This window comes from Polynucleobacter corsicus (assembly GCF_018688255.1).
Taxonomy (GTDB): domain Bacteria; phylum Pseudomonadota; class Gammaproteobacteria; order Burkholderiales; family Burkholderiaceae; genus Polynucleobacter; species Polynucleobacter corsicus.
Map to the genome: position 1 here is coordinate 1 of NZ_CP061314.1, position 57671 is coordinate 57671.

Sequence of the window (57671 nt, forward strand, 5' to 3'; positions counted from 1 at the left end):
ATGAGCAACCTACAGAATCCTATTACTTTGAACTCACCTAGCCCACTGGGGTTTTGGGACGGCGCACTTGGCGCGCTTGCTCGCGAGCTTTCCCCCCAACAATTTAAAACTTGGATCCAGCCCCTGAGCCTAGTTTCTTTCGATGAAAGTGAGCAATCACTCATTGTAGGAGCGCCGAATAGATTTAAGCTCGACTGGATTAAGAAAACCTTCTCTGACCGCCTTCAAAAGTTGGCAGACCAATATTTTGGTCATCCAATCAACCTCAGTTTTGTACTCAGTGTTGAGGGGGCGAGCGCCCAAGCAGCCCAGCTCAACACAAGTCGGGAGCTGCCCGTGCAGCAAGAGCCCGAGGTGATTGCAGATAACAATTCCACCGAGGAGCAGGCTTTTGAGATTGAAGATCACTCCAAACTGAATCCCAACCTTACTTTTGATACATTTGTTACTGGTAAGGCAAATCAATTGGCTCGGGCTGCGTCGATCCAGGTTGCCCATAACCCAGGAACCTCCTACAACCCCATGTTTTTGTATGGTGGGGTGGGTTTGGGTAAAACCCACCTGATTCATGCAATTGGCAACCACCTTTTAAAAGAAAAGCCTGGCGCCCGGATTCGCTATATTCATGCCGAGCAGTATGTCTCTGACGTAGTTAGAGCTTATCAACAGAAGGCATTTGATCGCTTTAAACGCTACTACCACTCCCTGGACCTACTATTAATTGATGACATTCAATTTTTTAGCGGTAAATCCAGAACTCAAGAGGAGTTTTTTTACGCCTTTGAGGCACTTTTAAGCAATAAAGCCCAAGTCATCATCACAAGTGATACCTACCCAAAAGAGATGGCTGGGATTGATGACCGCCTTATCTCCCGATTTGATTCAGGCTTAACGGTGGCTATTGAGCCGCCAGAGCTAGAAATGCGGGTTGCCATCTTGATGAAAAAGGCTTTGAGTGAGGGCATCCCCATGAGTGAGGATGTGGCCTTCTTTGTTGCTAAACATCTTAGATCTAACGTACGAGAATTGGAGGGCGCGCTAAGGAAGATTTTGGCTTTTGTTCGTTTCCACGGTAAAGAAGTCACAATTGAAGTGGCTCGCGTGGCCTTAAAGGACCTTTTATCAATACAAAATCGGCAAATTTCAGTCGACAATATACAAAAAGCAGTGGCCGACTTTTATAGCATCAAGGTTGCTGACATGTATTCCAAGAAGCGCCCAGCAAACATAGCTCGTCCGAGGCAAATTGCTATGTTTATGGCAAAAGAATTAACCCAAAAAAGCCTCCCAGAAATTGGTGAGTTATTTGGGGGGCGGGATCACACAACCGTTTTACACGCTGTGCGGAAGATTGGCGAAGAGCGCTCTCATGACGGTCAACTTAACCATGAAATCCATGTTATTGAACAAACCCTAAAATCTTAAGTTTTTGCTTGTGGATAAGGTTGTGGATAGCTCAATGAATAAGTTTGTGGATTGTATGTGGATAAATTGTGGAAAGATAGCGCTTCATGCAAAAATAGGGTGTTGATAAAAAGTTATCCAAGATTTATGCACGGCTTATACAGGGGTTTTCCACAGGTTTACTTTGTTTTAATGGATTGTTTTATATAAGGTTTTTGACTTATCCACCGAAATAACAAGCTTTACTACTACTACTAATAAGATATATACAAGGATTTAAAAGCAATGCAACTCGTAAACACTTCAAGGGATAGTTTATTAAAACCACTTCAGGTTGTTAGTGGCATTGTTGAACGTCGACACACTTTACCGATCTTGGCAAATTTGTTGTTTAAGAAACAAGGTGACAAGGTGTCGTTTATCTCGACTGATATAGAAATTCAAATTACAACCAACGCCAATTTTGGTGTTGGTGCAGAGGATGTAACCACAACGGTAGCTGCAAGAAAGTTGCTTGATATTTTGCGAGCGCTTCCAGAGGGGCCCGTAGCCTTAAATCTTAAAGACAACAAAATGGTTGTGCAAAGCGGAAAAAGCCGCTTTTCTTTACAAACACTTTCTGCAGCCGAGTTTCCGGTTATGCAAAGTGTTGGTGAAGTAACGGCGAGCTGGAGAATGACTCAAAAGAGTTTTCGCCAATTGGTTAGTCAAGTTCATTTCGCCATGGCGCAACAGGACATTCGTTATTACCTTAATGGGATGTTGTTGGTTGTTGAGGGTAAACAGGTAATTGCTGTGGCTACTGATGGCCATCGCTTGGCGTATTCTCAAGTTGAGTTGGCCGAAGCCCCGTTAGGCTCTGGGCAGAGACAAGAAATCATTATTCCTCGCAAAACTATTCTTGAGTGTCAACATCTACTTGAAGATTCGGATGAGATATTGGAAATGAGTCTTACATCCAATCAAGTGAAGTTCACCTTCGGCGACATTGAGTTGATTTCAAAACTAGTTGAGGGTAAGTTCCCTGATTTTCAAAGAGTGATCCCTAAGGGTCATAAAAATTCATTAGTCGTAGGACGTGATGTTTTGCAATCCGCACTACAACGCGCTGCAATTTTGACAACCGACAAATTTAAAGGTGTACGTTTTTCTTTGTCACCAAACCGAATCACAGTTCAATCAACCAACGCCGAGCAAGAAGAGGCGCAAGAGGAGATTGAAACTGAATACAGCGGTGATGAGGTTGAAATTGGTTTTAATGTAAGTTATTTATTAGATGTTTTATCAAACCTGAAGAATGAAAAAATTCAAATTAGTTTAGGTGATGCCAACAGTAGTGCGGTTATTACCTTACCCGGTTCTGAAGACTTCAAGTATGTTGTGATGCCAATGCGTATTTAATTTAGAAAAAAATGACTGAAGAAAAAAAAGTTGTAGAGCAGTATGGTGCATCATCAATTCAAATCTTAGAAGGTCTTGAGGCTGTTCGCAAACGCCCAGGAATGTACATTGGAGACACCTCTGATGGCACGGGCTTGCACCACTTAGTTTTTGAGGTTTTAGATAACTCGATTGATGAAGCGCTTGCAGGCTATTGCTCTGAAATTACCGTTGTCATTCAAACTGACAATTCCATTTCTATAGTCGATAACGGCCGTGGTGTTCCAACAGGCATTAAATACGACGACAAGCACAAGCCAAAAAGAAGTGCTGCAGAAATTGTGATGACGGAGTTGCATGCCGGTGGTAAGTTTGATCAAAATAGTTATAAGGTTTCCGGTGGTTTACATGGCGTAGGTGTTAGTTGCGTAAACGCACTCTCTAAATGGCTAAAGCTGACCATTCGTCGCGATGGTAAAGCGCATTACATGGAGTTCGCGCGTGGCGTTATTCAAAATCGCAACATTCAAGAAGAAAATGGGGTTGCTACATCGCCAATCACCGTTATTGGTGACACGACTTTGTCTGGTACAGAGGTTCACTTTTTAGCCGATGAAACCATTTTTGGAAACATCGAGTTTCATTATGAAATACTGGTTAAGCGTATCCGCGAACTTTCGTTTTTAAATAATGGCGTTCACATCAAACTAATTGATCAACGCTCTGGTCAAGAAGAAGATTTTGCGTTTTCTGGTGGTGTAAAGGGCTTTGTTGAATACATCAACCAAACAAAAAACGTTTTGCATCCCAATATTTTTTACGCTGAAGGTATCCGCCCATCAGATTTGGGTGGCAACATCACGGCTGAAGTATCAATGCAATGGAACGATAGTTTTAGTGAGCAAGTTTTGTGTTTTACCAATAACATCCCCCAACGTGACGGTGGTACCCATCTAACAGGATTGCGCGCAGCCATGACACGCGTGATCAACAAATACATTGATGAGCACGAGGTTGCAAAAAAAGCGAAGGTAGAAATTTCTGGCGACGATATGCGCGAAGGCCTTGCTTGCGTATTGTCTGTCAAGGTCCCAGAGCCAAAGTTCTCAAGCCAAACAAAAGACAAGTTAGTGTCTAGTGAGGTTCGTGGCCCAGTAGAGGAGATTGTTGCTGAGGCTCTGAGCGCGTATTTACAAGAGCGCCCAGCTGACGCTAAGATTTTGTGCGGAAAAATTGTAGATGCTGCGCGCGCTCGCGAAGCAGCCCGCAAAGCTCGTGATATGACTCGTCGCAAAGGTGTTTTAGATGGCCTGGGGCTCCCTGGAAAGTTGGCAGATTGCCAAGAAAAGGACCCCACAAAATCGGAGTTGTTTATTGTTGAGGGAGATTCCGCGGGCGGCTCTGCAAAGCAGGGACGAGACCGTCGCTTCCAGGCGATTCTTCCTCTCAAAGGAAAAATCCTGAATGTGGAGAAGGCGCGCTTCGACAAAATGCTGGCAAGCCAAGAGGTGGTTACTTTAATTACTGTGCTTGGGACTGGCATTGGCGCTGAAGAATATAAGGCCGACAAACTCCGTTACCATCGCATTATCATCATGACCGACGCGGACGTAGATGGAAGCCACATACGCACGCTTTTACTCACCTTCTTCTATAGACAGATGCCTGAGTTAATTGAGCGTGGCCACATCTATATTGCTCAACCACCTCTATACAAGGTGAAGTTTGGCAAAAACGAGCAGTACATTAAAGATGACGTCGAACTCAATCAATTACTCTTGAAAATTGCTCTTGAGTCAGCATCACTTCAAACCCCAGCAGGTGAAATCATTGAAGGCGCCGCATTGGACGAGCTGGCCAAACACTATCAAGTGATTCAATCTATTGTTGATCGTCTATCACGAACTATTGATGAAGATGCTTTGCGCGCCATTGCTTCTGGCACCCAGTTGAATTTAGATACAGAAAATTCAGCCCAAGAGTCCGCTGGCCGCTTGCGTATCGCGCTCGCAGAATCTTTAAATCCTCTGGCGCTTCCACCTGAAATTATTGTTCAAAAAGAAGAGCGTACAGATCGCTACAAGCTGCTGTTATCTCGCCGTATTCATGGCAACTTGAAATTGTCAGCCATTAACTCTGATTTTGTTCATGGTGATGACTATCAAAGCCTAGCTAATGCGGCTGCAGTTTTATCTGGCAAGGTCTTGCCTGGCTCGAAGGTGCGCCGCGGAGATCCAGATAAAAACCAAAAGGAACAGGCTATTCAAAACTTTAGGGCTGCTTTTGCGTGGCTACTTTCTGAGGCCGAGCGCGTTCTTAGTCGTCAGCGCTACAAGGGACTTGGTGAGATGAATCCTTCCCAGTTGTGGGAAACCACAATGGATGCTGGATCACGCACCCTGCTCCAAGTCAAAATTGAAGATGCCATTACTGCAGACCAAGTCTTTACTACCCTAATGGGTGATGAGGTTGAGCCGCGCCGCGCCTTTATTGAAAAAAATGCCTTAATTGCGCGTAATTTGGATGTTTGATTTAAATGAGTAAAAAGAAATTAGCCGCTCCTAAAATTGATCGTTCGCGCATTGTTGTCAAGTCTTCACCCATTCATGGAAAAGGTGTTTTTGTTGCTAAGCCAATTAAAAAAGGTGATGCCATCATTGAGTACAAAGGTGAGCGAATTAGTTGGAAGTTGGCAGAAAAGCGCCACCCACATGACCCTAAAGACCCAAACCATACTTTTTACTTTTCACTAGAAGATGGCCGTTGTATTGATGCGAAGTATGGTGGAAACGCTGCTCGCTGGATTAATCATTCTTGCAAGCCGATTTGTGAAACCCAGGAGGACAGCTTCGGTGGCGAGCCTCGTGTATTTATCTATGCCAAAAGAGATCTTAAAGTGGGTGAGGAACTTTTTTACGACTACTCCCTTGGGGTTGATGGTCGCCTTACTAAGCAAATGAAAAAAGATTATGAGTGCCGGTGTGGCGCTAAAAAATGTCGGGGCACCATGCTGTCTCTCGACAAAAAATAAATTCTTATTTCAACATGTTGTTTATTACCATTCAGGATTTAGAGGCCGCCATTAATTATTGGCGCAGCCAATCGCCCGCAATTGGTGAAGAGCTTCACTTGTGTCCAGAGGCCGCCGCTCTTGCAAAGCCGTATGCTCTTATGATTGTTCAGGGCGCCCAAAGAGTTCCTATGGATGTTTTGGATGAGGTAGCAAGATTGGCAACCCAAAAGTTTTTAAACGCTATCCAAACAAGTTAATCAATACACCCTCAACGTTTTTAGGGTTATCGCTATATTAGTCAGCTCCCTCTTAGGGTATTCTCAAACTCTTGCCTATGGATGGGTATAAGGATTTGAGTTTGCAAGAAACAATATTAAAAACAATTGGCCTTGGAAAGACTTTCAAGGGCTTTTCCGCCGTAAGTGATGTCAACCTAGATGTCGCTCGGGGAACTATTCACGCCCTTATTGGGCCCAATGGCGCAGGCAAAACAACCTGTTTTAATCTTCTTACTAAGTTTTTGGAGCCCTCCAGCGGCCAGATTTTATTTAATGGCTTCGACATCACCAAAGAACGACCGGCTCAAATAGCGCGTCGTGGGGTTGTCCGCTCATTCCAAATTTCAGCTGTTTTTCCACACCTTACTGTTTTAGAGAATGTTCGTGTTGCACTGCAGCGAGGATTGGGTACCGAATTTCATTTTTGGAAGTCTGGAAACTCACTAAACGTGCTCAATGAGCGAGCTGAACAACTTTTGTTAGAGGTGGGTTTGGCAGACTTTGCTTATGAAGAAACTCTAAATCTAGCCTATGGTCGCAAAAGAGCTTTAGAAATTGCCACCACCATGGCAATGGAGCCTGAATTAATGTTGTTGGATGAGCCAACGCAGGGTATGGGGCATGAGGATGTGGAGCGCGTTACCGAGTTAATTGATCGGGTTGCTAAAGGTCGAACCATTCTGATGGTTGAGCACAATATGAAGGTGGTTTCTTCCATAGCGGACCGCATCACGGTATTACAGCGAGGCTCAGTGTTGGCCGAGGGCTCCTACCAAGAGGTTTCCAACAACCCCTTGGTGATTGAGGCCTATATGGGCAGCCATGGGAGTGATGACCTATGAGCACGATGGCGCTGGAGGTTAAAAACGTCGAGTCTTGGTATGGCGAGTCCCACATTCTTCATGGTGTAAATTTTGCTGTTCGTGATGGTGAGGTGGTTACTCTTCTGGGTCGCAATGGCGCTGGTCGCAGCACTATTTTAAAAACCATTTTGGGGTTGACTAGTAAAAGAACGGGCTCAGTAGAAATTTATGGCAACCAAACCATCGCAATGCCAACTTACAAAATTGCCCGATTGGGTGCTGGTTATTGCCCCGAAGAGCGCGGCATTTTTGCCAGCTTAAGTGCTGAGGAGAACCTGTTGCTCTTGCCAGAAATTGCTCCTGGTGGCATGGGCTTGGATGAGATCTATGAAATGTTTCCCAATTTGTACGAGCGACGCAATAGCCCCGGTACAAGACTATCGGGCGGTGAGCAGCAAATGCTCGCAATGGCACGCATTCTGAGAACGGGCGCAAAACTACTGTTGTTGGATGAGATTACTGAAGGCTTGGCGCCGGTGATTGTTCAAAAGTTAGGTGAGGTTGTTACCAATCTGCGGAACAAGGGTTTTACGATTGTGTTGGTGGAGCAAAACTTCCGCTTCGCCGCCCCTTTGGCAGATCGGCATTATGTGGTTGAGCATGGCAATGTAGTTGAGGTTGTCAATCAAAGTGAGCTTAAGGAAAAAGCAAGCTTATTAAATGAGTATCTTGGTGTTTAGTGGCTATTTATAGGAGACATAAATGAAGTTAAAGCAAATTACCGCGTGCCTGGTTGCGGCAACCTTTTTTGGTTCAAACCCAGCGTTTTCACAAACCACCAAAGTCAGCGGTGATGTAGTCAAGATTGGTGTTTTGACCGACCTCTCCTCAATCTACTCTGATCTCGCCGGCCCTGGCGCTGTGATTGCGGCAAAAATGGCCATTGCTGATTTTTCAAAAGACGGCACGGTGATTGGTAAAAAAATTGAGTTAGTTAGCGCTGATCATCAAAACAAAGCAGATATTGCTGCAAACAAGGCGCGTGAGTGGTACGATAAAGACGGTGTCGATGCGATTGTTGAACTGGTATCTACCAATGTTGCGCTTGCGGTAATGGAAGTGGCTGAGCAAAAAAATAAAATTACTTTAGTTTCTGGTGCTGGTTCGGTCACTATTACAAATGAAAAATGCACCCCAAACAACGTGCATTGGGCTTATGACACCTATGCACTCTCAAACGGTACGGGTAAGGCGGTTGTTAAGCAGGGTAAAAAGAATTGGTACTTCATTACTGCCGATTACGCCTTCGGTGCCGCATTGGAGAAAGATGCTACTGCAGTGGTAACGGCCAATGGCGGTAAGGTGTTGGGCACCAGCAAGCACCCGTTTCCAAACAGCGACTTCTCTTCATATCTCTTAAAGGCTCAGGCTAGTGGCGCCGATGTGGTTGCATTAGCAAACGCAGGCCAAGACACGATTAACTCTGTGAAGCAGGCCTCAGAGTTTGGTATCAATAAAAAACAAACCGTTGTTCCTTTGTTGATGTTTATTTCCGATGTTCACTCTTTGGGCTTAAATGCTGCGCAAGGCATGTACCTAACTGAGGGCTTCTATTGGGACAAAGATGACAAGACACGCGCGTTCTCTAAGCGTTTCATCTTGCAACATAAGCGCATGCCAACCATGGTTCAGGCCGGCGTGTATTCGTCTGTTTTGGCTTATTTGAATGCAGTTAAAAAAGCGGGCACTGACGATACTCAAGCAGTAATGAAGGTGTTGAAATCCGCCAATATTGACGATGGTTTGTTTAAAGGAAAAATCCGCGCTGATGGTAAGTTTGAGCATGACATGTACTTACTAGAAGTGAAGAAGCCATCCGAATCCACCAGCCCTTGGGATTATTACAATGTCCGAGCTGTGATTCCTGCTGCAGAGGCCACCCAACCACTTTCATTGTCAAAATGTAAATTGGTTACCAACAAGTAATTTATTTCTAATTAAGTATGTTTGAACTTCTTGGTATAACCCCACAAGGGCTGGTTGCTCAGCTCTTAGTGGGACTTATTAATGGCTCCTTCTATGCCATTTTGAGTTTGGGTCTAGCCATTATTTTTGGCCTACTCAACATCATTAATTTTTCCCATGGTGCCCAGTACACCATGGGAGCTTTTGTTGCGTGGATTGGTTTGACTCAAGTTGGTCAATGGTTTGGTTTTCCTGAGTTTTCAATTAATTATTGGTTTGCATTAATTTTGGTGCCCTTGGTGATGGCGGGCTTTGGTTTGATTCTTGAGCGCACAATGCTCAAGCGCCTGTACCATCTTGATCACCTTTATGGCCTGTTATTAACTTTTGGATTGGCTCTGATTATTGAGGGTATGTTCCGCCATTGGTATGGAATTTCTGGTGAGAGTTATCCAGCCCCTGAATTATTACAAGGCGTTATTCCACTAGAGTCGATCGGCATTATTTTGCCGAAATATCGTTTGTGGGTAGTGGTCGCCTCTTTAGTGGTCTGTTTCTCCACCTGGTACGTCATTGAGAGAACAAAGCTGGGTTCTTATCTTCGCGCCGGAACTGAAAATCCTAAATTGCTTCAGGCGTTTGGTATCAACGTCCCCTTAATGATTTCTTTGGCCTATGCATACGGCGTTGGCCTAGCTGGTTTTGCTGGCGTTTTGGCTGCACCGATTTTTCAAGTTAATCCATTGATGGGTTCGAACTTAATTATTGTAGTTTTTGCGGTGGTGGTGATTGGTGGAATGGGCTCGATTATGGGATCCATTTTGACTGGCCTTGCTTTGGGTTTAATCGAAGGCCTAACCAAAGTGTTTTATCCAGAAGCATCGGGCGTAGTAATTTTTGTGATCATGGCAATTGTGTTGCTCATTCGTCCCGCTGGACTTTTCGGCCGGGAGAAATAAGTGAGCTCAAAAATAAAACTGCTTTATGGCATTTTGGTTTTAATTGCCTTGTTGCTACCCTTTCAGGACTTTATCTATCTTGTTTTTGCAATGAAGGTGTTGTGTTTCGCACTTTTCGCTTGTGCGTTTAATTTGTTGCTAGGCTTCACAGGACTTCTTTCTTTTGGGCACGCTGCATTCTTTGGCACCTCCGCTTACATCACTGCCCATCTTTGCAAAGAAGTCGGCCTATCCCCAGAATTGGGAATTGTGCTTGGGGTATTAAGCTCAGGGGTTTTGGGGTTCTTAATTGGCTCTTTAGCAATTCGCCGGCAAGGAATTTATTTTGCGATGGTGACACTGGCCCTTTCTCAAATGGTTTACTTTCTAGCTGTGCAGCTTCCGTTCACTGGCGGTGAAGATGGTATTCAAGGCGTGCCACGCGGCATGTTGTTTGGTTTGATTGATTTAAAAGACGACGTCAGTATGTACTACTTTGTGCTGGCTATTTTCTTGCTTGGATTTGCGTTAATCGTACGTACTGTGCACTCCCCTTTTGGCCAGGTCTTAAAAGCGATTCGGGAAAATGAACCTCGCGCAGTTTCTTTGGGCTATGACGTTGATCGTTTCAAACTCATCTCTTTTGTAATTTCAGCTGCACTCGCGGGCCTCGCGGGTTCTTTGAAAACCCTAGTCTTTCAGTTAGCAACATTGACTGATGTCCATTGGCATATGTCGGGCGAAGTTGTCTTAATGACTCTCTTGGGTGGCATGGGAACCATTCTTGGTCCGGTAGTTGGTGCGGGCATTGTGGTTGGTTTGCAAAACTATCTAGCTAATATTGGATCTTGGAGCACCATTGCAACCGGATTTATTTTTGTGATTTGTGTTTTGGCCTTCCGTCGAGGCGTTGTTGGTGAAATCACCCACTTTTTTAAGAACAAGAACTAACTCGTTTTTTCTAATGAGTTCTTAGTGCGGCGCTTCGGCGCCGTACTCTTTTAAGACTCTCTGTTTTCCGTTCTAAGGAAGACGCTACTTTGGGCGGTGTGTATTTTGACCCTTTATTATATAAATATTCAATTAAATCAATAGCTTACATAATAATGATTGCCTATGTTGTTATTAAGGAGTGGATTTGTTTCACGTGAAACCTACAAAATGCTATGATCATCGCCCTATCTGAGGCAAATCATGCGTTATTCAAAGAACTTCGATGTCATTGTGGTTGGCGGCGGTCACGCCGGCACTGAGGCCGCGCTTGCAGCTGCTCGCATGGGATGCGATACCCTTCTTGTAACTCATAGTATTGAGAGTCTGGGTGCTATGAGCTGCAACCCTTCAATCGGTGGGATTGGCAAAGGCCACTTGGTTAAGGAGATTGATGCCATGGGCGGCGCTATGGCGGCCGCAACTGACGAGGCGGGCATTCAGTTTCGGATCTTAAATTCAAGCAAGGGCCCCGCTGTCCGTGCAACCCGCGCACAGGGGGATCGTGTTTTGTATAAGGCTGCGATTCGTCGTCGTCTCGAAAACCAAGAAAACTTGACCCTTTTCCAGGCTGCCGTAGATGACCTCCTGGTTCAGGGTGATGAAGTTCGGGGTGTGGTTACGCAGATGGGCCTGACGTTTATAGCCAAGAAGGTGGTGCTAACTGCTGGCACATTCTTGGATGGGAAGATTCACGTTGGTTTAAATAATCATGCTGGGGGTCGAGCTGGCGATCCGGCCGCCGCCTCTTTGTCGGCTAGATTGAGAGAGTTGAAGCTTCCCCAGGGAAGATTAAAGACTGGTACCCCACCCCGTATTGATGGGCGAACTATTGATTTCTCGGTGATGTTAGAGCAGCCAGGAGATTTGGATCCGGTCCCTGTTTTTTCCTATTTAGGTCGGCCTGAGCAGCATCCCAAGCAAGTACCTTGCTGGATTTCCCATACAAATGAACAAACACACGACATTATTCGGGGTGGTTTAGACCGTTCCCCGATGTATACCGGCGTTATTGAGGGGGTTGGCCCACGCTATTGCCCTTCTATTGAGGACAAGATCCATCGCTTTGCCTCCAGAAATAGCCACCAAATCTTTTTAGAGCCTGAGGGCCTAACAACAAATGAGTTTTACCCCAACGGCATTTCTACTAGCCTGCCGTTTGATGTTCAATGGGATTTGGTGCGCAGCATTCGTGGCCTAGAGGCTGCGGTAATTGTGCGTCCTGGCTATGCTATTGAGTACGATTTCTTTGATCCGCGCCATTTGCGCCATAGCTTAGAGACTAAGGCAATTGCAGGCCTGTACTTTGCTGGTCAGATTAATGGCACAACGGGCTATGAGGAGGCTGCTGCCCAGGGCATGCTTGCTGGCATTAATGCCGGTTTGGCGGCGCAAGGTAAAGAGCCTTGGTTGCCTAAGCGCAGCGAGTCCTATATTGGTGTTTTAGTGGATGATCTTATTACCTTAGGCGTCCAAGAGCCCTATCGCATGTTTACAAGCCGTGCAGAATACCGCCTGAGCCTGCGTGAAGATAATGCGGATCTGCGCCTCACCACTATTGGACGTGAACTAGGCTTAGTAGATGATTACCGCTGGAATACGTTTTGCAGGAAACAAGAGGCTGTTTCACGTGAAACAGCCCGTTTAAAAGATATTTGGATCGGCCCAAAACATGGATCAGCAAAGGCTGTTTCTGAGCTCTTGGGCCAAGACTTGTCGCACGAGTGCACTTTAGCCGACCTTTTAAGGCGTCCTGGCATTACTTATGAGGCAGTTACCAGCCTGTCTGAGGGCCTTTGGTCGCCGGGAACGCTGGATGACGATTTAGGTTTGGCACAGCAAATTAGCGACCAGGTTGAGGTTTCTATCAAATACCAAGGCTACATAGAGAGGCAAGCTGTGGAGATTGCTCGGCAAGAGCATAACGAGACCTTTCCGCTGCCAGAAACTTTGGATTACACCCAAGTAGTCGGCCTATCTAAAGAGGTGCAGCAAAAACTCAATCTGCATAGGCCGGGCACCTTGGGTCAGGCTGGCAGAATATCTGGAGTTACGCCTGCGGCCCTCTCCTTACTGTTGGTACATCTTAAAAAAGGTCTAGGCCGCACCCAAGAAGAAGTTCATGAGTAATGATTTGGTCTCTTTGGGGATTGAGAGTTTAGGCCTTAATCTGAGCTCTGCCAATATCGCGGATTTAGAGCTTTTCTTGCAGGAAATGGGCCGCTGGAACCAAGTGCACAATTTGACTGCGATTGAGGGTGAGAAGAACTCCATTCGATTGCATCTTATTGATTCTATTACAGTTTTACCAGTAATGCGCCGCTTTTTGGGCATACCAAATCCCAAAATTGCAGATCTTGGTTCGGGCGGCGGCTTGCCTGCAATCCCGATTGCTATTTTGCAGCCGGACTGGCACGTGACTTTGATTGAGGCTATTCGTAAAAAGACGGCTTTTTTGCAGCATGTGCGCGGTAAGCTGGGTTTAAAGAACATCCAGGTCTTGAGCGAGCGCGTTGAAGCGGTGGCCAAATCACAGCCAGGGCAGTTTGATGCGGTGATTTCTAGGGCATTTACTAATCTTGCCCACTTTCTAGAGCTTTCTCTTCCCCTTCTCAAGCCCGATGGATTGGTGTTTGCAATGAAGGCAAGGCGGGCAGATGAAGAGTTGCAGGACGTTTGCATGGATGACTGGCGTCTGGTGGCCGATGAGCCCCTAGAGATCCCGAATTTAGCGGTGGAGCGCCGACTTTTGGTCTTATCCCCCGTGAGAAAATTACCCCTTTAAAGCACGACAATTTTAAGAAAAATTATGGCCAAAATATTCTGTATTGCAAATCAAAAAGGCGGCGTTGGTAAAACGACTACTGCCGTGAATTTGGCCGCTGGTTTAGCTGGACACCAGCAACGTGTTTTATTGGTGGATTTGGATCCACAAGGTAATGCGACGATGGGCTCAGGAATTGAAAAAGCAGATCTCAACAGCACTGTGTACCAAGTCTTGATCGGACTTTCGACAGTAAAAGAATCTGCAGTACCTTGCGAGAGTTCTGGCTATGATGTGTTGCCAGCAAATCGCGATTTAGCTGGCGCAGAAATTGAGTTGGTAGATTTAGATTCACGCGAACAAAGATTGAAAGATGCGCTTGCTCTTGTTGCGAATGACTACGACTTTATTTTGATTGACTGTCCTCCTGCACTATCTTTGTTAACGCTCAATGGATTATGTGCAGCGAATGGCGTCATCGTACCAATGCAGTGTGAATACTTTGCATTAGAAGGCCTCTCGGATTTAGTGAACACGATTAAGCAAGTTCACGCAAACTTAAATCCTGATTTAGTGATTATCGGTTTATTGCGCGTGATGTTTGATCCGCGCATGACTTTGCAACAACAAGTTTCTGATCAATTGCTTGAGCACTTTGGCGACAAAGTATTTAAGAGCATCATTCCCCGCAACGTCCGCCTGGCAGAAGCCCCGTCCTACGGCCTTCCTGGGGTGGCGTTTGATAAGACATCGCGTGGTGCCAAAGCCTACTTGGAGTTTGGCGCTGAGATGATTGAGCGCATTAAGCAAATGTAAAACCTAGGAACAATAAAAATATTATGGTTGCAATCAAGAAAAAAGGTTTAGGTCGTGGCTTAGAGGCACTTCTCGGCGATAAGGCACAAAAAGAAACCACAGCTGAAATTAATCGTTTGCCATTAAGCGCATTGCAGGCTGGCAAATATCAGCCGCGTCAAAAAATGGAAGCGGGTGCATTGCAAGAGTTGGCCGAAAGTATTCGCGAGCAAGGTGTGATGCAGCCCTTGTTAGTGCGTTTGGTTGCCCCTGGAAAATACGAAATTATTGCTGGTGAGCGTCGCTTTCGTGCGGCAACTTTGGCCGGCTTAAAAGAGGTGCCTGTATTAGTTTCTGGAGCGAATGATCAAGCTGCTGCTGCAATGGCTTTAGTTGAGAATATGCAGCGCGAAGATTTAAATCCGCTGGAAGAGTCTCAAGGCCTCGCTAGGTTGATTGAGGAGTTTGGTTTTACGCATGAGCAAGCAGCAAAAGCAGTTGGTAAATCACGTAGCGCCGTGAGTAATTTATTGCGTTTAAATCAACTGGCAAAACCAGTGCAAGCCATGCTCTTGGCCGGCGATATTGATATGGGTCATGCCCGCGCTCTATTACCCCTGCCGGGAGCCAGCCAAGTCGCTTTGGCACAAAGAATTGCAGCCCAGGGCCTATCCGTTCGTGAAGCCGAGAGAATGGCTACTGCCCTAGCGCTTGCTGGCGGTCAAATTGGGGACAAGAAAGCTAAAACCAAGGCGGAGGGCGGCGCACCAAGCCGCGATCCAGACATGCGTCGCTTAACTCAAGAAATCGCCGATTTAATAGGCTTAAATGCAGAATTTAAGTTTAAGGGCAAAGGCGGCGAGCTCAGAATCCGCTTTAGCCAATTTGATGAGCTGGATTCTTTGTTAAAAAAGCTGGGCGTCGAGGCTTAAAAGGCTTAAAAAATGACCCCAAAACATTTGACCTATTGCAGTGCACACATTAAACTCACGGGGCTAAATTGATTCCTCAAAAAAATCGATTTTCCGAGGCAGGTGACTGGGATGAATCTGAAGAAGAGACATACCGGGTTGTAAGTAAAGAGGAGATGAGGGCGCTGCAAGCAAGCAATGCCCTTAATTACCCCCCACTGTCGCCATGGAAGATTTTGGCTGCGCAAATAGTGCTCACTGCGTTCAGTATGGTGTTTTGGTCCTTTTTTGGGGACTCGATTGGGATAAACCTTTATACTCAGTCGGCCTTTTTAGGTGGTTTAACTAGCGTTTTGCCTTCGGCCCTGTTTTTAATCAGGTTGGAGTTGGCAAAAAAAACGCAAGTCTTAAATCCAGGGAATTATTTGACGGCATTGGTTTCAGGCGAATTTATCAAAATCGTCGTTACATTGATGCTGTTTTTGGGGATTGCATATTGGGTCCCGGGCGTATTTTGGGTCCCTTTATTGGTGACTTATGTACTTGCCCTTAAGTGTGTTTGGCTGGCGTGGTTGTGGCGCTAAGAGTAATAAACGAGATTGAATCTAAGGACTAGTTAAGAGATGTCTAGCGAAGTAAACCAAGCCCACGCGGCAGCCGAGCAAATGACGCCAACAGCGTATATCTCAGAGCATTTACAAAACCTTAACAATATTGGGTCCGCCCAAACCTCGATCATTGATTTCAGTGTTATCAATTTAGACACTATCTTTTGGGCTTCCCTGATGGGTTTGCTCACGGTATTTATTTTGTTGATCGCAGCGCGTCGTGCAACCCCAGGTGTGCCGGGCCGCTTCCAGTGTTTTATCGAAATGATTGTGGAGATGGCCGAGACACAATCTAAAAGCATTGTTCATGGTGATCGCTCTTTCATTGCGCCGCTTGCCTTATTTGTATTCTTTTGGATCATCCTCTTAAATACCCTCGATTTGATTCCTGTAGATTGGGTGTTGGGCGTTAATCATTTCATCGAAAGTTTTGGTGTTCACGTTCCACACCATAAGGTGGTACCCACAACCGATCTGAATGCCACCATGGGCATGTCCATGTCTGTATTGCTTTTGGTTTTCTTCTATAGCTTTAAGGTCAAGGGTTTTGGTGGCTTCTTACACGAATTGGTATCAGCACCATTTGGCGCAAAGTGGTACTTAGCCCCCTTCAACCTCGCTTTGAACATTATCGAATATCTTGCTAAGGGCGTTTCATTAGGAATGCGATTGTTCGGCAATATGTATGCCGGCGAATTGGTTTTCTTATTGATCGCATTGCTAGGTAGCGTGTGGACATTTAATTTAGATTTATCCCTGTTCGGATTGGTGGGCCATGTTATTGCTGGATCAGCTTGGGCCATCTTCCACATTTTGGTTATTTTGTTGCAAGCCTTTATTTTCATGATGTTGACTTTGGTCTACATCGGGCAAGCGCATAGCCACCACTAAGATTTTTATTTTTAACTTATCTCTTTAACTTCAGGAGTCAGCAACATGCAACAATTTCTCGCAAATATTCAAGGTTTCACAGCAATCGCTATCGGCATCATCATCGGCCTCGGCGCGATCGGTGCTTGTTTAGGTATTGCATTGATGGGCGGCAAGTACATCGAAGCTTGCGCACGTCAACCAGAATTGATGGAGCCACTCCAAACTAAGATGTTTCTTTTGGCTGGTTTGATCGACGCTGCGTTTTTGATCGGCGTTGGTGTTGCAATGTTGTTTGCCTTCGCAAACCCACTGCTCGCAGTTATTAAGTAATTGTTTTGGCGTGGATGACCACCGGGTCATCCAACCGTTCTTAACAATACTGAAAGGAATATCGTGAATCTGAACGCGACCCTATTCGCGCAAATGATCGTTTTCTTCGTCTTATGGTGGGTTGTTGCACGCTTTGTGTGGCCACCGCTAGTTAAGGCGTTAGATGAGCGTTCAAGCAAAATTGCTGACGGCTTAGCGGCTGCCGAGCGTGGTAAAGAAGCACTCGCATTAGCAAGCAATGAAGCAGAGCAAGAATTATCTAAAGCACGCCAAGAAGGTGTGCAGCGTGTTGCAGAAGCAGAAAAACGTGCACAAATGTCCGCTGAAGAAATTCGCGCAAATGCACAAGCTGAAGCAGCCCGTATTATTTCTCAAGCTAAGCAAGATGCAGATCAACAAGTTACTCGTGCCCGTGAAGTATTGCGCGCCGAAGTCGCTGTGTTGGCTGTTAAAGGCGCAGAGCAAATTTTGCGTCGTGAAGTGGATGCAAAAGCCCACGGCGCATTGCTTGATCAATTAAAGGCAGAACTTTGATATGGCTGAATTAGCCACGATTGCACGCCCTTATGCTGAAGCACTTTTTCAAAGTGCCAAGCCTGCTGAGTTTGCTACTTGTTTAGAGCAGTTAAATGAATTGGCGCAGCTTGCTGCATTGCCAGAAGTTGCTGCTTTATCAAATAATCCAAAAGTATCTGCAGCTGACGTAAGCAAGCTGCTGTCTGGCATGGTGAAGACTAAGCTGGATAGTAAAGTCACCAGTTTTTTAAGTCTTGTAAATCAAAGCCATCGCCTATCAGCCATGCCTGAAATTGCTCTTCAGTTTGAGGCAATGAAGAATCAGAGCGAAGGTGCAGCAGAAGTAATGATTACTAGCGCATTCCCATTAGAGGGTTCTGCGTTAAATGATTTGTTGTCAAGTTTGAAGAAACGCTTTGGGGGCAAAGAATTGCGCCCAACTATCCAAGTAGATCCAGAATTGATTGGCGGAGTTCGCATTCAAGTTGGAGATGAGGTAATGGATAGTTCAGTTAAGGCACAGCTGGCTCAAATGCAAGCAAGTCTTGGCGCATAAGTTATCCCTATTAAGAACATACGAAATAAGACCCAGGAGTAAGTAATGCAACTCAACCCTTCCGAGATCAGTGAACTGATCAAAAGCCGAATTAGCGAAATGGGTGTTGATTCCCAACTTCGTAACGAAGGCACTGTAATTTCAGTGACCGACGGTATTTGCCGCGTACACGGCTTATCTGGTGTTATGCAGGGCGAGATGTTGGAGTTCCCGAACAACACCATCGGCCTCGCTTTGAACCTTGAGCGTGATTCAGTTGGTGCCGTAGTGTTGGGTGAGTACACCCATATTAAAGAAGGCGACCCAGTTAAATGTACTGGTCGTATTTTGGAAGTTCCAGTTGGCCCAGAGTTGCTCGGTCGCGTTGTAAACGCACTAGGTCAGCCGATTGATGGCAAGGGCCCAATCAATACCAAGTTAACTGACTTTATCGAAAAAGTTGCTCCAGGCGTTATCGCTCGTCAATCCGTTAGCCAGCCAGTTCAAACTGGCTTGAAGGCGATTGATGCAATGGTTCCAATCGGCCGTGGCCAGCGCGAGCTGATCATTGGTGACCGTCAAACAGGTAAGACAGCAGTTGCAGTTGACGCGATCATTAACCAAAAAGGTAAAGGCGTTTATTGCGTTTACGTTGCGATTGGTCAAAAAGCCTCTACTATTGCTAACGTTGTGCGCAAGCTCACTGAGCTCGGCGCAATGGAATACACCGTTGTTGTAGCAGCAAGTGCTTCTGAGTCTGCAGCGATGCAGTACCTCTCTGCATATGCAGGTTGCACAATGGGTGAATACTTCCGCGATCGTGGTGAAGATGCGCTGATCGTTTACGATGATTTAACAAAACAAGCGGTTGCATATCGTCAGATTTCTTTGCTCTTGCGTCGCCCACCAGGCCGCGAAGCTTACCCTGGCGATGTGTTCTATCTCCACTCACGTTTACTTGAGCGCGCTGCTCGTGTGAATGCTGAATATGTTGAGAAATTTACAAATGGTTCAGTAAAAGGTAAGACGGGTTCTTTGACTGCATTGCCAATTATTGAGACTCAAGCTGGCGACGTTTCTGCATTCGTTCCGACTAACGTGATTTCGATTACTGACGGTCAGATCTTCTTGGAAACCGACTTGTTTAATGCTGGCGTACGTCCTGCGATTAACGCCGGTATTTCTGTGTCACGCGTTGGTGGCGCAGCTCAGACTAAAGTGATCAAAAAATTGTCCGGCGGTATTCGTACCGACTTAGCTCAGTATCGTGAATTAGCAGCGTTTGCACAGTTTGCATCTGATCTTGATGATGCAACGCGTAAACAACTCGAGCGCGGTAAGCGTGTTACTGAGTTGTGTAAACAGGCGCAGTACAAGCCTTTGCAGGTTTGGGAAATGGCCGCCTCACTTTATGCCATGAACAACGGCTACTTTGATGATCTTGAAGTAAAGCATGTATTGGCATTTGAAAAAGGCTTACAAGATCATTTGAAATCAAAATACGCTGATTTAGTTGGCCGTATTGAAGAGACCAAAGACTTGAGCAAAGATGATGAAGCTGCTTTGCGTTCCGCGATTGAGGATTACAAGCGTTCAGCCTCTTTCTAAGAGGGCTCGCATAAATCATGGCAAGCACAAAAGAGATACGATCTAAGATCAAGAGCGTGCAAAATACGCGCAAGATCACGAAGGCAATGGAAATGGTCGCCGCATCCAAGATGCGTCGCGCCCAAGAGCGCATGCGTAACGCGCGTCCTTATGCTGAAAAAATTCGTGAGATTGTTGCCAATCTTTCAAAAGCAAATCCTGAGTTCCGCCCTGCTTACATGGCGACTCGTGATGTAAAGAAAATTGGCACGATTTTGGTTACAACAGACAAAGGTTTATGCGGCGGACTAAACACCAACGTATTGCGTCTGATTGCAAACCAAGTGCGCGATATGCAAGGCAGCAATATTGATATTGAATACACTGCTATCGGCTCGAAAGGCCTCCAGTTTTTGAACCGTTCAAAAGCAAAACTGATTTCTCAAACAACTCAAATTGGCGATACGCCACACATGGATGTGTTGATTGGTGCAATTACTGCCCAGTTAGAAGCGTTTGAGCGCGGCGAAATTGATGCTGTTTATTTGGCATATAACCGCTTTGTAAATGCAATGAAACAAGAGCCTGTTTTAGAAAAACTCTTACCACTGGAGCCAGTTGCATTGACTCCAGAAGAGAAGGCAGCAAATTCTTGGGATTACATCTACGAACCTGATGCGGAGTCCATCTTGAATGGCTTGCTCAAGCGTTATGTAGAAGCAATGATTTATCAAGCTGTTGCTGAAAACATGGCTTCAGAACAATCTGCACGAATGGTCTCAATGAAGGCCGCTTCAGATAATGCGAAGAATGTGATTGGCGAATTGCAATTGGTGTACAACAAAACACGACAGGCTGCTATTACTAAAGAGTTGTCAGAGATTGTTGGCGGAGCGGCTGCGGTTTAAGCGGTCAGCGTTTAGGAATACGAAAGAATTCAGGAATTAAAAGCGGAGAAATGCGATGAGTAACGGAAATATCGTGCAGTGTATCGGTCCAGTGGTGGACATTCAGTTCCCACGTGACAACATGCCAAACATTTATGAAGCCTTGACATTAGTTGAGAGCGGAGAAAAATCATTTGCTGAAAAAGGTTTGACCTTTGAAGTTCAGCAACAAATTGGTGATGGCGTAGTTCGCGCAATTGCTATGGGTGCTAGTGATGGATTACGTCGCGGCATGCAAGTAAAGTCGACTGGTGCTCCAATTTCCGTACCTGTTGGTCCAGCAACATTGGGCCGCATTATGGATGTTTTAGGCCGCCCAATTGACGATGCAGGTCCCATTGCTACTGAAGAGCGTCGCGCTATTCACCAGCCAGCACCAAAGTTTGATGAACTCTCACCATCCGTTGACTTGTTAGAAACCGGTATTAAGGTTATTGACTTAGTTTGCCCATTTGCCAAAGGCGGTAAGGTTGGTTTGTTCGGCGGCGCGGGTGTTGGTAAGACCGTAAACATGATGGAATTGATTAACAACATCGCTAAGCAACACTCGGGCTTATCTGTGTTTGCTGGTGTTGGTGAGCGTACTCGTGAAGGCAATGACTTCTATCACGAGATGAAAGAATCTAACGTTGTAGATAAAGTAGCGATGGTGTTTGGTCAGATGAACGAGCCTCCAGGCAACCGTTTGCGTGTTGCGTTGACTGGTTTGACAATGGCTGAAGCTTTCCGTGACGAGGGCCGTGACATTTTGTTCTTCGTCGATAACATTTATCGCTACACACTCGCCGGTACTGAAGTATCAGCGTTGCTCGGTCGTATGCCATCTGCTGTGGGTTATCAGCCAACATTGGCTGAAGAGATGGGTAAGTTGCAAGAGCGTATTACTTCAACAAAGACTGGTTCTGTTACGTCTATTCAGGCCGTTTACGTTCCTGCGGATGACTTGACCGATCCATCACCAGCTACAACCTTCTTACACTTAGACTCCACAGTGGTGTTGTCACGTGATATTGCTGCTTTGGGTATTTATCCAGCAGTTGATCCACTGGACTCAACCAGCCGTCAGCTTGACCCACAAGTAGTTGGTCAAGAGCACTATGATGTGGCTCGTGAAGTTCAGATGACTTTGCAGCGTTACAAAGAGTTGCGCGACATTATTGCTATTTTGGGTATGGACGAGTTGTCACCAGAAGACAAATTAGCTGTGTCACGTGCACGTAAGATTCAACGTTTCTTGTCCCAGCCTTTCCACGTTGCTGAAGTATTTACTGGCTCACCAGGCAAATACGTTCCATTGAAAGAAACTATCCGTGGTTTCAAAATGATTTGCAGCGGAGAATTGGATCACTTGCCAGAGCAGGCGTTCTACATGGTGGGTTCAATTGATGAAGCCATCGAGAAAGCTAAGAAGCTTTAATCGAATTCATCTAGGGAAATTATGTCAACCATACGCGTCGATGTAGTAAGTGCTGAGCAATCTATTTTCAGCGGTGAAGCCAAGTTTGTAGCGCTTCCTGGAGAAAATGGTGAGCTCGGTATTTTACGCGGCCACACTCCTTTGATTACACGCATTCGTCCAGGCTCAGTTCGTATTGAAAAAGCTGATGGCGATGAAGAGTTTGTATTCGTTGCAGGTGGCTATTTAGAAGTGCAGCCGGATCATGTCACTGTATTGGCAGACACCGCTATTCGCGGTCATGACTTGGATGAAGCAAAAGCTATCGAAGCTAAGAAGCGCGCTGAAGAGGCTATGCAAAATCGTGGTACTGAATTTGATTTGGCTTTAGCTCAATCAGAGTTTGCCATGGCAGCAGCACAGCTGGCTGCGATTGCTCGTTTCCGTCGTAAAAAATAAGAATCGGACATTTCCTTGTTGTTAAATGACCGATTTTTAAAAGCCTGCTTGGGCGAAGCGGTTGATCAAACGCCGCTTTGGCTTATGCGTCAAGCGGGTCGCTACCTGCCGGAGTACAACGCAACCCGCGCAAGAGCTGGAAGCTTTCTTGGCCTAGCTAAAAATCCAGCCTATGCAACTGAGGTAACGCTTCAGCCACTGGATCGCTACCCATTAGATGCGGCGATTTTGTTCTCAGATATTTTGACCATTCCAGATGCAATGGGTTTGGGTCTGAAATTTACAGCAGGTGAAGGACCCAGTTTTGACCACCCCCTTCGCACGGAAGAGGCGGTAAAAAAATTACGCGTTGCAGATATGGATCAGCTCAAATATGTTTTTGATGCTGTGTCAGAAATTCGCAAGGCACTGATTCAAGATGGTAAGCAGCGCGTTCCGCTGATTGGTTTTTCTGGCAGCCCATGGACATTGGCTTGCTACATGATTGATGGTTCGGGCTCCGACGATTTTCGTCATGCCAAGACTATGATGTTTAGTCGCCCAGATTTGCTTGAGCATATTCTGGAGATTAATGTGCAGTCCGTGGCTGCTTATTTAATTGAGCAAGTTAAGGCAGGTGCACAAGCACTCATGATCTTTGATACCTGGGGAGGCTTACTTCCCGATGGTTGGTATCAGCGCATGTCTTTGGCTGCTATGCAAAAAGTGATTGCACTATTACCTCGTGAACATGAGGGGCGCAAGATCCCAATCATTATGTTCACTAAAGGCGGCGGTATTTGGTTAAATGACATGGCGCAAATTGGGGCAGATGTTATTGCGATTGACTGGACAATGCGCTTAAGCCGTGCTCGTCAGCAGCTTTTAGATGTCAACAAACCGCTGGCTTTGCAGGGCAACCTAGATCCGCTAATTTTGTTCTCAGAACCAAAACAAGTTGCAGCTGCTGCCGAGGGCCTCTTGAATGACTTAGCGGGAGCTCCTGCATTAAAGCCTGGTTTGCATCCCCTCGATGGCCATATTTTTAATCTAGGGCACGGCATTAACCAATTTACCCCACCCGAAAATGTGGCGGCGCTCTCTGAAGCTGTAATCAATCACTCAAAAGCCTTGCGCACAAAGCAATAACTATAAGTAATTGCTAACTTAGGCCGGTATTTTGGTAAAAGTTATGCACAGAAATGTGCAAAATAAAAAATACAGTGAGATTCGTAAGAATTATGAATCTTTACCTTATTAATTGGCTTTAAGTCATTGATTAATATAGAAAATTAATAAAATATTGATTTTCTGTCTACGATGGCATTCCTATAAAATAACTATAGAAACGCAAAGCATCAAATGATATCCACAGACTTATCCACAGGGTTGAATAACAAATTTTAGTAAATGATCCTCAGCCTATCGTAGTGCAGGTAGTAGTAGATAAGCCTTTAGTTCAGGGCTTTGATTACCTATGGGATATTGAAAAATTAGGCAGATTCCCTGAAATTGGTAATGTGGTTGAGGTGCCCTTTGCCCGGTCTAAAGAGATTGGGCTGATAGTAAGGGTGAGCAATCACTCCGATTATGAGATCGGAAAGCTCAAATACGTGGATCGTTTGGCGCCACTTCCTGTATTGGACCCCGCTTTATTGCGATTAATGAGCTTTAGCAGTCAGTATTACATCCACGGTTTAGGGGAAACCGTATTACCGGTCATACCGCAGATGTGGAAAAAAGCAGATCAATGGGAAAAAATACCGGAAAAACTGGGATCTGCAGACAAAAAAGGTAAAAAAAAGCTTGTTGCAGAGGCAGAAGGTTTGATTACGGTAGAGCAATTGAATTCCGATCAAAAGATCGCCTTATCTCAACTGCTGGCAGATGGTCAAAAAGAAAATCAATTTAGGACAATTTTATTGCAGGGCCAAACGGGGAGTGGTAAGACGGCCGTCTTTCTCAATTGGCTTGCAAGCACACTTAAAGAAGAGGGTGCTCAAGTACTTTTACTAGTGCCAGAAATTAACTTAACTCCGCAACTAGAAAGACGCGTAAGAGCCTACTTCCCAGATGAAAAAATGGCGGTATTACATAGCGGTGTCAGCGAAAAGAAAAGAGGCGTTGCTTGGTATGAAGCAATGACTGGCAAAGCACAAATTATTTTGGGAACGAGGCTAGCAGCTTTGACGCCTATGCCAAATTTACGCGCCATCGTGGTGGACGAAGAGCACGATCCATCTTATAAGCAACAAGATGGAACTAGATATTCGGCAAGAGATTTAGCAATCTGGAGAGCGCATGATCAAAAAATCCCCATCCTCTTATCATCAGCCACGCCGTCAATAGAAACCTGGTTGGCCGCTCAATCGGGTCGCTATGAAAATATTCGACTTGATCAGCGCGCCCAAGGCGCAGCTCTACCTAGTGTGCACTTAATTAATACACGTGATCCACAAAATCAATTTAGCCCAGGCGATGCAGGTGCGCCAAAGCAAAAAAGCCTCATTACAAAAAAACTTGCAAATGCCATTAGCAAATCACTTGCAGAAAAAAAGCAAAGTTTGATTTTGATTAATCGGCGCGGTTATGCCCCGGTACTCAGTTGCTCAGCATGTAATTGGCTATCAAAATGCACTCAATGCTCTACCTACACAGTAATGCATAAGGCTGGCGCATTAAGCAAGAGATCCGTATTAAATTGTCACCATTGTGGGTTGGTAAAGCCAATCCCACAGTTTTGTCCTGATTGTGGAAATGCAGACCTTAAAACACTTGGTCATGGGACTCAAAAGTTAGAAGATGCCATTGAAGAAATGTGGCCGCAAGCGAGAGTGCTGCGGGTCGACACAGACTCAAGTAGAAAGAGTAAAGGGGCAGAAGCTCTTTTTACGAAAATACATGATGGCAATGTTGATATTGTCGTTGGCACTCAAATGATTGCTAAAGGACATGACTATCAAAACATTGGATTAGTAGCCGTGTTAGACGCAGATAGTCGACTCTATTCGGCAGACTTTAGAGCGGCCGAAAGATTATTTGCGCAGTTAGTTCAAGTGGCCGGGCGCGCAGGAAGATCCGGCACCAAAGGTGAGGCTGGGGGAGATATTTATATCGAGACACAATACCCAGAGGCGCCGGTATTTCAGTATTTATTAAGACACGATGTCGATGGATTTTTAGCATTTACTGCTAAAGAGCGCGAAGAGGCAAAATTACCGCCCTACTCCTATCAAGCATTCATTCATGCAGAAGGTAAAAGCCTAGATAAGGCAATTCAGTTTTTGAATGAACTCAAGGCGCGTATAAAAATTAAGGGCCTGATTACGAGAGAGCTCAAGGTATATGACCCAGTGCCAAAGCCAGTCATGCGAGTGGCGGGCGCAGAGCGCGCCCAATTATTAATTGAGTCAGGCAATCGTAAGGCGCTACAAGAAGCGCTTGAGATAATTGATCAAGAGTTGCGCCAAGATTCCACGGGAAGAATCAGTAAAACATCACGTATTCGATGGTTGGTAGAGCGCGATCCGATTGCTATCTAAGCGCCTGCGCTAGACTCGTATTGTGTGAGCGACATTAAGTCGTTTAAGTTAGAGCTCAGCATCTCAGGAGATGTTGGTTTAATTTTAAATAACCACACTGAATACGGCTGAGTATTCACCATCTCAGGGCTGACATCCACCTCTTCATTAAGAGCAATAATTTCACCGCTGATGGGAGCATGAATATCGCTCGCCGCTTTAACGGACTCTATTGCAGCAATGGCTTCGCCCTGCTTTACTTGTTGGCCAATTTTTGGCGCTTGGAAAAACATGACATCACCCAAAGCTTCTTGCGCATGATTACTAATACCCACCCAAACTAGCCCATCATCTTCGATGCTAGCCCACTCATGTGTTTCTGCGAATTTAAATGTGTCTTGAGTTTTCATTGAGTATTCTGTGGACTATGTCGACGTTCTCTAGAGAGCGCCAAAGCAATCCCTATGTTGAGGATTAATCAATCGTAAATTAGTAAAACTAAATGAAGATTTAGGTTTTTGCTGAGCCCGTACGGTGAGTACGGTTGTATAAACAGCTTGCGCAAATCCAGCGCTGCTTACGATTGCTTGTCGGAATCCAGGTGCCACCTTCCAGACGCTTTTCGCGACTGCATGAGGAGCAGAACTTAAGGCTCTGTGAAGTTTCTTGGGTAGCAGCTGGAGTCGAAGTAGTCATGGGCAATCCGGGCAATTCAAATCTTGTACAGAACCTTTATTTTACCCGTTTTGTCCCGCTGGGGCTGGGCTCAGGACAACTCGTACCGAATCGGCTGTTTTATTGCCATCAAAATCGAGCCAAGCCTTGTTTTCAAAATCATAGAGCTTGCACTTACGAGCCGTCTCGAAATACCATGCCCAAGAGAACTTTTGGATAAAAATACGCTCTGGAAGGATGGTTTCCAGGGTATTTTGAGCCTCTTGAAGGCGATATAGAGGAACGCTCATATCTACGTGATGGGCTGTGTGCTCCATGATGTGGTGCATCAAAGAGCCCCAAATCCAATTAAAGGTCAAATGCACTGTGGTGGATACAAAAGGCTGGGCGCGCAACCACTCAGATTTCTTGTCATACCAAGACACTGAAGTGTGGGTATGGTGAACATAGACCACGAAACCAATCATTCCATTCCAGAACAGGAAAGGAAGAGCAAAACCAGTGATGAGGCCAAGCCAGACAGATTGACCGGTAGCGAGGGCGCCGGCAATGAGACAGGCAATCCAGATAATGGCAAAGCCAGTTACCAGTAAATTATCTTTCAAGAAAATTGGACGATCGCCAGGTTTGTTTTTTGCATTCGGGAAGTACTCACGTCTCCACCAGATCTCAATGAGGTAGTAGAAAACAGGGCCCCATCCACTACGGTAGAGACGCTCTACGGCTTTGCGCCAAGCAGGCAGTGCATCGAATTCCGCTTTTGATAATGGAGCCCAAACAAAGTCAAAGCCCTTGAGGTTAGTCTGGCCATGGTGAACAACGTTGTGGCCTACATCCCATAAGCTGTATGGGGTTAGAGATGGCAAGAACGCAATGCGACCCAATACTTTATTCAGTTCGCGGTGTGGTGTGTAGCTTTGATGGCAAGCATCATGACCCAAGATGAAGATGCGGCCAGTAACAAAGCCAGCAACTAAGCCTAATACGATTTTGATCAGCACGCTCTCAACAAAGATAGTGCCTGCGATACAGGCAAGCCATAAAACAGCATCCAATGCCAGCAAGGCAATTGCTTTTACTGTTTCTCCTTGAGCCATGGGGATCAACCAGCTACGAATCACCTTTCGGTGCGGCAACGGAAGATCTGGAGCCAAAGGATTGGCCATGGATGGCTCGGATAGTGCAGAATTTAGATGATTTGACATGATAAGAATCAATAAGTTAGAAGGAAATGATAGCCTTTTTCACGAATTCACGCATGATGTAGGTCAAAACCCCCTCTGTTTTGGTGCGCCCGGCAGGAATCGAACCTGCGACCCTTGGCTTCGGAGGCCAATACTCTATCCACTGAGCTACGGGCGCCAGTATGAAATTCGCTAACTACGCCATTGTAAGTGCCTATATCCTTAGGCTCTCGTTATAATCATCGCAGAACCACTCTAAAACCCGTCAAACTATAAAAGTCCTATGAGCGAAGCGCACGGCAGCATCATTAAAACCCCCAAACAGCTGATCATTACGGTGTTTGCCACCTTTTTTGTGCCATTGATCATCATTTTGTTGCTATTGGTATATGTAAATAACGGTAAACGGACTGATGCGGCTGCCTCTGCCGAGCAGTTGATTAAACCTGTTGCGCAATTGAATTACCAGGATGCTAGCGCTCCAGCGGAGTCCAAAGAGGCTGCACCAGCGACTAAATAAGGTTTAGCGCTCTCGATCAAGCTGGCTAGATGCCTGCTTTTTATTGCTCTTCGTTTTGACCTTTTGCATCTAGCGCAACTTGGTACGCCTCTTTTTTGCTCAATCCAAGCGTTTGAGCGAGCACGGCAGCAATTTCTTTGCTGCCTAAGTAAGGACTCAGGGCGTTAGCCCATAGCAAGAGCGCCGAATGTTCAGGGGCCTCGTCCGCATTGGCTTGGCGGCCAGCTACTAAGATAATAAATTCACCCCTGAGGCTCTCTGCTTGCTCAAGCCACTCCGGAATATCTGCAACAGTGAGCGTGACCAGCTGCTCAAACTTTTTGGTCAGTTCTCTACCTACTATTACCTGTCGCTCGGCCTCTAGTTCTTTGCTCAGCGTTATCAGGGTCTCGCGAATTTGATGTGGCGATTCAAAAAAGATGCTTGTTTTTGAATTGCTACGAATATCTTGAATAAGGGCGCCCCGCTCTTTTGCTTTATTTGGCCAAAAGCCAAGAAACTGAAAGCGCCCTTCCGATGGCAGCATGACAGAGCCGCCAGCAGAAATAGCAGTAGAAACCGCACTTGCACCGGGAATGGGAATAATGCGAAAGCCAGCCTTTTCTACCGCGTTCACTAATCTTGCGCCGGGATCTGATACTCCAGGTGTACCAGCATCTGAAATGTACGCCCAGCGTTCATTTTGAGCGAGGCGCTCAATAATGTTTTGCGCACCAGTAATTTCATTGTGCTCATGCAATGCGACACATTTCTTATGGATGCCAAAATGTTGCAGCAGGGGTGCGCTATGCCTTGTATCTTCACAGGCAATACCGTCTACTGAGTTAAGCACATGCAGTGCACGCAAAGTAATGTCACCCAAATTACCAATTGGCGTGGCAACCATGTATAAAGCGCCGGCTGGCAGGTCCTGTTGTTTTAAAAAGTCAAAGGAGCTTAATTCCATTTGGGCAATCTTTTGCAAAATAGTATTAATAAGTAAGAGAATACGTTGCTTTTGAAATCATGGGTGGCGTAGGCAGGTTGTCTGAACTATGGCGCATAATAATGTGATGGATAAAGATACTCTCGAACGTTTGCGCGCTCGCGCATCCCAGCATTTTTTAGACAGCATTGCTGTAAAGCAAGCCGCTGAAAAAATACTTCCTGAGCCGGTTGCTCGCGGCATAGTCGCGATGACAAACTGTTTACGCGCTGGCGGAAAGGTAATGGCTTGCGGTAACGGCGGATCAGCTGCTGATGCGCAGCATTTCGCCGCCGAGCTGATTGGTCGCTTTGAGAGGGAGCGACAAGAGTTGGCTGCGATTGCGCTGACTACAGACACATCCATTTTGACTGCTGTAGGAAACGACTACAGCTATGACGAAATCTTTGCCAAGCAAGTGCGCGGTCTCGGCAAGAAAGGCGACATCTTAATTGGCATCTCCACTTCAGGAAATTCAAAAAACGTAGTGAGAGCAATTGAGGCTGCAAAAAAGATGGGGATACAGATTATTGCCCTGACTGGTAACGGTGGCGGAAAGATTGCTAGCTTATTAGATGCTGATGACATTCATCTGTGCGCGCCCTCCACTCGCACTGCTCGTATTCAAGAAACGCATTTAGTTTTGCTTCATGCCTTATGCGATGGCGTAGATCATTTATTGCTCGATCAATAAATTAATTAATTAAAAGGTACGCATATGCGAAATACTCTCATCATCAAATTACTTGCCGCGATGTTGATTTCCTCCTTCCTATCCGGTTGTGGTGTATTAGCTATTGGCGGTGTTGTGGCAGGCGCAAGCGTATTGGCTGATCGCCGTTCCCCAGCTGTGCAGGCAATTGATAAGGGTATTGAGTTAGAGGCCGGCAATGCTTTAGCCAAGCGTTATGGTGATAATGCGCACATTAACGTGACATCATTCAATCAAAAGGTATTGTTAACTGGTGAGGTGAAGGATGCCGATATTAAGGGCCAGGCCGGCACCTTTGTAAAGGAAATGAAAAACGCCCGCTCTGTCTTTAATGAATTAGCCTTTGGACCCAATAGCACTTTTACAGCACGCGCGAATGATTCTTACCTCGAATCTAAAATCAAAACCCAAATGATTTTCACAGACAAGCTGCCATCGAATTCAATGGCAATTGTTGCTGAAGGTAGTAGTGTTTATTTGATGGGTATCCTGACGCAAAACGAGGCAGCGATTGCTAAGAAAGTTACTAGCAATGTTGACGGCGTAAAAGATGTGTACGTCTATTTCGACATTATTTCTGATGCAGAAAAAACGCGCCTAGAAAAACAAGGTAAGGCAGATGAATCGCAGCCAAACTCGATGCCAAAACAGTAAGGCTGTTTGATGGGGGGTGAGCAATGAATTTATCCATGCAACATCTGAAATCTTGTTTGCTCACCACCGTCTTCTTACTATGTTCGCTAAGTGCGAAGGCATCTAGTGACGATACGAAGGCGGTTTTACTTGCAAAGCAAAATGCTTGCCTGGGATGTCATGCGCTTGATAAAAAAATTGTGGGCCCTAGCTATCAAGCTGTTGCAAAAAAATATGCGAACGATCCTAGCGCAATAGTATTTCTAAAAAACAAAATTATTAAAGGTGGCTCGGGGTCTTGGGGCGTTGTACCAATGCCAGCAAATGCAAAGTTAAGTGATGCTGATGCGTCTTTATTGGCTGGCTGGATTTTACGCGGAGCGCCTAGCGTAAATTAAGTTGGGCGAACGACTTGCTTTCCAAGAAACCAGGACCACACATCGTTTGAGCGCTTAAAGTTTTGTTTAAGTGCATAGTCAAAGTCAGCCCACTGCTCGTTGGCAGCCTCTTCAACAATCGTGCCTGAATTTGCAGGCGGTAATTTCAAATAAGCATCGGCATCACCATGGGCATACTCAACAAGCATGCCCGCCTTTTGCGCCAGATGCATCATTGCCCGGTTATTTGCCAGGCAATGTACGAATAAGGTTTCGATACGGGTATTGCGAGAGTGCACCGAAGCGCGGGCCAATAGGGCGGTACCAATGCCCTGCCCCCGGCCATTAGGCAGTACCGATACGCCAAACTCTGCAGCTAGTGGCTGGCCTTTTATTTCGGGTAGATACGCTAAATGAGCCATACCAATCAGGTTTAGCTGAGAGTCAAAGCTGCCAAATATCGCATCTCTATTGAAATTAAGCCTCTTTACATAGCGATGAATAACCTCATCAGGGGTTTGAGTGCCGAAGCGAAGACGACGATCTTCTTCATTCAGCAGCAAAAGATGCTGAAGAATGTGCTCTCTATGGCCCGCATGTAATTCACGAATAGGCACGACTAAGCCAGCCGTATAGGGCTTACTAGGTAAGTGACTATTCGCTAATTTATTGTGCATAGCACCATACTAGCAGAAACAAGAGCTAATTACAGGGTTTTCCCTAGGTATAGCAATACAGACATAAAAGGGCGATAAATAGAGTTAAAAACTGAACACTTGCCTGAAATTATCTGCCCTTTCCATGAAAAACCGCATATTTCGAAAAAAAATTGAAAATATTTTCGACCTCCAGACCCTTGTTCTACATGGGTTTATTTTAAAAGTAGGAAAAAACATCGCTTTTTTATAGAAAAAGACTACAAAAGGTGTTGACGGACCCTCAAAAGGGGTATAAAGTCTCATCTCTCTGCTGCAACGTTTTATGAAATACAAAAACGCGCAGCCCTCTTTAAAAATTAGTCAACCGATAATTGTGGGTACTAAGTGAAAGCATCAAGTCCTTCGGGACAGATGTAAATAAATAGTACTCATAGACAGTAAAAAGATTTGGTTTTATTACCAAGTCAATTTCTTTTGAATGAGTGCGACGATCCGCAAGGATCACAGGAATTAAACTGAAGAGTTTGATCCTGGCTCAGATTGAACGCTGGCGGCATGCCTTACACATGCAAGTCGAACGGCAGCACGGGTACTTGTACCTGGTGGCGAGTGGCGAACGGGTGAGTAATACATCGGAACGTACCTTATCGTGGGGGATAACGCAGCGAAAGCTGTGCTAATACCGCATACGCCCTGAGGGGGAAAGCGGGGGATCGAAAGACCTCGCGCGATTAGAGCGGCCGATGCCTGATTAGCTTGTTGGTGGGGTAAAAGCCCACCAAGGCGACGATCAGTAGCTGGTCTGAGAGGACGATCAGCCACACTGGGACTGAGACACGGCCCAGACTCCTACGGGAGGCAGCAGTGGGGAATTTTGGACAATGGGGGAAACCCTGATCCAGCAATGCCGCGTGAGTGAAGAAGGCCTTCGGGTTGTAAAGCTCTTTTGTCAGGGAAGAAACACCGGCTCTAACACAGTCCGGGAATGACGGTACCTGAAGAATAAGCACCGGCTAACTACGTGCCAGCAGCCGCGGTAATACGTAGGGTGCAAGCGTTAATCGGAATTACTGGGCGTAAAGCGTGCGCAGGCGGTTATACAAGACAGGCGTGAAATCCCCGGGCTTAACCTGGGAATGGCGCCTGTGACTGTATAGCTAGAGTGTGTCAGAGGGGGGTAGAATTCCACGTGTAGCAGTGAAATGCGTAGATATGTGGAGGAATACCAATGGCGAAGGCAGCCCCCTGGGATAACACTGACGCTCATGCACGAAAGCGTGGGGAGCAAACAGGATTAGATACCCTGGTAGTCCACGCCCTAAACGATGCTGACTAGTTGTTCGGAATTTACATTCTGAGTAACGTAGCTAACGCGTGAAGTCAGCCGCCTGGGGAGTACGGTCGCAAGATTAAAACTCAAAGGAATTGACGGGGACCCGCACAAGCGGTGGATGATGTGGATTAATTCGATGCAACGCGAAAAACCTTACCTACCCTTGACATGTCACTAACGAAGTAGAGATACATTAGGTGCCCGTAAGGGAAAGTGAACACAGGTGCTGCATGGCTGTCGTCAGCTCGTGTCGTGAGATGTTGGGTTAAGTCCCGCAACGAGCGCAACCCTTGTCTTTAGTTGCTACGCAAGAGCACTCTAAAGAGACTGCCGGTGACAAACCGGAGGAAGGTGGGGATGACGTCAAGTCCTCATGGCCCTTATGGGTAGGGCTTCACACGTCATACAATGGTGCATACAGAGGGTTGCCAACCCGCGAGGGGGAGCTAATCTCAGAAAATGCATCGTAGTCCGGATCGTAGTCTGCAACTCGACTACGTGAAGCTGGAATCGCTAGTAATCGCGGATCAGAATGTCGCGGTGAATACGTTCCCGGGTCTTGTACACACCGCCCGTCATACCATGGGAGTGGGTTTTGCCAGAAGCCGTTAGCCTAACCGCAAGGAGGGCGACTGCCACGGCAGGGTTCATGACTGGGGTAAAGTCGTAACAAGGTAGCCGTATCGGAAGGTGCGGCTGGATCACCTCCTTTCTAGAGAAAGATGCTGAATCCTAGTGCCCACACTTATCGGTTGACAATAAAAGCCACGGGTCTGTAGCTCAGCTGGTTAGAGCACTGTGTTGATAACGCAGGGGTCGTAGGTTCAAGTCCTACCAGACCCACCACCAGCCAGAAACAAGACTTAGTGGGACGTTGGGGGATTAGCTCAGCTGGGAGAGCACCTGCTTTGCAAGCAGGGGGTCGTCGGTTCGATCCCGTCATCCTCCACCATCATCTAAATGTCAAAACTAAGCGAACATTTAATCGTTTAGTTTTGCCATTTATGGCTGTTCTTTAAAAATTTGAGTAAGCAAAGTGTCAAATGTTTCTTTGAGAGGACATTTGACAATGTAATAAGGGTAAAGATTGAATCATCAATCAGTAATACAAACGAGTTTTACCAAGTTCTTTAACAAGTACTTACAGTTTGGATTACGGCAAACATGTCAGAAGTAGAAGTAAACCTGTAACAGGTACTAGCAATGGTGCTCGTTATAGGATCAAGTGAATAAGTGCACATGATGGATGCCTTGGCGATTACAGGCGACGAAAGACGTTATAACCTGCGATAAGCCCCGGGGAGCTGGTAAATAAGCTTTGATCCGGGGATTTCTGAATGGGGAAACCCACCACTTTTGTGGTATCCATACCTGAATACATAGGGTATGAGAAGCGAACCTTGTGAACTGAAACATCTAAGTAGCAAGAGGAAAAGACATCAACCGAGATTCCCAGAGTAGTGGCGAGCGAAATGGGAACAGCCTTCTAGTGATATCTCAGTAATTAACAGAACGGAATGGAAAGTCCGACAATAAAGGGTGATAGTCCCGTATGTGAAAATTATTGGGTGGTACTAGGCTAGAGACAAGTAGGGCGGGACACGTGAAATCCTGTCTGAATATGGGGGGACCATCCTCCAAGGCTAAATACTCGTAATCGACCGATAGTGAACAAGTACCGTGAGGGAAAGGCGAAAAGAACCCCGGGAGGGGAGTGAAATAGATCCTGAAATTGTGTGCATACAAACAGTAGGAGCCTCGTAAGGGGTGACTGCGTACCTTTTGTATAATGGGTCAGCGACTTACATTCAGTAGCAAGCTTAACCGAATAGGGAAGGCGTAGCGAAAGCGAGTCCGAATAGGGCGCTAGTTGCTGGGTGTAGACCCGAAACCAGTTGATCTATCCATGGCCAGGTTGAAGGTGCGGTAACACGTACTGGAGGACCGAACCCACTAACGTTGAAAAGTTAGGGGATGAGCTGTGGATAGGGGTGAAAGGCTAAACAAAACTGGAAATAGCTGGTTCTCTCCGAAAACTATTTAGGTAGTGCCTCGTGTATCACTGTAGGGGGTAGAGCACTGTCATGGTAGTGGGGTCCATTGCGGATTACTGCGCCATAGCAAACTCCGAATACCTACAAGTGCAATCACGGGAGACAGACATCGGGTGCTAACGTCCGGTGTCAAGAGGGAAACAACCCAGACCGCCAGCTAAGGTCCCTAATATATGCTAAGTGGGAAACGAAGTGGGAAGGCTAAAACAGTCAGGAGGTTGGCTTAGAAGCAGCCATCCTTTAAAGAAAGCGTAATAGCTCACTGATCGAGTCGTCCTGCGCGGAAGATGTAACGGGGCTAAGCATATAACCGAAGCTGCGGATCACAGCAATGTGATGGTAGGAGAGCGTTCTGTAAGCCTGTGAAGGTGTCTTGTAAAGGATGCTGGAGGTATCAGAAGTGCGAATGCTGACATGAGTAGCGATAAAGGGGGTGAAAAGCCCCCTCGCCGTAAGCCCAAGGTTTCCTGTTCAACGTTCATCGGAACAGGGTGAGTCGGCCCCTAAGGCGAGGCAGAGATGCGTAGCTGATGGGAACAAGGTTAATATTCCTTGACCATTGTTAGATGCGATGGGGGGACGGATCGCGGAAAGTTGTCCGGGTGTTGGAAGTCCCGGTTCTTGCGTTGGAGATGGCTATTAGGTAAATCCGGTAGCGTAATTCAAGGGCGTGAGACGAGCGAATTTATTCGCGAAGCAATTGGAAGTGGTTCCAAGAAAAGCCTCTAAGCTTCAGTCTAACAAGACCGTACCGCAAACCGACACAGGTGGGCGAGATGAGTATTCTAAGGCGCTTGAGAGAACTCAGGAGAAGGAACTCGGCAAATTTGTACCGTAACTTCGGGATAAGGTACGCCCTGGTAGTTTGACCCTGTACAAGGGGAGGACGAAAGGGTTGCAATAAAAAGGTGGCTGCGACTGTTTAATAAAAACACAGCACTCTGCAAACACGAAAGTGGACGTATAGGGTGTGACGCCTGCCCGGTGCTGGAAGATTAAATGATGGGGTGCAAGCTCTTGATTGAAGTCCCAGTAAACGGCGGCCGTAACTATAACGGTCCTAAGGTAGCGAAATTCCTTGTCGGGTAAGTTCCGACCTGCACGAATGGCGTAACGATGGCCACACTGTCTCCTCCTGAGACTCAGCGAAGTTGAAATGTTTGTGATGATGCAATCTACCCGTGGCTAGACGGAAAGACCCCATGAACCTTTACTGTAGCTTTGCATTGGACTTTGAACCGGTCTGTGTAGGATAGGTGGGAGGCGTTGAAAGCGGGATGCTAGTTCCGCTGGAGCCAACCTTGAAATACCACCCTGGTTTGTTTGAGGTTCTAACCTTGGCCCATTATCTGGGTCGGGAACAGTGCATGGTAGGCAGTTTGACTGGGGCGGTCTCCTCCCAAAGTGTAACGGAGGAGTACGAAGGTACGCTTGGTACGGTCGGACATCGTACCTAAAGTGCAATGGCAAAAGCGTGCTTAACTGCGAGACCGACAAGTCGAGCAGGTGCGAAAGCAGGTCATAGTGATCCGGTGGTTCTGTATGGAAGGGCCATCGCTCAACGGATAAAAGGTACTCTGGGGATAACAGGCTGATACCGCCCAAGAGTTCATATCGACGGCGGTGTTTGGCACCTCGATGTCGGCTCATCTCATCCTGGGGCTGTAGCCGGTCCCAAGGGTATGGCTGTTCGCCATTTAAAGAGGTACGTGAGCTGGGTTTAAAACGTCGTGAGACAGTTTGGTCCCTATCTGCCATGGGCGTTGGAGATTTGACGGGGGCTGCTCCTAGTACGAGAGGACCGGAGTGGACGTACCGCTGGTGTACCTGTTGTTTCGCCAGAAGCATCGCAGGGTAGCTATGTACGGAAGAGATAACCGCTGAAAGCATCTAAGCGGGAAACTTGCCTGAAGATGAGATCTCCCGTAGGTTTAACCTACATAAAGGGTCGTTGAAGACCACAACGTTGATAGGTCAGGTGTGGAAGCGCAGTAATGCGTTAAGCTAACTGATACTAATTGCCCGTTAGGCTTGATCCTATAACCAGCACTATTGTGTTGGATGTTTGCCAGATTTAATCTGCATCCTTAATTACATGCTTACTCAAATAGAGTTGTTGATGAATCATCAACAACTCGACCCTCTACGCCCGGTGACCATAGCAAGTTGGAACCACTCCTTCCCATCCCGAACAGGACAGTGAAACGACTTTACGCCGATGATAGTGCGGATTACCCGTGTGAAAGTAGGTAACTGCCGGGCACCAATGCGACGCCCAGACCCTCTTAGGTCTGGGCGTTTTTACTTGTGCAAAGCGTTTTGAGGTTTAAGAGATTGACAATAACTCCATTAGGAGTCAGAATATTGGGTTCGCGGAGGGGTGTCCGAGCGGCTAAAGGAGGCAGACTGTAAATCTGTTGGCTATGCCTACGTAGGTTCGAATCCTACCCCCTCCACCAGAGATGTGCGGGATTAGTTTAATGGTAAAACAGCAGATTTCCAATCTTCGGTCAAGAGTTCGATTCTCTTATCCCGCTCCAGTTTTTTAGTATTTGTATTTGCCCATGTGGCTCAGTGGTAGAGCACTCCCTTGGTAAGGGAGAGGTCGGCAGTTCGATCCTGCCCATGGGCACCATGGCTTGTGAAGTAAATAAATTTAATTTCGTGTGTTGGTTTAAGAGTTAACTAAAGGCAGACAAAAAATGGCAAAAGAAAAGTTTGAGCGGACAAAACCGCACGTAAACGTTGGCACAATCGGTCACGTTGACCACGGTAAAACTACCTTGACAGCAGCAATTGCAACCGTGCTTTCTAAAGCATTCGGTGGCGAAGCAAAAGCATACGATCAGATCGATGCTGCTCCAGAAGAAAAAGCACGCGGTATTACGATTAATACAGCGCACGTTGAGTATGAGACTGCAAATCGCCACTACGCTCACGTCGATTGCCCAGGACATGCTGACTACGTTAAGAACATGATTACTGGCGCAGCTCAGATGGACGGCGCTATTTTGGTTTGCTCTGCAGCTGACGGCCCAATGCCACAAACGCGTGAGCACATCCTCTTGGCACGCCAAGTAGGTGTTCCTTACATCGTGGTGTTTTTGAACAAATGCGATATGGTTGACGATGCTGAATTGTTAGAGCTAGTTGAAATGGAAGTGCGTGAGCTTTTATCTAAGTACGACTTCCCAGGCGATGACACTCCAATCATTCAAGGTTCTGCTAAGTTAGCGCTTGAAGGTGACGAAGGCCCAATGGGCAAAGAAGCTATCATGAAATTAGCTGAAGCATTAGATACTTACATCCCAACTCCAGAGCGTGCTATTGACGGTGCGTTCTTGATGCCAGTAGAGGACGTGTTCTCTATCTCCGGTCGCGGTACTGTTGTTACAGGCCGTATCGAGCGCGGTATCGTTAAGGTTGGTGAAGAGATTGAAATCATTGGTATCAAGCCAACCCTCAAGACCACTTGTACTGGTGTTGAAATGTTCCGCAAATTGCTCGACCAAGGTCAAGCAGGCGATAACGTCGGTATCTTGTTACGCGGTACAAAACGTGAAGAAGTTGAGCGCGGCCAAGTATTGGCTAAGCCAGGTTCAATCACCCCACATACTCACTTTACAGCCGAGGTTTATATCTTGGGTAAAGATGAAGGTGGTCGTCATACACCATTCTTTAACAACTATCGTCCCCAGTTTTACTTCCGTACTACGGACGTAACAGGTTCAATCGAGTTGCCAAAAGACAAAGAAATGGTCATGCCTGGTGATAACGTAACCATCACAGTAAAACTCATCGCCCCAATCGCGATGGAAGAAGGTTTGCGTTTTGCGATCCGTGAAGGTGGCCGTACTGTTGGCGCCGGTGTGGTTGCAAAGATTTTGGCTTAATAGATTTACAAAAGGGGTGTAGCTCAATTGGCAGAGCGTTGGTCTCCAAAACCAAAGGTTGGGGGTTCGATGCCCTCCGCCCCTGCCACGATTTAAACTGAAAGTTATATGTCTCAACAAACAGCAGGTCACTCTGAAGAAAAGAGCAGCTGGGTCTCCGGACTCGCTGCTTTAATCGTCGTTGCAGCGTTAGTTCTTTACTACACGTTGGCGGATCAATCTTTATTGATTCGTTTAGTTGTCTTGTTTGGCGGCATAGCAGCTGCAGTTTTAATTGTGGCGATGTCAGCAGATGGGCGTCGTTTTATCGCCTACGCTAAAGATTCTTGGTATGAAGTAAAAAAGGTTGTCTGGCCGTCTCGCAAAGAGACGACTCAAATGACTCTAGTCGTATTTGGCTTTGTCGTGATCATGTCCTTGTTTTTGTGGCTTGCAGACAAATTAATTGAATGGCTAGTTTTTTCAGTCTTTTTAGGCTGGAAGTGAGTAAAAAATGATTGATGCTGAATTAGTCTCAAACCCACAAGCTACCGGCAATATGCGCTGGTACGTTATTCATGCTTATTCAGGCATGGAAAAAAGCGTTAAAAAAGGCTTAGAAGAGCGTATTGCTCGTTCAGGAATGCCAGAAAAATTTGGCCGTATCTTGGTTCCATCCGAAGAGGTTGTAGAAATCAAGTCAGGCGCAAAATCGGTATCTGAGCGTCGTTTCTTCCCGGGATATGTCCTGATTGAGATGGAAATGACAGATGAAAGCTGGCATTTGGTGAAAAATACGCCAAAAGTGACTGGATTCGTAGGTGGTGTTCGTAACCGCCCAAGCCCGATTTCTACTGCTGAAGTAGCAAAAATCATGGATCAAATGCAAGCCGGCGTGGATAAGCCTAAGCCTAAGACCTTATTTGAGGTGGGTGAGATTGTCCGCGTCAAAGAAGGCCCATTTGTCGATTTCAACGGAAATATCGAAGAAGTAAATTATGAGAAGTCAAGATTGCGCGTTTCTGTTACAATTTTTGGCCGCGGTACCCCAGTTGAGCTGGAGTTTGGCCAGGTAGAAAAGATGTAAAAAATACCCAATTTAAGGGTGTTTTGTAGCAAAAGTGGTGGTTTTAAGTGGTTAGCAATAACCGAGGAGCGGAGCTAGATAGCCAAAAACTAGCGAAGCGTTTACTCAACGGCGGTCTTTCCTAATGAGGTTAGGCGCGCTTTAAGGAGCACACATGGCAAAGAAGATTATTGGCTTTATCAAGTTGCAGATCCCTGCAGGTAAAGCAAATCCATCACCACCCGTAGGTCCAGCATTGGGTCAACGCGGTCTTAATATTATGGAATTCTGTAAGGCGTTTAATGCTCAAACACAGAGCATGGAACCTGGCCTTCCGATTCCCGTTGTGATTACAGCGTTTGCTGATAAGAGCTTCACTTTCATCATGAAGACGCCTCCAGCGACCATCATGATTAAGAAGGCTGCGAAGATCGAAAAAGGTTCACCGCGTCCCCATACCGATAAGGTAGGAAAAATTACACGTGCTCAAGCAGAAGAAATTGCTAAAGCAAAAATGCCAGATTTGACAGCTGCTGATATGGATGCTGCTGTAAGAACAATCGCTGGTAGCGCCCGTTCGATGGGCATCACAGTGGAAGGTCTCTAATCATGACTAAATTATCTAAGCGCTTAAAGGCAATCGAATCTAAAGTAGATCGCAACAAGTTCTATGCATTAGAAGATGCATTGAATCTTGTTAAAGAATGTGCAACTGCGAAGTTCGATGAGTCTATCGATGTTGCAGTTCAGTTAGGCATTGATGCCAAGAAGTCTGACCAAGTTGTGCGTGGCGCAGTTGTGCTCCCAGCTGGTACAGGTAAGCATGTTCGTGTAGCAGTATTTGCACAGGGTGAAAAAGCTGAACAAGCTAAAGCTGCTGGTGCTGAGATTGTTGGCATGGAAGAGCTGGCTGAGCAGATTAAGGGCGGCAAAATTGATTTTGATATTTTGATCGCATCCCCAGACACAATGAAGATCGTTGGTACTTTAGGTCAGGTATTGGGCCCACGTGGTTTGATGCCAAATCCAAAAGTAGGAACTGTTACTCCTGACGTTGCTACTGCTGTTAAGAATGCAAAAGCAGGTCAAGTGCAATTCCGTGTGGACAAAGCCGGTATCGTGCACGCAAGCATTGGCCGTCGTTCATTCGAGCCAGCTGCATTGAAATCCAACTTACTCGCATTGCTTGAGGCTTTGAATAAAGCTAAGCCACCAGCATCTAAGGGTATTTATTTAAAGAAGGTTGCCGTAAGCAGCACGATGGGTGCAGGCGTACGTGTAGACCAGGCATCGATACAAGCTGCACAGTAATTAGAGGCAGCAAAAAGAACTTTGGGTCGACTCCTGCTCTTTGAGTGAGAGTCGAACATCAAAGACCGTTGGTGAGTTTATTTGCTTATTCAGAGATAAATTCTTAATCGTTACGAAAGTAATGGCCAGCGCAGATGGCGACCCTGAAAAGATTTCACAAGATTTTCTTGTGACAAATGATCAGACGCTGGTGTGTAACCCCAACTGGAAACAGTTGGTTTTTTAGGAGTTAAACCGTGCCTTTGAATGTACAAGACAAAAAAGCGATTGTTGCTGATGTCGGCGCTCAATTGGCTGGAGCTCAAACAGTCGTGCTCGCTGAATACCGTGGTATTCCAGTAGAGCAGTTGACAAAGCTACGTGCTAGCGCACGTGACCAAGGTGTATATCTTCGCGTTTTGAAGAACACATTGGCACGCCGTGCTGCACAAGGTACACAGTTTGAACCTCTTGCTGATTCGATGATTGGCCCCTTGATCTACGGCATCTCTGCTGATCCAATTGCTTCGGCAAAAGTATTGCAGAACTTTGCTAAGACTCAAGACAAGTTAGTCATTACTGCTGGCTCATATAACGGCAAGTTGTTGGACGTAGCGGGCGTTAAATCCCTCGCGTCTATTCCAAGCCGCGACGAGTTGTTATCTCAGTTGTTAGGTGTGATGTTGGCACCAGTATCTGCGATGGCTCGCGTATTGGGGGCAGTAGCAGCGCAAAAATCAGCCGGAGCACCCGCTCCAGTTGCAGCACCTGCAGCGGAAGTTGTTGAAGCGGCAGCAGCACCAGCAGTAGTTGCTGAAGCCGCCGCTCCAGAAGCAGCCGCTGAGCCTGCAGCCGCAGCTCCAGAAGCTGGAACAGAAGCAAACGAAACCCCTGCCGCTGAATAAGCGACAGATTAACTATTTAAGTATTAGGAGCTAAAAATGGCGATTACTAAAGAAGAAATCATTGATGCAGTAGGTAGCATGTCCGTTATGGATTTGAACGACTTGGTTAAGGCGTTCGAAGAGAAGTTTGGCGTTTCAGCTGCAGCGATGGCTGTTGCTGGACCTGCTGGTGCTGCTGGCGGCGCAGCTGCTGAAGAGCAAACAGAATTTACTGTGAACTTGCTCGAAGCTGGCGCAAATAAAGTTTCAGTAATTAAGGCTGTTCGTGAAATCACTGGCCTTGGCTTGAAAGAAGCTAAAGACTTAGTTGATGGCGCACCAAAGCCAATCAAAGAAGCTGTTGATAAGAAGACAGCTGAAGAAGCTAAGAAGAAGCTTGACGAAGCAGGCGCTAAGTCAGAAATCAAGTAATACAAACTTTTCTAACGTCTCCCAAAAGGAGTCGTTAGTTACGTTGGGTTTGATCTTTAGAGGTCAAACCCGATTTCATTTTTGATTGAAATCGGGTTTGCCTTCTGATACGACTGCAGAATGCAAGTTTGGTCGGACACTATATCTTTCGATTTAGTGTTGTCCGCCAGTGATTGGTAGTGGCCAATCGCCAAATCTTTGTACAGTCGCTGAATTCGGAGATGAAATGAACTATAGCTTCACCGAACGCAAGCGAGTCCGTAAAAGCTTTGCTAAGCGAGTAAATAATCATCAGGTTCCATTCCTGATCGCAACGCAGCTGGAATCCTACGCTAAATTTTTACAGGCTGAAAAGCCAGCTATGTCTCGTCTTACAGAGGGACTTCAAGCTGCCTTTACATCAGCATTCCCAATTGTGTCCAACAATGGTTATGCACGTATGGAATACGTGTCATATCAATTGGCACAGCCACCATTTGACGTTAAAGAATGTCAACAGCGTGGTTACACATACCATTCAGCCTTACGTGCAAAAGTTCGCTTGATTATTTATGATCGCGAAGCACCCACAAAGGTTAAAGAGGTAAAAGAGAGTGAAGTCTACATGGGTGAAATTCCACTCATGACCGACAACGGCTCTTTTGTTATTAACGGTACTGAGCGCGTCATCGTTTCTCAGCTGCACCGTTCCCCAGGCGTGTTCTTCGAACACGATAAGGGTAAAACACATAGCTCAGGTAAGTTGCTGTTCTCAGCACGCATCATTCCTTACCGTGGTTCATGGCTCGATTTTGAGTTTGATCCAAAAGACATTCTGTATTTCCGCGTTGACCGCCGTCGCAAGATGCCTGTCACCATTTTGCTCAAAGCAATTGGTTTAAACAACGAACAGATCCTTGCAAACTTCTTTAACTTTGATCATTTTGCATTGAGCGCAAACGGCGCATCAATGGAATTTGTGCCAGAGCGTTTGCGTGGCCAAATGGCTAACTTTGATGTGCTCGACAAGAATGGCGTAGTAGTCATTCAAAAAGACAAGCGTATCAATGCAAAGCATATTCGTGAACTAGAAGCAGCTAAGACCAAGAACATCGTGGTACCAGATGACTATTTAGTTGGCCGCGTAGTTGCACGCAACATCATTGACCCAGACTCCGGTGAAATCTTGGCCTATGCTAATGATGAAATCACTGAAGAGTTGTTGGCTACATTGCGCGATGCAGGCATCAAGCAATTGGAAACCATCTACACCAATGATTTGGATTCTGGTGCGTACATTTCACAGACATTGCGTACTGATGAAACTGCGGATCAAATGGCTGCTCGTATTGCCATCTATCGCATGATGCGTCCTGGTGAGCCTCCAACAGAAGATGCTGTTGAAGCTTTGTTCCAGCGCTTGTTCTACAACGAAGATAGCTACGATTTATCACGCGTTGGTCGTATGAAAGTTAACAGCCGTCTCGGTCGTTCAGAGATGGAAGGCAAGATGGTTTTGTCGGATGAAGATATCCTCGACACCATTAAGTCTTTGGTGGACTTGCGTAACGGCAAAGGCGAAGTCGATGACATCGATCACTTAGGCAATCGTCGTGTACGTTGCGTAGGTGAGTTGGCAGAGAATCAATTCCGTGCAGGTTTGTCACGTGTTGAGCGTGCGGTTAAAGAACGTCTCGGCCAAGCCGAAACAGAAAACCTCATGCCACATGATTTGATTAACAGTAAGCCAATCTCTTCAGCGATTCGTGAGTTCTTCGGATCTTCACAGTTGTCCCAGTTTATGGACCAAACAAACCCATTGTCAGAGATCACGCACAAGCGTCGTATTTCTGCATTGGGACCTGGTGGTTTGACACGCGAGCGCGCAGGCTTCGAAGTGCGCGACGTGCATCCAACTCACTATGGACGTGTTTGCCCAATTGAAACTCCAGAAGGACCAAACATTGGTCTGATCAACTCACTCGCCTTATTTGCGCGTTTGAATGAGCATGGATTCTTGGAAACGCCATATCGTAAAGTTGCTAATAGCAAGGTAAGCGATGAAGTCATGTATCTCTCCGCTATTGAAGAGGCGAAATACGTTATTGCCCAGGCAAATGCAACGATCGACAAAAACGGTAAGTTAGCTGACGAATTGGTTTCAGCGCGTCAAGCTGGCGAGACCATGATGGTTAGCCCAGAGCGCATCGATTTCATCGACGTTGCTCCGAGTCAGATCGTTTCTGCCGCCGCTTCACTGGTTCCATTCTTGGAGCATGATGATGCGAACCGTGCGTTGATGGGTGCGAATATGCAACGTCAAGCGGTTCCTTGCTTGCGTCCAGATAAGCCATTGGTCGGTACAGGTTTAGAGCGCATTGTTGCGGTTGACTCCGGTACAGTTATTTTGGCTTCCCGCGGCGGTATCGTTGACTATGTTGACGCAAACCGTGTAGTTATTCGTGTAAACGATGACGAGACAGCTGCTGGTGAAGTTGGTGTGGATATTTATAACCTTATTAAGTACACCCGTTCAAACCAAAACACAAACATCAACCAACGTCCTATCGTTCAGGCTGGTGATCGTGTTGTCCGCGGTGACGTAGTTGCTGACGGCGCATCTACCGATTTGGGTGAATTGGCTTTGGGTCAAAACATGACTGTGGCATTTATGCCATGGAACGGTTACAACTTCGAAGATTCAATCTTGATCTCTGAGAAAGTGGTTGCTGACGACCGTTACACCTCGATTCATATTGAAGAGTTGTCGGTTGTAGCTCGTGATACCAAACTGGGTTCAGAAGAAATTACTCGCGATATTTCCAATTTGGCAGAGTCACAACTCTCCCGCTTGGATGAGAGCGGCATTGTTTACATCGGTGCTGAAGTTGAAGCTGGCGACGTATTGGTTGGTAAAGTTACTCCGAAGGGCGAGACTACTCTCACTCCAGAAGAGAAGTTACTGCGTGCGATCTTCGGTGAAAAAGCATCGGACGTTAAAGATACTTCTTTGCGCGTTCCATCCGGAATGATTGGTACTGTTATTGATGTTCAAGTCTTCACTCGTGAAGGTATTGAGCGCGATGCCCGTGCACAAGCCATTATTCAAGAAGAATTACAGCGCTATCGTTTGGACTTAAACGACCAGTTGCGTATTGTTGAGGGCGATGCCTTCATGCGTTTAGAAAAGCTGTTGGTTGGCAAAGTTGCTAACGGCGGCCCTAAGAAATTAGCTAAAGGCACCAAGATCGACAAGGAATACCTTGCTGACTTAGATAAATACCATTGGTTTGATGTTCGTCCAGCGGATGATGAAGTTGCCTCACAAGTTGAAGCAATCAAATCTTCTATCGAAGCGAAGCGTAAGCAGTTTGATGAGGCCTTCGAAGAGAAGCGCACCAAGCTTACCCAAGGCGATGATTTGCAGCCTGGCGTAACAAAGATGGTTAAGGTGTACTTGGCCGTTAAGCGTCGCTTACAGCCTGGTGACAAGATGGCCGGTCGTCACGGTAACAAGGGTGTGGTTTCTAAAATCGCTCCAGCGGAAGATATGCCATTTATGGCTGACGGACGCCCTGTTGACATCGTCTTGAATCCATTAGGCGTGCCTTCCCGTATGAACGTAGGTCAGATCTTAGAAACCCACTTAGGTTGGGCAGCTCAAGGTATTGGTAAGCGTATTGATGAGATGGTTCGTCAACAGGCTAAACAAGCTGAACTCCGTAAGTTCATGAAGCAGCTTTACAACGAAACCGGTCGTATCGAAGATATCGATAACTTCACTGATGAGCAAATCAATGTTTTGGCTGAGAATTTGCGCCAAGGATTACCATTCGCTACTCCAGTGTTTGACGGTGCTACTGAAGCAGAAATCGGACGCATGCTCGAGTTGGCTTATCCAGAAGAAGTAGCTACTTCTTTGAAGATGACGCCTTCACGTCAGCAAATGATTTTGTGCGACGGCCGTACTGGCGATCAGTTTGAGCGTCCTGTCACTGTTGGCGTAATGCACGTCTTGAAACTCCACCATTTGGTCGATGACAAGATGCATGCACGTTCAACCGGACCTTACTCGTTAGTAACGCAACAGCCGCTGGGCGGTAAAGCTCAGTTTGGTGGTCAGCGCTTTGGTGAGATGGAAGTTTGGGCCCTCGAAGCATACGGTGCTTCATATGTCTTGCAGGAAATGCTGACAGTGAAGTCCGATGACGTCGCAGGCCGTACCAAGGTTTACGAAAACATCGTCAAGGGCGAGCACACGATTGATGCTGGCATGCCCGAATCCTTCAACGTGCTGGTAAAAGAAATCCGTTCGTTGGGTATTGACATTGACATGGAGCGCAACTGATATGAAAGCATTGCTCGATTTATTTAAGCAAACGCAGGGTGATGAGCAGTTTGATGTCATCAAGATTGGTCTTGCATCCCCTGAGAAAATTCGCTCATGGTCTTTTGGCGAAGTACGCAAACCAGAAACCATCAACTACCGGACTTTTAAGCCCGAGCGTGATGGTTTGTTCTGCGCCAAGATTTTTGGACCAACTAAAGACTACGAGTGCTTATGCGGCAAGTACAAGCGCTTAAAGTTCCGTGGCGTTATCTGTGAGAAGTGCGGCGTTGAAGTTACTCTCGCTAAGGTACGTCGTGAGCGCATGGGCCACATTGAGTTGGCAGCCCCTGTAGCGCACATCTGGTTCTTGAAGTCCTTGCCATCCCGTTTGGGCATGGTTCTCGATATGACATTGCGTGATATCGAGCGCGTTCTTTACTTCGAAGCATATGTAGTTGTTGATCCTGGTATGACTCCTGAAGGCGCGATGAAGCGTGGTCAGATCATGTCTGAAGACGAATACATTGCCAAGACTGAAGAGTATGGTGACGGTGCATTTACTGCCATCATGGGCGCGGAAGGTATTCGCGATCTCTTGCGTTCGATTGATATCGACCGTGAAGTAGAGACCATTCGTGCCGACTTAAAAGCAACTGGTAGCGATGCCAAGATCAAGAAATACGCTAAGCGCTTAAAAGTGCTCGAGGCGTTCCAGACTTCAGGCATTAAGCCTGACTGGATGATCATGGAAGTATTGCCAGTATTGCCGCCTGAATTGCGCCCATTGGTACCATTGGATGGCGGTCGCTTTGCTACTTCCGATTTGAACGACCTATATCGTCGAGTAATCAACCGTAATAATCGTTTAAAGCGTTTGTTAGAGTTGCGTGCACCAGAGATCATCGTTCGTAACGAAAAACGTATGTTGCAAGAAGCGGTTGACTCATTACTCGATAACGGTCGTCGCGGTAAGGCTATGACTGGCGCTAACAAGCGTCCGTTGAAGTCCTTGGCTGAGATGATTAAAGGTAAGAGCGGTCGTTTCCGTCAAAACTTGTTGGGTAAACGTGTTGACTACTCAGGTCGTTCAGTCATCGTGGTTGGCCCTACATTGAAATTGCATCAGTGCGGCTTGCCAAAATTAATGGCCTTGGAATTGTTCAAGCCATTTATTTTCAACAAGCTTGAGACTTTGGGAATCGCAACTACTATTAAAGCTGCGAAGAAAGAAGTTGAAAGTCAGACTCCAATCGTTTGGGACATTCTCGAAGAAGTGATTCGTGAACATCCAATCATGTTGAACCGTGCGCCTACATTGCACCGTCTCGGTATCCAGGCTTTCGAGCCAATGCTGATTGAAGGCAAGGCGATCCAATTGCACCCATTAGTCTGCGCGGCATTTAACGCCGACTTTGACGGTGACCAAATGGCGGTTCACGTTCCTTTGTCGCTCGAAGCGCAAATGGAAGCGCGTACATTGATGTTGGCATCGAACAACGTATTGTTCCCTGCTAACGGCGAACCATCGATCGTTCCTTCGCAGGACGTGGTGTTGGGTCTGTATTACGCTACTCGTGACAAGATCAACGGAAAAGGCGAAGGTATGGTTTTCGCCAACATTACTGAAGTAATGCGTGCCTATGATGCTGGCCAGGTTGAATTAGCCTCCCGCGTTGCTGTGCGTATTACCGAGTTTGAGATCGTGGACAAAAAGGCAGAGGGCGATGCCCGTTTTGCTGAGAAGACTTCGATTTATCAAACTTCAGTTGGCCGTGCAATCTTGTCAGAAATCTTACCTAAGGGTATGACTTTTGAGGAAATCAATAAGCCTCTGAAGAAAAAAGAAATCTCACGCTTGATCAACACTTCATTCCGTAAGTGCGGTCTTCGTGAAACAGTGATTTTTGCTGACCGCCTCTTGCAGTCTGGTTTCCGCTTAGCGACTAACGCCGGTATCTCGGTTGCGATCGACGATATGCTGATTCCTAGCTCTAAAGAGCGCATCATCACCGAAGCTTCTACTAAGGTTAAGGAATATGACAAGCAGTTCATGTCGGGTCTCGTAACCAATCAAGAGCGTTATAACAACGTGGTTGATATTTGGGGTGCTGCTGGTGACCAAGTTGGTAAAGCGATGATGGATGAGTTGTCACACGTTGACGTACTCGACCGTAACGGTAAAACTGTGCGTCAAGAATCTTTCAACTCTATCTACATGATGGCGGATTCTGGTGCGCGTGGATCTGCAGCGCAGATTCGTCAGTTGGCTGGTATGCGTGGTTTGATGGCGAAGCCTGATGGCTCCATTATTGAAACCCCAATTACTGCGAACTTCCGTGAAGGTTTGAACGTGTTGCAGTACTTCATCTCAACCCACGGCGCTCGTAAAGGTTTGGCTGATACCGCGTTGAAGACGGCAAACTCAGGTTATTTGACACGTCGTTTATGCGACGTAACTCAAGACCTCGTTGTCATTGAAGATGATTGTGGTGCAACTACCGGCGTCACAATGAAGGCTCTGGTTGAAGGCGGCGAAATTATTGAAGCATTGCGTGACCGCATTTTGGGTCGTGTATGTATCGATGACGTCGTTCATCCTGATACACAAGAAGTTATTGTTCCGCATGACACCTTGCTCGATGAAGATCACGTTGATCAAATCGTTTCCTTAGGTATCGATGAAGTTAAAGTTCGCACAGTATTGTCATGCTTAACTCGCTTTGGCTTGTGCGCTAAGTGCTACGGACGTGATTTAGGTCGCGGCGGTTTGGTGAACGTTGGTGAGGCGGTTGGTGTTATCGCTGCTCAGTCCATCGGTGAGCCAGGTACACAGTTGACTATGCGTACCTTCCACATTGGTGGAGCAGCGTCACGTGCATTGGTTGCAAGCAATATTGAAGCGAAGTCCAATGGTGCTTTGAAGTTCTCCGGCACGATGCGTGTTGTGAAGAATGCCAAGGGTGAGCAGATCGTGATTTCACGTTCTGGCGAAGCGGTGATCATTGACGATAACGGTCGTGAGCGTGAGCGTCATAAAGTGCCTTACGGCGCAACACTCTTGTTTAAAGAAGATGCTGCAGTCAAGGCCGGCGCAAGTTTGGCAACATGGGATCCGTTAACACGTCCGATCATTTCTGAGTACGCTGGTATTGCTCGCTTTGACAACGTTGAAGAAGGCGTTACTGTAGCTAAGCAGGTTGACGAAGTAACCGGACTCTCCACTTTGGTGGTGATTGACGGTAAGCGTCGTAGTGCTGCTAGCAAAGGCGTTCGCCCAATGATCAACTTAGTTGATGCCAAGGGCGGCGAAGTGATGATTGCGGGTACAGATCACCCAGTAAACATCGGTTTGCAAGTTGGCGCTTTGATTACTGTTAAAGATGGTCAAAAAGTTGAAGTTGGTGAAGTGTTGGCGCGTATTCCAATCGAATCACAGAAGACTCGCGACATTACCGGTGGTTTGCCACGCGTTGCTGAATTGTTCGAAGCGCGTTCACCAAAAGATGCTGCTGTATTGGCTAAAGTCACTGGAACTGTTTCCTTCGGTAAAGAAACCAAAGGTAAGCAACGTTTAGTGATTACTGATATGGATGGCGAAGCTAATGAATTCTTGATTCCTAAAGAGAAACAAGTTCTCGTTCATGACGGCCAAGTTGTGAACAAGGGCGAGATGATTGTGGAAGGCCCTGCCGATCCACACGATATCTTGACACTCAGAGGTATTGAAGAGTTGGCGATTTACATCGTGGACGAAGTTCAAGACGTTTACCGTTTGCAGGGCGTGAAGATTAATGACAAGCACATTGAAGTGATCGTGCGTCAAATGTTGCGTCGCGTGCAAATTACTGATGGTGGGGATACTGCCTACATCACTGGTGAGCAAGTTGAGCGGTCTAAGTTGTATGACGCAAACGATGCTGTGATTGCCCAAGGTAAGCGCCCAGCTCAGTTCGAGAATGTGTTGCTCGGTATTACTAAGGCATCCTTGTCGACAGACAGCTTTATTTCAGCGGCTTCTTTCCAAGAAACCACCCGTGTATTGACCGAAGCCGCGATTATGGGCAAGACCGATACACTCCGTGGCCTCAAGGAAAACGTCATTATTGGTCGCCTGATTCCTGCTGGTACCGGCTTGTCATATCGCCGTGCACGCAAGGTCAGAGAGCAATTCGAGCGTGATCGCGCTCAAATGATTGCCGCCGAAGAGGAAGCAATGGCTGATATGCCTGTAGAAATAGAGGCTGAAGTGATTGCTCCTGCTGGGGAGGCTGATCCAAGCTAATTTGGTAATTCTGGCCATAAATGGCCAGTTTTTTCCCCATTTGGTTGACGGAAAAGGCTGGCCAAGCTAGAATGCTGAGTTCTACTGATTCAGAAGAGGGTCTTTTTGACCTAGAATTTATCTAAGTCATTGATTTTCTTGAAGAAAGCAACAAAGAAGTACTAACCGAGCTATTTTATGCCAACAATTAATCAATTATTACGTAAGCCAAGAACACGGCTGACCGTTAAAAGTAAGAGCCCTGCGCTGCAAAACAGCCCGCAGCGCCGTGGTGTATGTACACGTGTGTACACAACCACTCCTAAGAAGCCTAACTCTGCTCTACGTAAAGTAGCTAAAGTTCGCTTAACCAATGGTTTTGAAGTCATTTCATACATTGGTGGTGAAGGCCATAACCTCCAGGAACACTCAGTCGTGTTGATCCGCGGTGGTCGTGTAAAGGATTTGCCTGGTGTTCGTTACCACATCGTTCGTGGCTCACTTGACTTGCAAGGTGTTAAAGACCGTAAGCAGTCACGTTCCAAGTACGGTGCTAAGCGCGCTAAGAAAGCTGCTTAATTTTTAAGAATTAAGTAGTAGTTGTTTTTGTATTAAGTCATTGTTTGTCAGACTCAAAAGACAAGTAAGTGGTTGTTCCGTTTAGAAGTTGATGTATTTCAATAGCTAAATAGTAGAACAACCGGAGCGGGTGTTCCATGTAGACCACCCCTAACTGAACTGAAGGAGTTGTTATGCCACGTCGTCGTGAAGTTCCCAAACGGGAAATCCTGCCTGATCCAAAATTTGGCAATGTAGAAGTAGCAAAATTCATGAACGTCCTCATGTTGGACGGCAAGAAATCGGTTGCAGAGCGTATCGTTTACGGTGCCTTTGATCATATCGAGAAAAAAGCAAACAAAGAACCACTCGAAATTTTCTCAACAGCTATGGGCAACGTTAAGCCAATGGTTGAGGTGAAGAGCCGTCGTGTTGGTGGTGCTAACTACCAGGTTCCTGTTGAAGTTCGCCCATCACGCCGTTCTGCTTTGGCAATGCGCTGGGTGCGCGAAGCCGCTAAAAAGCGCGGTGAAAAATCTATGGCTCAACGTTTGGCCAACGAACTATTAGAAGCTGCAGAAGGTCGCGGCGGAGCAATGAAGAAGCGTGAAGAAGTTCACCGTATGGCAGAAGCTAATAAAGCTTTCTCACATTTCCGCTTCTAATCGCACAGCAAAGAAAAGGTACCAACAGTGGCACGTAAAACCCCTATCGAAAGATACCGCAACATCGGTATTTCTGCGCATATTGACGCAGGCAAAACAACAACAACAGAACGTGTTTTGTTCTACACCGGTGTTAATCACAAAATTGGTGAAGTACATGATGGCGCTGCAACCATGGACTGGATGGAGCAAGAGCAAGAGCGTGGTATCACGATTACTTCTGCTGCTACTACAACATTCTGGAAGGGCATGGCCGGCAATTTTCCAGAGCACCGCATCAATATTATTGATACTCCAGGACACGTAGACTTCACGATTGAAGTTGAGCGTTCAATGCGCGTTTTGGATGGCGCTTGCATGGTTTACTGTGCGGTAGGTGGTGTACAGCCACAATCTGAAACTGTTTGGCGTCAAGCTAATAAGTATCAAGTCCCACGTTTAGCATTCGTTAACAAGATGGATCGTACTGGCGCGAATTTCTTCAAGGTCTATGACCAGATGAAATTGCGCTTGAAGGCTAACCCTATCTTGATCCAGATTCCTATCGGCGCTGAAGAAAACTTCAAAGGCGTTGTGGACTTGGTCAAAATGAAGGCCATCTATTGGGATGAGGAATCACAAGGTACTAAATTTACCTACGAAGAAATTCCTGCTGAGTTGCAAGCATCCGCTGAAGAGTGGCGTGAGAAGTTGCTTGAAGCCGCCGCTGAAAGCTCAGAAGAGTTGATGGAAAAATACCTTGGTGGTGACGCATTGACCGAGGAAGAAATTAAAACAGCATTGCGTCAACGCACAATTGCCAATGAAATCATTCCAATGATGTGTGGAACTGCTTTCAAAAATAAAGGTGTTCAGGCGATGTTGGACGCAGTAGTTGAATTGTTGCCATCACCATTAGATGTTCCGCCAGTTCCTTGTGAATTGGAAGACGGCACACCTACAACACGTAGAGCGGCTGATGATGAGAAATTCTCAGCATTGGCATTTAAGATCATGACTGACCCATTTGTTGGCCAGCTCATCTTCTTCCGTGTTTACTCGGGCGTAATGAAATCTGGCGACACGATCTACAACCCAATCAAGGGCAAGAAAGAGCGTGTTGGCCGCTTGTTGCAGATGCATGCAAACGAACGTGAAGAAATTAAAGAAGTATTTGCAGGTGATATCGCAGCTGCAGTTGGCCTAAAAGACGCAACTACTGGCGAAACATTGTGTGATCCAGATGGCATCGTGATTTTAGAGCGCATGGTGTTCCCAGAGCCAGTGATCTCACAAGCAGTTGAGCCAAAGACAAAACCAGACCAAGAAAAAATGGGTCTAGCTTTGAATCGTTTGGCGCAAGAAGATCCATCATTCCGCGTGAAGACAGACGAAGAGTCTGGCCAAACTATTATTTCTGGAATGGGCGAGCTCCATTTGGAAATTCTGGTTGACCGTATGCGTCGTGAGTTTGGTGTTGAGGCAACTGTTGGTAAGCCACAAGTTGCTTATCGCGAAACTATTCGTAAGGTTTGCGAAGAAGTTGAAGGTAAATTTGTTAAGCAGTCTGGTGGTCGTGGTCAGTATGGTCACGTTGTGCTCAAACTTGAGCCACAAGAGCCAGGCAAAGGTTTCCAATTCGTTGACGCTATTAAGGGCGGTGTAGTTCCACGTGAATACATCCCTGCAGTAGAAAAAGGAATTATCGAAACTTTGAACTCCGGTATTTTGGCTGGCTATCCAGTCGTCGATATCAAAGCGACATTGTTCTTCGGTTCATACCATGACGTTGACTCCAACGAAAACGCATTTAAGATGGCGGGCTCGATGGCATTCAAAGACGGTATGCGCAAAGCATCACCTGTGTTGCTTGAACCAATGATGGCTGTTGAAGTTGAAACACCAGAAGATTTCATGGGTAACGTAATGGGCGACCTCTCATCACGTCGCGGTATTTTGCAAGGTATGGATGACATTCCAGGGGGCGGTAAGATCGTTCGCGCTGAAGTGCCATTGGCAGAGATGTTTGGTTATTCAACTGGCTTGCGCTCGTTGACCCAAGGTCGCGCTACCTACACCATGGAATTTAAGCATTATTCCGAAGCACCTAAGAACGTTGCTGAAGCAGTTATGGCTGCTAAAGCGAAGTAATTTATCCACATTATTTTGAATATTGACTAGCTAAGAAGGCAGACAAAAAAATGGCAAAAGAAAAGTTTGAGCGGACAAAACCGCACGTAAACGTTGGCACAATCGGTCACGTTGACCACGGTAAAACTACCTTGACAGCAGCAATTGCAACCGTGCTTTCTAAAGCATTCGGTGGCGAAGCAAAAGCATACGATCAGATCGATGCTGCTCCAGAAGAAAAAGCACGCGGTATTACGATTAATACAGCGCACGTTGAGTATGAGACTGCAAATCGCCACTACGCTCACGTCGATTGCCCAGGACATGCTGACTACGTTAAGAACATGATTACTGGCGCAGCTCAGATGGACGGCGCTATTTTGGTTTGCTCTGCAGCTGACGGCCCAATGCCACAAACGCGTGAGCACATCCTCTTGGCACGCCAAGTAGGTGTTCCTTACATCGTGGTGTTTTTGAACAAATGCGATATGGTTGACGATGCTGAATTGTTAGAGCTAGTTGAAATGGAAGTGCGTGAGCTTTTATCTAAGTACGACTTCCCAGGCGATGACACTCCAATCATTCAAGGTTCTGCTAAGTTAGCGCTTGAAGGTGACGAAGGCCCAATGGGCAAAGAAGCTATCATGAAATTAGCTGAAGCATTAGATACTTACATCCCAACTCCAGAGCGTGCTATTGACGGTGCGTTCTTGATGCCAGTAGAGGACGTGTTCTCTATCTCCGGTCGCGGTACTGTTGTTACAGGCCGTATCGAGCGCGGTATCGTTAAGGTTGGTGAAGAGATTGAAATCATTGGTATCAAGCCAACCCTCAAGACCACTTGTACTGGTGTTGAAATGTTCCGCAAATTGCTCGACCAAGGTCAAGCAGGCGATAACGTCGGTATCTTGTTACGCGGTACAAAACGTGAAGAAGTTGAGCGCGGCCAAGTATTGGCTAAGCCAGGTTCAATCACCCCACATACTCACTTTACAGCCGAGGTTTATATCTTGGGTAAAGATGAAGGTGGTCGTCATACACCATTCTTTAACAACTATCGTCCCCAGTTTTACTTCCGTACTACGGACGTAACAGGTTCAATCGAGTTGCCAAAAGACAAAGAAATGGTCATGCCTGGTGATAACGTAACCATCACAGTAAAACTCATCGCCCCAATCGCGATGGAAGAAGGTTTGCGTTTTGCGATCCGTGAAGGTGGCCGTACTGTTGGCGCCGGTGTGGTTGCAAAGATTTTGGCTTAATAGATTTAAAGCGGTAGAAGTAAATATTATTTAGCGGTTTGCTAACCGGTGACATCAGTGCTGCTGATGTCACCGAGCTCTTTAGAAATATAACGTGGCAGCACCACAACGCTCTTTGGAATTAATATGCAAAACCAAAAAATTCGTATTCGTCTTAAAGCATTTGATTACCGTTTGATCGACCAGTCTGCAGCTGAAATCGTTGATACAGCTAAGCGTACTGGTGCAGTTGTTAAGGGTCCAGTACCTTTGCCAACACGTATCGAGCGCTTTGACATTCTGCGTTCACCACACGTTAACAAGACATCACGTGACCAGTTAGAGATTCGTACCCATCTGCGTTTGATGGATATCGTTGATCCTACAGAGAAAACTGTTGATGCCTTGATGAAATTAGACTTGCCAGCAGGTGTGGACGTCGAAATTAAGTTGCAGTAAGTTAGTATTTCCGGTCTTGGCGCTTGCCAAGACTGGACTTTCGGGATAGAATCTAAGGCTTCGCTCAATTATTTGGGCGGATATTCAGGTTTAATCAGCATTAAAAACGTTGTAACTTATTGATTTAGAAGTACTTTTACTTGTAAATCACTTAAATTAATTTTGCCGACCAATCGAAGTCGGCGTGGAGCATGAATATGAGCTTAGGCTTAATCGGTCGCAAGATCGGCATGACCCGTCTATTTACGGACGAAGGGGAAGCAATTCCTGTCACCGTAATTGACGTGAGCGACAACAGAATCGCTCAAATCAAGACCCAGGCAACTGATGGCTATGATGCTATCCAGTTGGCACATGGCACACGTAGAGCTACTCGCGTTACCAAAGCAATGGCTGGTCACTTCGCCAAAGCAGGAGTGATGGCTGGTAATGGTCTCAACGAATTCCAATTAGATGCTGCAAAAATCGCAGAAATGACACCAGGACAAGTAATTCCTGCTGACACTGCATTTGCTGCTGGCCAAAAAGTGGATGTACAAGGTGTAACGATTGGTAAAGGCTACGCCGGTACCATCAAGCGTCACCACTTCGCTTCAGGTCGCGCGTCACACGGTAATTCACGCTCACACAACGTGCCGGGTTCTATCGGTATGGCGCAGGATCCAGGCCGTGTTTTCCCAGGTAAGCGCATGACTGGCCACCTTGGTGATGAGACACGTACTGTACAAAATTTAGTCATCGCACGCATTGATGCAGAACGCAATCTCATCATGGTTAAAGGCGCTATTCCAGGTGCCCCAGGCGGTAAAGTGATTGTTACTCCAGCGGTGAAGACACCGTTGAAGAAGAAATAAGGAGAGCGAATATGGAACTTAAGCTTCTCCAAGATAACGGAACTTTAGGCGCAGGCGTTCAAGCCTCACCAGAAGTATTCGAGCGCGAATATAACGAAGCATTGGTACACCAAGTTGTTGTGGCTTACCAAGCAAATGCACGTAGCGGTAACCGTGCACAAAAAGACCGTGAGCAAGTTAAGCACACCACCAAAAAACCTTGGCGTCAAAAAGGTACTGGTCGTGCACGTGCTGGTATGAGCTCTTCCCCGCTGTGGCGTGGAGGTGGTCGTATATTCCCGAATTCACCTGAAGAAAATTTCAGCCAAAAAGTAAACAAGAAAATGTACCGCGCTGGTATGAGATCTATTTTGTCTCAGTTAGCTCGCGAAGGTCGTTTGAATGTTGTTGACCAATTTACTCTTGATGCTCCAAAGACTAAAGTTTTAGCTGACAAAGTTAAAGCAATGGGATTGGATTCAGTCTTGATCATTGTTGATCAGGTTAGCGAGAATTTGTACTTGGCATCACGCAATCTGCATAAGGTTGCTGTATGTGAGCCACAGCACGCTGATCCATTAGCTTTAGT

Annotated in this window: 49 protein-coding genes, 7 tRNA genes, 3 rRNA genes and 1 pseudogene (1 of these 60 running past the window's edge); 54 read left to right on the forward strand and 6 right to left on the reverse strand. The window is 46.4% G+C overall.

Annotated elements, in window-relative coordinates; translation table 11 throughout:
* The 25 genes from dnaA to priA all read left to right on the forward strand — a co-directional run bounded on the left by dnaA (position 1) and on the right by priA (position 26013).
* Positions 1-1425 carry a chromosomal replication initiator protein DnaA gene (dnaA, locus tag C2747_RS00005; RefSeq protein WP_215331741.1) on the forward strand — a complete coding sequence of 475 codons (1425 nt, stop codon included), beginning with the start codon at positions 1-3 and terminating at the stop codon, positions 1423-1425.
* Between the two features lie 264 nt (positions 1426-1689).
* A complete protein-coding gene (dnaN, locus tag C2747_RS00010; RefSeq protein WP_215331742.1) occupies positions 1690-2805 on the forward strand; it encodes a DNA polymerase III subunit beta in 1116 nt (371 codons plus the stop codon).
* 11 nt (positions 2806-2816) lie between these two features.
* Positions 2817-5315, forward strand: a complete 2499-nt coding sequence (gyrB, locus tag C2747_RS00015; protein WP_215331743.1) for a DNA topoisomerase (ATP-hydrolyzing) subunit B — start codon at positions 2817-2819, stop codon at positions 5313-5315.
* Positions 5316-5320: 5 nt separating this feature from the next.
* Positions 5321-5815, forward strand: a complete 495-nt coding sequence (locus C2747_RS00020) for an SET domain-containing protein (protein WP_215331744.1) — start codon at positions 5321-5323, stop codon at positions 5813-5815.
* A 14-nt stretch (positions 5816-5829) separates the two neighbouring features.
* Positions 5830-6054 (forward strand): DUF3717 domain-containing protein, encoded by a 225-nt coding sequence (locus tag C2747_RS00025; RefSeq protein ID WP_215331745.1) that lies wholly within the window; start codon positions 5830-5832, stop codon positions 6052-6054.
* 77 nt (positions 6055-6131) lie between these two features.
* Positions 6132-6917, forward strand: coding sequence for an ABC transporter ATP-binding protein (locus C2747_RS00030; RefSeq protein WP_215331746.1), 786 nt, complete (start codon positions 6132-6134; stop codon positions 6915-6917).
* Positions 6914-7618, forward strand: coding sequence for an ABC transporter ATP-binding protein (locus tag C2747_RS00035; RefSeq protein ID WP_215331747.1), 705 nt, complete (start codon positions 6914-6916; stop codon positions 7616-7618). Before C2747_RS00030 ends, C2747_RS00035 begins: the two co-directional genes overlap by 4 nt.
* 22 nt (positions 7619-7640) lie before the next feature.
* Positions 7641-8864, forward strand: a complete 1224-nt coding sequence (locus C2747_RS00040) for an ABC transporter substrate-binding protein (RefSeq protein WP_215331748.1) — start codon at positions 7641-7643, stop codon at positions 8862-8864.
* A 17-nt stretch (positions 8865-8881) separates the two neighbouring features.
* Positions 8882-9802 (forward strand): branched-chain amino acid ABC transporter permease, encoded by a 921-nt coding sequence (locus tag C2747_RS00045; protein ID WP_215331749.1) that lies wholly within the window; start codon positions 8882-8884, stop codon positions 9800-9802.
* Positions 9803-10732 carry a branched-chain amino acid ABC transporter permease gene (locus tag C2747_RS00050; protein ID WP_215331750.1) on the forward strand — a complete coding sequence of 310 codons (930 nt, stop codon included), beginning with the start codon at positions 9803-9805 and terminating at the stop codon, positions 10730-10732.
* A gap of 243 nt (positions 10733-10975) precedes the next feature.
* Complete coding sequence (mnmG, locus tag C2747_RS00055) at positions 10976-12901, forward strand: tRNA uridine-5-carboxymethylaminomethyl(34) synthesis enzyme MnmG (RefSeq protein ID WP_215331751.1); 1926 nt, start codon at positions 10976-10978, stop codon at positions 12899-12901.
* Entirely contained in the window at positions 12894-13556 is a 663-nt protein-coding gene (rsmG, locus tag C2747_RS00060) for a 16S rRNA (guanine(527)-N(7))-methyltransferase RsmG (RefSeq protein WP_215331752.1), read from the forward strand. Before mnmG ends, rsmG begins: the two co-directional genes overlap by 8 nt.
* Positions 13557-13580: 24 nt before the next feature.
* Entirely contained in the window at positions 13581-14351 is a 771-nt protein-coding gene (locus tag C2747_RS00065; RefSeq protein ID WP_215331753.1) for a ParA family protein, read from the forward strand.
* 20 nt (positions 14352-14371) lie between these two features.
* Entirely contained in the window at positions 14372-15262 is an 891-nt protein-coding gene (locus C2747_RS00070) for a ParB/RepB/Spo0J family partition protein (protein ID WP_433915522.1), read from the forward strand.
* A 68-nt stretch (positions 15263-15330) separates the two neighbouring features.
* Complete coding sequence (locus tag C2747_RS00075; RefSeq protein WP_215331755.1) at positions 15331-15825, forward strand: ATP synthase subunit I; 495 nt, start codon at positions 15331-15333, stop codon at positions 15823-15825.
* 39 nt (positions 15826-15864) lie between these two features.
* Entirely contained in the window at positions 15865-16740 is an 876-nt protein-coding gene (atpB, locus tag C2747_RS00080; protein WP_215331756.1) for a F0F1 ATP synthase subunit A, read from the forward strand.
* A gap of 45 nt (positions 16741-16785) precedes the next feature.
* On the forward strand, positions 16786-17052 hold the full coding sequence (atpE, locus tag C2747_RS00085; RefSeq protein ID WP_012357116.1) for a F0F1 ATP synthase subunit C: 267 nt from the start codon (positions 16786-16788) through the stop codon (positions 17050-17052).
* Between the two features lie 63 nt (positions 17053-17115).
* Entirely contained in the window at positions 17116-17586 is a 471-nt protein-coding gene (locus C2747_RS00090) for a F0F1 ATP synthase subunit B (protein WP_215331757.1), read from the forward strand.
* A gap of 1 nt (position 17587) precedes the next feature.
* On the forward strand, positions 17588-18124 hold the full coding sequence (locus tag C2747_RS00095) for a F0F1 ATP synthase subunit delta (protein ID WP_215331758.1): 537 nt from the start codon (positions 17588-17590) through the stop codon (positions 18122-18124).
* 45 nt (positions 18125-18169) lie between these two features.
* Positions 18170-19711, forward strand: a complete 1542-nt coding sequence (gene atpA / locus C2747_RS00100; protein ID WP_215305616.1) for a F0F1 ATP synthase subunit alpha — start codon at positions 18170-18172, stop codon at positions 19709-19711.
* Positions 19712-19728: 17 nt separating this feature from the next.
* A complete protein-coding gene (gene atpG / locus C2747_RS00105; RefSeq protein WP_215331759.1) occupies positions 19729-20598 on the forward strand; it encodes a F0F1 ATP synthase subunit gamma in 870 nt (289 codons plus the stop codon).
* A 55-nt stretch (positions 20599-20653) separates the two neighbouring features.
* On the forward strand, positions 20654-22054 hold the full coding sequence (atpD, locus tag C2747_RS00110) for a F0F1 ATP synthase subunit beta (protein ID WP_215331760.1): 1401 nt from the start codon (positions 20654-20656) through the stop codon (positions 22052-22054).
* A 21-nt stretch (positions 22055-22075) separates the two neighbouring features.
* A complete protein-coding gene (locus tag C2747_RS00115; RefSeq protein WP_215331761.1) occupies positions 22076-22492 on the forward strand; it encodes a F0F1 ATP synthase subunit epsilon in 417 nt (138 codons plus the stop codon).
* A gap of 9 nt (positions 22493-22501) precedes the next feature.
* Positions 22502-23620 carry a uroporphyrinogen decarboxylase gene (hemE, locus tag C2747_RS00120; protein ID WP_215332998.1) on the forward strand — a complete coding sequence of 373 codons (1119 nt, stop codon included), beginning with the start codon at positions 22502-22504 and terminating at the stop codon, positions 23618-23620.
* Between the two features lie 281 nt (positions 23621-23901).
* Complete coding sequence (priA, locus tag C2747_RS00125) at positions 23902-26013, forward strand: replication restart helicase PriA (protein WP_251374766.1); 2112 nt, start codon at positions 23902-23904, stop codon at positions 26011-26013.
* Here the strand turns inward: priA and gcvH are convergent.
* From gcvH to C2747_RS00145, 4 genes are all read right to left on the reverse strand, one after another.
* Positions 26010-26402, reverse strand: coding sequence for a glycine cleavage system protein GcvH (gcvH, locus tag C2747_RS00130; protein ID WP_215331762.1), 393 nt, complete (start codon positions 26400-26402; stop codon positions 26010-26012). The two genes, priA and gcvH, sit on opposite strands and share 4 nt — an antisense overlap.
* Positions 26403-26502: 100 nt before the next feature.
* A complete protein-coding gene (locus C2747_RS00135) occupies positions 26503-26688 on the reverse strand; it encodes a hypothetical protein (protein WP_041396810.1) in 186 nt (61 codons plus the stop codon).
* 41 nt (positions 26689-26729) lie between these two features.
* Positions 26730-27764, reverse strand: a complete 1035-nt coding sequence (locus C2747_RS00140; protein ID WP_251374876.1) for a fatty acid desaturase — start codon at positions 27762-27764, stop codon at positions 26730-26732.
* Positions 27765-27953: 189 nt separating this feature from the next.
* Positions 27954-28029: transfer RNA gene (locus C2747_RS00145), tRNA-Arg, on the reverse strand.
* 105 nt (positions 28030-28134) lie between these two features.
* On the opposite strand from C2747_RS00145, the gene C2747_RS00150 reads away from it, so the two are divergent.
* Positions 28135-28371 carry a hypothetical protein gene (locus C2747_RS00150; protein ID WP_251369207.1) on the forward strand — a complete coding sequence of 79 codons (237 nt, stop codon included), beginning with the start codon at positions 28135-28137 and terminating at the stop codon, positions 28369-28371.
* A gap of 40 nt (positions 28372-28411) precedes the next feature.
* Here C2747_RS00150 and rsmI read toward each other — a convergent pair whose 3' ends face one another.
* On the reverse strand, positions 28412-29317 hold the full coding sequence (gene rsmI, locus C2747_RS00155; protein ID WP_215331763.1) for a 16S rRNA (cytidine(1402)-2'-O)-methyltransferase: 906 nt from the start codon (positions 29315-29317) through the stop codon (positions 28412-28414).
* Positions 29318-29423: 106 nt separating this feature from the next.
* Here rsmI and C2747_RS00160 point away from each other — a divergent pair, with 106 nt between their 5' ends.
* From C2747_RS00160 to C2747_RS00170, 3 genes are read left to right on the forward strand one after another with little or no spacing between them, the layout of a single operon-like run.
* Complete coding sequence (locus C2747_RS00160; RefSeq protein WP_215331764.1) at positions 29424-30029, forward strand: phosphoheptose isomerase; 606 nt, start codon at positions 29424-29426, stop codon at positions 30027-30029.
* A gap of 24 nt (positions 30030-30053) precedes the next feature.
* A complete protein-coding gene (locus tag C2747_RS00165; protein ID WP_215331765.1) occupies positions 30054-30701 on the forward strand; it encodes a BON domain-containing protein in 648 nt (215 codons plus the stop codon).
* A 23-nt stretch (positions 30702-30724) separates the two neighbouring features.
* On the forward strand, positions 30725-31078 hold the full coding sequence (locus C2747_RS00170; protein ID WP_251374767.1) for a c-type cytochrome: 354 nt from the start codon (positions 30725-30727) through the stop codon (positions 31076-31078).
* Here C2747_RS00170 and C2747_RS00175 read toward each other — a convergent pair.
* A complete protein-coding gene (locus C2747_RS00175) occupies positions 31075-31734 on the reverse strand; it encodes a GNAT family N-acetyltransferase (protein WP_215331766.1) in 660 nt (219 codons plus the stop codon). The two genes, C2747_RS00170 and C2747_RS00175, sit on opposite strands and share 4 nt — an antisense overlap.
* A gap of 494 nt (positions 31735-32228) precedes the next feature.
* Between C2747_RS00175 and C2747_RS00180 the strand changes: the two genes are divergently transcribed.
* From C2747_RS00180 to rplD, 25 genes and pseudogenes are all read left to right on the forward strand, one after another.
* A 16S ribosomal RNA gene (locus C2747_RS00180) occupies positions 32229-33761 on the forward strand.
* Positions 33762-33818: 57 nt separating this feature from the next.
* Positions 33819-33895, forward strand: a tRNA-Ile gene (locus C2747_RS00185).
* A 30-nt stretch (positions 33896-33925) separates the two neighbouring features.
* A tRNA-Ala gene (locus tag C2747_RS00190) sits at positions 33926-34001 on the forward strand.
* A gap of 267 nt (positions 34002-34268) precedes the next feature.
* Positions 34269-37142 (forward strand): 23S ribosomal RNA (locus tag C2747_RS00195).
* Positions 37143-37251: 109 nt separating this feature from the next.
* Positions 37252-37365, forward strand: a 5S ribosomal RNA gene (gene rrf / locus C2747_RS00200).
* Together the 16S, 23S and 5S rRNA genes with 5 tRNA genes alongside form the textbook arrangement of a ribosomal RNA operon.
* A gap of 112 nt (positions 37366-37477) precedes the next feature.
* Positions 37478-37562 (forward strand) — tRNA-Tyr (locus C2747_RS00205).
* A 7-nt stretch (positions 37563-37569) separates the two neighbouring features.
* Positions 37570-37643: transfer RNA gene (locus tag C2747_RS00210), tRNA-Gly, on the forward strand.
* A gap of 20 nt (positions 37644-37663) precedes the next feature.
* Positions 37664-37738, forward strand: a tRNA-Thr gene (locus C2747_RS00215).
* Positions 37739-37805: 67 nt separating this feature from the next.
* Positions 37806-38996: an elongation factor Tu gene (gene tuf / locus C2747_RS00220; protein ID WP_011901887.1), complete on the forward strand. Its 1191-nt coding sequence runs from the start codon at positions 37806-37808 to the stop codon at positions 38994-38996.
* A 12-nt stretch (positions 38997-39008) separates the two neighbouring features.
* Positions 39009-39084: transfer RNA gene (locus C2747_RS00225), tRNA-Trp, on the forward strand.
* A 20-nt stretch (positions 39085-39104) separates the two neighbouring features.
* Positions 39105-39482, forward strand: coding sequence for a preprotein translocase subunit SecE (gene secE, locus C2747_RS00230; protein WP_215331767.1), 378 nt, complete (start codon positions 39105-39107; stop codon positions 39480-39482).
* 7 nt (positions 39483-39489) lie between these two features.
* Complete coding sequence (gene nusG / locus C2747_RS00235; protein ID WP_215331768.1) at positions 39490-40062, forward strand: transcription termination/antitermination protein NusG; 573 nt, start codon at positions 39490-39492, stop codon at positions 40060-40062.
* A gap of 154 nt (positions 40063-40216) precedes the next feature.
* Positions 40217-40648: a 50S ribosomal protein L11 gene (gene rplK, locus C2747_RS00240; RefSeq protein ID WP_011901890.1), complete on the forward strand. Its 432-nt coding sequence runs from the start codon at positions 40217-40219 to the stop codon at positions 40646-40648.
* 2 nt (positions 40649-40650) lie between these two features.
* On the forward strand, positions 40651-41352 hold the full coding sequence (rplA, locus tag C2747_RS00245) for a 50S ribosomal protein L1 (protein ID WP_215305628.1): 702 nt from the start codon (positions 40651-40653) through the stop codon (positions 41350-41352).
* 236 nt (positions 41353-41588) lie between these two features.
* Positions 41589-42107: pseudogene (rplJ, locus tag C2747_RS00250) on the forward strand (50S ribosomal protein L10); the annotation flags it as partial.
* Between the two features lie 165 nt (positions 42108-42272).
* Positions 42273-42647 (forward strand): 50S ribosomal protein L7/L12, encoded by a 375-nt coding sequence (gene rplL, locus C2747_RS00255; RefSeq protein ID WP_173941805.1) that lies wholly within the window; start codon positions 42273-42275, stop codon positions 42645-42647.
* 226 nt (positions 42648-42873) lie between these two features.
* Positions 42874-46974: a DNA-directed RNA polymerase subunit beta gene (gene rpoB, locus C2747_RS00260; RefSeq protein ID WP_215331770.1), complete on the forward strand. Its 4101-nt coding sequence runs from the start codon at positions 42874-42876 to the stop codon at positions 46972-46974.
* Between the two features lies 1 nt (position 46975).
* Positions 46976-51238, forward strand: coding sequence for a DNA-directed RNA polymerase subunit beta' (gene rpoC, locus C2747_RS00265; RefSeq protein ID WP_215331771.1), 4263 nt, complete (start codon positions 46976-46978; stop codon positions 51236-51238).
* Between the two features lie 177 nt (positions 51239-51415).
* Positions 51416-51796, forward strand: a complete 381-nt coding sequence (rpsL, locus tag C2747_RS00270; RefSeq protein ID WP_041484791.1) for a 30S ribosomal protein S12 — start codon at positions 51416-51418, stop codon at positions 51794-51796.
* A 173-nt stretch (positions 51797-51969) separates the two neighbouring features.
* Entirely contained in the window at positions 51970-52440 is a 471-nt protein-coding gene (gene rpsG, locus C2747_RS00275) for a 30S ribosomal protein S7 (RefSeq protein WP_011901897.1), read from the forward strand.
* 27 nt (positions 52441-52467) lie between these two features.
* Positions 52468-54570, forward strand: coding sequence for an elongation factor G (fusA, locus tag C2747_RS00280; protein WP_215331772.1), 2103 nt, complete (start codon positions 52468-52470; stop codon positions 54568-54570).
* Between the two features lie 50 nt (positions 54571-54620).
* Positions 54621-55811: an elongation factor Tu gene (tuf, locus tag C2747_RS00285; RefSeq protein ID WP_011901887.1), complete on the forward strand. Its 1191-nt coding sequence runs from the start codon at positions 54621-54623 to the stop codon at positions 55809-55811.
* Between the two features lie 126 nt (positions 55812-55937).
* On the forward strand, positions 55938-56249 hold the full coding sequence (gene rpsJ / locus C2747_RS00290) for a 30S ribosomal protein S10 (protein ID WP_011901899.1): 312 nt from the start codon (positions 55938-55940) through the stop codon (positions 56247-56249).
* 197 nt (positions 56250-56446) lie between these two features.
* A complete protein-coding gene (rplC, locus tag C2747_RS00295; RefSeq protein ID WP_015420232.1) occupies positions 56447-57103 on the forward strand; it encodes a 50S ribosomal protein L3 in 657 nt (218 codons plus the stop codon).
* An 11-nt stretch (positions 57104-57114) separates the two neighbouring features.
* Positions 57115-57671 carry the 5' portion of a 50S ribosomal protein L4 gene (gene rplD / locus C2747_RS00300; protein WP_215328351.1) on the forward strand. The gene runs 64 nt beyond the window's last position, so only the first 557 of its 621 coding nucleotides appear in the window; its start codon is at positions 57115-57117; the stop codon falls past the right edge of the window.

Coding starts and splice junctions, on each gene's coding strand:
- dnaA (WP_215331741.1), top strand. CDS start 1: ATGAGCAACCTACAGAATCCTATTACTTTGAACTCACCTAGCCCACTG.
- dnaN (WP_215331742.1), top strand. CDS start 1,690: ATGCAACTCGTAAACACTTCAAGGGATAGTTTATTAAAACCACTTCAG.
- gyrB (WP_215331743.1), top strand. CDS start 2,817: ATGACTGAAGAAAAAAAAGTTGTAGAGCAGTATGGTGCATCATCAATT.
- C2747_RS00020 (WP_215331744.1), top strand. CDS start 5,321: ATGAGTAAAAAGAAATTAGCCGCTCCTAAAATTGATCGTTCGCGCATT.
- C2747_RS00025 (WP_215331745.1), top strand. CDS start 5,830: ATGTTGTTTATTACCATTCAGGATTTAGAGGCCGCCATTAATTATTGG.
- C2747_RS00030 (WP_215331746.1), top strand. CDS start 6,132: ATGGATGGGTATAAGGATTTGAGTTTGCAAGAAACAATATTAAAAACA.
- C2747_RS00035 (WP_215331747.1), top strand. CDS start 6,914: ATGAGCACGATGGCGCTGGAGGTTAAAAACGTCGAGTCTTGGTATGGC.
- C2747_RS00040 (WP_215331748.1), top strand. CDS start 7,641: ATGAAGTTAAAGCAAATTACCGCGTGCCTGGTTGCGGCAACCTTTTTT.
- C2747_RS00045 (WP_215331749.1), top strand. CDS start 8,882: ATGTTTGAACTTCTTGGTATAACCCCACAAGGGCTGGTTGCTCAGCTC.
- mnmG (WP_215331751.1), top strand. CDS start 10,976: ATGCGTTATTCAAAGAACTTCGATGTCATTGTGGTTGGCGGCGGTCAC.
- rsmG (WP_215331752.1), top strand. CDS start 12,894: ATGAGTAATGATTTGGTCTCTTTGGGGATTGAGAGTTTAGGCCTTAAT.
- C2747_RS00065 (WP_215331753.1), top strand. CDS start 13,581: ATGGCCAAAATATTCTGTATTGCAAATCAAAAAGGCGGCGTTGGTAAA.
- atpB (WP_215331756.1), top strand. CDS start 15,865: ATGTCTAGCGAAGTAAACCAAGCCCACGCGGCAGCCGAGCAAATGACG.
- atpE (WP_012357116.1), top strand. CDS start 16,786: ATGCAACAATTTCTCGCAAATATTCAAGGTTTCACAGCAATCGCTATC.
- C2747_RS00095 (WP_215331758.1), top strand. CDS start 17,588: ATGGCTGAATTAGCCACGATTGCACGCCCTTATGCTGAAGCACTTTTT.
- atpA (WP_215305616.1), top strand. CDS start 18,170: ATGCAACTCAACCCTTCCGAGATCAGTGAACTGATCAAAAGCCGAATT.
- atpG (WP_215331759.1), top strand. CDS start 19,729: ATGGCAAGCACAAAAGAGATACGATCTAAGATCAAGAGCGTGCAAAAT.
- atpD (WP_215331760.1), top strand. CDS start 20,654: ATGAGTAACGGAAATATCGTGCAGTGTATCGGTCCAGTGGTGGACATT.
- C2747_RS00115 (WP_215331761.1), top strand. CDS start 22,076: ATGTCAACCATACGCGTCGATGTAGTAAGTGCTGAGCAATCTATTTTC.
- gcvH (WP_215331762.1), bottom strand. CDS start 26,402: ATGAAAACTCAAGACACATTTAAATTCGCAGAAACACATGAGTGGGCT.
- C2747_RS00135 (WP_041396810.1), bottom strand. CDS start 26,688: ATGACTACTTCGACTCCAGCTGCTACCCAAGAAACTTCACAGAGCCTT.
- C2747_RS00140 (WP_251374876.1), bottom strand. CDS start 27,764: ATGGCTCAAGGAGAAACAGTAAAAGCAATTGCCTTGCTGGCATTGGAT.
- C2747_RS00150 (WP_251369207.1), top strand. CDS start 28,135: ATGAGCGAAGCGCACGGCAGCATCATTAAAACCCCCAAACAGCTGATC.
- rsmI (WP_215331763.1), bottom strand. CDS start 29,317: ATGGAATTAAGCTCCTTTGACTTTTTAAAACAACAGGACCTGCCAGCC.
- C2747_RS00160 (WP_215331764.1), top strand. CDS start 29,424: ATGGATAAAGATACTCTCGAACGTTTGCGCGCTCGCGCATCCCAGCAT.
- C2747_RS00165 (WP_215331765.1), top strand. CDS start 30,054: ATGCGAAATACTCTCATCATCAAATTACTTGCCGCGATGTTGATTTCC.
- C2747_RS00170 (WP_251374767.1), top strand. CDS start 30,725: ATGAATTTATCCATGCAACATCTGAAATCTTGTTTGCTCACCACCGTC.
- C2747_RS00175 (WP_215331766.1), bottom strand. CDS start 31,734: ATGCACAATAAATTAGCGAATAGTCACTTACCTAGTAAGCCCTATACG.
- tuf (WP_011901887.1), top strand. CDS start 37,806: ATGGCAAAAGAAAAGTTTGAGCGGACAAAACCGCACGTAAACGTTGGC.
- secE (WP_215331767.1), top strand. CDS start 39,105: ATGTCTCAACAAACAGCAGGTCACTCTGAAGAAAAGAGCAGCTGGGTC.
- nusG (WP_215331768.1), top strand. CDS start 39,490: ATGATTGATGCTGAATTAGTCTCAAACCCACAAGCTACCGGCAATATG.
- rplK (WP_011901890.1), top strand. CDS start 40,217: ATGGCAAAGAAGATTATTGGCTTTATCAAGTTGCAGATCCCTGCAGGT.
- rplA (WP_215305628.1), top strand. CDS start 40,651: ATGACTAAATTATCTAAGCGCTTAAAGGCAATCGAATCTAAAGTAGAT.
- rplL (WP_173941805.1), top strand. CDS start 42,273: ATGGCGATTACTAAAGAAGAAATCATTGATGCAGTAGGTAGCATGTCC.
- rpoB (WP_215331770.1), top strand. CDS start 42,874: ATGAACTATAGCTTCACCGAACGCAAGCGAGTCCGTAAAAGCTTTGCT.
- rpoC (WP_215331771.1), top strand. CDS start 46,976: ATGAAAGCATTGCTCGATTTATTTAAGCAAACGCAGGGTGATGAGCAG.
- rpsL (WP_041484791.1), top strand. CDS start 51,416: ATGCCAACAATTAATCAATTATTACGTAAGCCAAGAACACGGCTGACC.
- rpsG (WP_011901897.1), top strand. CDS start 51,970: ATGCCACGTCGTCGTGAAGTTCCCAAACGGGAAATCCTGCCTGATCCA.
- tuf (WP_011901887.1), top strand. CDS start 54,621: ATGGCAAAAGAAAAGTTTGAGCGGACAAAACCGCACGTAAACGTTGGC.
- rpsJ (WP_011901899.1), top strand. CDS start 55,938: ATGCAAAACCAAAAAATTCGTATTCGTCTTAAAGCATTTGATTACCGT.
- rplC (WP_015420232.1), top strand. CDS start 56,447: ATGAGCTTAGGCTTAATCGGTCGCAAGATCGGCATGACCCGTCTATTT.